This is a genomic window from Devosia faecipullorum, from assembly GCF_015158295.1.
Taxonomy (GTDB): domain Bacteria; phylum Pseudomonadota; class Alphaproteobacteria; order Rhizobiales; family Devosiaceae; genus Devosia; species Devosia faecipullorum.
The window spans coordinates 56,426-114,096 of sequence record NZ_JACDXV010000004.1; the positions used below are offsets into that span (position 1 = coordinate 56,426).

The 57,671-nt window shown below is 62.3% G+C and carries 49 protein-coding genes (2 of these 49 running past the window's edge); 26 read left to right on the plus strand and 23 right to left on the minus strand.

Annotated features, from left to right (window positions below):
- From H0482_RS10870 to H0482_RS10905, 8 genes are all read left to right on the plus strand, one after another.
- Positions 1-652, plus strand: the 3' portion of a protein-coding gene (locus H0482_RS10870; RefSeq protein WP_330998255.1) for an ABC transporter permease. The gene continues 233 nt to the left of window position 1, outside the view; only the last 652 of its 885 coding nucleotides appear in the window; its start codon lies beyond the left edge, outside the window; the stop codon is at positions 650-652.
- Between the two features lie 2 nt (positions 653-654).
- On the plus strand, positions 655-1,485 hold the full coding sequence (locus tag H0482_RS10875) for an ABC transporter permease (RefSeq protein ID WP_193730078.1): 831 nt from the start codon (positions 655-657) through the stop codon (positions 1,483-1,485).
- 145 nt (positions 1,486-1,630) lie between these two features.
- Entirely contained in the window at positions 1,631-2,674 is a 1,044-nt protein-coding gene (locus H0482_RS10880; RefSeq protein WP_193730079.1) for an ABC transporter ATP-binding protein, read from the plus strand.
- On the plus strand, positions 2,671-3,507 hold the full coding sequence (locus H0482_RS10885) for a glycerophosphodiester phosphodiesterase (RefSeq protein ID WP_193730080.1): 837 nt from the start codon (positions 2,671-2,673) through the stop codon (positions 3,505-3,507). The genes H0482_RS10880 and H0482_RS10885 overlap by 4 nt, the downstream gene beginning before the upstream one ends.
- On the plus strand, positions 3,504-4,310 hold the full coding sequence (locus H0482_RS10890) for an inositol monophosphatase family protein (RefSeq protein ID WP_193730081.1): 807 nt from the start codon (positions 3,504-3,506) through the stop codon (positions 4,308-4,310). Before H0482_RS10885 ends, H0482_RS10890 begins: the two co-directional genes overlap by 4 nt.
- 60 nt (positions 4,311-4,370) lie before the next feature.
- The gene (locus H0482_RS10895) at positions 4,371-5,039 is read left to right on the plus strand and encodes a response regulator transcription factor (protein ID WP_193730082.1); all 669 of its coding nucleotides are present in this window, start codon (positions 4,371-4,373) and stop codon (positions 5,037-5,039) included.
- A complete protein-coding gene (locus tag H0482_RS10900; RefSeq protein ID WP_193730083.1) occupies positions 5,040-7,499 on the plus strand; it encodes a sensor histidine kinase in 2,460 nt (819 codons plus the stop codon).
- Positions 7,500-7,661: 162 nt separating this feature from the next.
- Positions 7,662-7,835 carry a hypothetical protein gene (locus tag H0482_RS10905; RefSeq protein WP_193730084.1) on the plus strand — a complete coding sequence of 58 codons (174 nt, stop codon included), beginning with the start codon at positions 7,662-7,664 and terminating at the stop codon, positions 7,833-7,835.
- Between the two features lie 141 nt (positions 7,836-7,976).
- Here the strand turns inward: H0482_RS10905 and H0482_RS10910 are convergent, their stop codons facing one another.
- The 5 genes from H0482_RS10910 to H0482_RS10930 form a co-directional block, all read right to left on the minus strand.
- Positions 7,977-9,524, minus strand: coding sequence for a tripartite tricarboxylate transporter permease (locus H0482_RS10910; protein ID WP_193730085.1), 1,548 nt, complete (start codon positions 9,522-9,524; stop codon positions 7,977-7,979).
- A complete protein-coding gene (locus H0482_RS10915) occupies positions 9,524-10,024 on the minus strand; it encodes a tripartite tricarboxylate transporter TctB family protein (protein WP_193730086.1) in 501 nt (166 codons plus the stop codon). The genes H0482_RS10910 and H0482_RS10915 overlap by 1 nt, the downstream gene beginning before the upstream one ends.
- A complete protein-coding gene (locus H0482_RS10920) occupies positions 10,021-10,965 on the minus strand; it encodes a Bug family tripartite tricarboxylate transporter substrate binding protein (RefSeq protein ID WP_193730087.1) in 945 nt (314 codons plus the stop codon). The genes H0482_RS10915 and H0482_RS10920 overlap by 4 nt, the downstream gene beginning before the upstream one ends.
- 754 nt (positions 10,966-11,719) lie before the next feature.
- Positions 11,720-12,709 carry an acrylyl-CoA reductase family protein gene (locus H0482_RS10925; protein ID WP_193730088.1) on the minus strand — a complete coding sequence of 330 codons (990 nt, stop codon included), beginning with the start codon at positions 12,707-12,709 and terminating at the stop codon, positions 11,720-11,722.
- 104 nt (positions 12,710-12,813) lie between these two features.
- Positions 12,814-13,932, minus strand: coding sequence for a hypothetical protein (locus tag H0482_RS10930; RefSeq protein WP_193730089.1), 1,119 nt, complete (start codon positions 13,930-13,932; stop codon positions 12,814-12,816).
- A gap of 108 nt (positions 13,933-14,040) precedes the next feature.
- Between H0482_RS10930 and H0482_RS10935 the strand changes: the two genes are divergently transcribed.
- The gene (locus H0482_RS10935; RefSeq protein WP_193730090.1) at positions 14,041-14,685 is read left to right on the plus strand and encodes a DUF6498-containing protein; all 645 of its coding nucleotides are present in this window, start codon (positions 14,041-14,043) and stop codon (positions 14,683-14,685) included.
- A 12-nt stretch (positions 14,686-14,697) separates the two neighbouring features.
- Here the strand turns inward: H0482_RS10935 and H0482_RS10940 are convergent, their stop codons facing one another.
- Both H0482_RS10940 and H0482_RS10945 read right to left on the minus strand, forming a co-directional pair.
- Positions 14,698-15,186, minus strand: a complete 489-nt coding sequence (locus tag H0482_RS10940; protein WP_193730091.1) for a group III truncated hemoglobin — start codon at positions 15,184-15,186, stop codon at positions 14,698-14,700.
- Positions 15,179-15,847 (minus strand): helix-turn-helix transcriptional regulator, encoded by a 669-nt coding sequence (locus tag H0482_RS10945; RefSeq protein WP_193730092.1) that lies wholly within the window; start codon positions 15,845-15,847, stop codon positions 15,179-15,181. Before H0482_RS10945 ends, H0482_RS10940 begins: the two co-directional genes overlap by 8 nt.
- An 87-nt stretch (positions 15,848-15,934) precedes the next feature.
- Here H0482_RS10945 and H0482_RS10950 point away from each other — a divergent pair, with 87 nt between their 5' ends.
- From H0482_RS10950 to H0482_RS11000, 11 genes are all read left to right on the plus strand, one after another.
- Positions 15,935-16,537 (plus strand): superoxide dismutase, encoded by a 603-nt coding sequence (locus H0482_RS10950; RefSeq protein WP_193730093.1) that lies wholly within the window; start codon positions 15,935-15,937, stop codon positions 16,535-16,537.
- Between the two features lie 131 nt (positions 16,538-16,668).
- Complete coding sequence (locus H0482_RS10955; protein ID WP_230989586.1) at positions 16,669-17,208, plus strand: flavin reductase family protein; 540 nt, start codon at positions 16,669-16,671, stop codon at positions 17,206-17,208.
- A gap of 84 nt (positions 17,209-17,292) precedes the next feature.
- A complete protein-coding gene (locus tag H0482_RS10960; RefSeq protein WP_193730094.1) occupies positions 17,293-17,571 on the plus strand; it encodes a DUF6894 family protein in 279 nt (92 codons plus the stop codon).
- Positions 17,572-17,913: 342 nt separating this feature from the next.
- The gene (locus H0482_RS10965) at positions 17,914-22,578 is read left to right on the plus strand and encodes an NAD-glutamate dehydrogenase (protein ID WP_230989587.1); all 4,665 of its coding nucleotides are present in this window, start codon (positions 17,914-17,916) and stop codon (positions 22,576-22,578) included.
- A gap of 74 nt (positions 22,579-22,652) precedes the next feature.
- Positions 22,653-23,600: a class 1 fructose-bisphosphatase gene (locus H0482_RS10970; RefSeq protein ID WP_210319150.1), complete on the plus strand. Its 948-nt coding sequence runs from the start codon at positions 22,653-22,655 to the stop codon at positions 23,598-23,600.
- Positions 23,601-23,705: 105 nt separating this feature from the next.
- Positions 23,706-24,974 (plus strand): AGE family epimerase/isomerase, encoded by a 1,269-nt coding sequence (locus H0482_RS10975; protein WP_193730096.1) that lies wholly within the window; start codon positions 23,706-23,708, stop codon positions 24,972-24,974.
- Between the two features lie 166 nt (positions 24,975-25,140).
- Complete coding sequence (gene nadC / locus H0482_RS10980) at positions 25,141-26,010, plus strand: carboxylating nicotinate-nucleotide diphosphorylase (RefSeq protein WP_193730097.1); 870 nt, start codon at positions 25,141-25,143, stop codon at positions 26,008-26,010.
- Entirely contained in the window at positions 26,007-26,825 is an 819-nt protein-coding gene (gene cysQ / locus H0482_RS10985; RefSeq protein WP_193730098.1) for a 3'(2'),5'-bisphosphate nucleotidase CysQ, read from the plus strand. The genes nadC and cysQ overlap by 4 nt, the downstream gene beginning before the upstream one ends.
- A gap of 189 nt (positions 26,826-27,014) precedes the next feature.
- Complete coding sequence (locus H0482_RS10990) at positions 27,015-27,563, plus strand: PadR family transcriptional regulator (protein ID WP_193730099.1); 549 nt, start codon at positions 27,015-27,017, stop codon at positions 27,561-27,563.
- Positions 27,564-27,577: 14 nt separating this feature from the next.
- Positions 27,578-28,801, plus strand: a complete 1,224-nt coding sequence (locus H0482_RS10995; protein ID WP_193730100.1) for an efflux RND transporter periplasmic adaptor subunit — start codon at positions 27,578-27,580, stop codon at positions 28,799-28,801.
- A gap of 11 nt (positions 28,802-28,812) precedes the next feature.
- Complete coding sequence (locus H0482_RS11000; protein WP_193730101.1) at positions 28,813-32,154, plus strand: efflux RND transporter permease subunit; 3,342 nt, start codon at positions 28,813-28,815, stop codon at positions 32,152-32,154.
- Between the two features lie 201 nt (positions 32,155-32,355).
- On the opposite strand, the gene H0482_RS11005 is transcribed toward H0482_RS11000, so the two are convergent.
- Positions 32,356-32,904 (minus strand): methyltransferase family protein, encoded by a 549-nt coding sequence (locus H0482_RS11005; RefSeq protein WP_193730102.1) that lies wholly within the window; start codon positions 32,902-32,904, stop codon positions 32,356-32,358.
- A 121-nt stretch (positions 32,905-33,025) separates the two neighbouring features.
- Between H0482_RS11005 and H0482_RS11010 the strand changes: the two genes are divergently transcribed.
- Positions 33,026-33,946 (plus strand): alpha/beta fold hydrolase, encoded by a 921-nt coding sequence (locus tag H0482_RS11010; RefSeq protein WP_193730103.1) that lies wholly within the window; start codon positions 33,026-33,028, stop codon positions 33,944-33,946.
- Here the strand turns inward: H0482_RS11010 and H0482_RS11015 are convergent.
- From H0482_RS11015 to H0482_RS11050, 8 genes are all read right to left on the minus strand, one after another.
- On the minus strand, positions 33,885-35,198 hold the full coding sequence (locus H0482_RS11015; RefSeq protein WP_193730104.1) for a cytochrome P450: 1,314 nt from the start codon (positions 35,196-35,198) through the stop codon (positions 33,885-33,887). The genes H0482_RS11010 and H0482_RS11015 overlap by 62 nt on opposite strands.
- A 146-nt stretch (positions 35,199-35,344) precedes the next feature.
- Positions 35,345-37,240, minus strand: a complete 1,896-nt coding sequence (locus H0482_RS11020; protein WP_193730105.1) for an ABCB family ABC transporter ATP-binding protein/permease — start codon at positions 37,238-37,240, stop codon at positions 35,345-35,347.
- Positions 37,240-37,557, minus strand: coding sequence for an ArsR/SmtB family transcription factor (locus H0482_RS11025; RefSeq protein WP_193730106.1), 318 nt, complete (start codon positions 37,555-37,557; stop codon positions 37,240-37,242). Before H0482_RS11025 ends, H0482_RS11020 begins: the two co-directional genes overlap by 1 nt.
- Positions 37,558-37,709: 152 nt before the next feature.
- Positions 37,710-39,584: a LysM peptidoglycan-binding domain-containing protein gene (locus tag H0482_RS16915; protein WP_193730107.1), complete on the minus strand. Its 1,875-nt coding sequence runs from the start codon at positions 39,582-39,584 to the stop codon at positions 37,710-37,712.
- A gap of 7 nt (positions 39,585-39,591) precedes the next feature.
- Entirely contained in the window at positions 39,592-41,199 is a 1,608-nt protein-coding gene (gene cimA / locus H0482_RS11035; RefSeq protein WP_193730108.1) for a citramalate synthase, read from the minus strand.
- A gap of 26 nt (positions 41,200-41,225) precedes the next feature.
- Complete coding sequence (locus tag H0482_RS11040; protein ID WP_193730109.1) at positions 41,226-41,687, minus strand: GFA family protein; 462 nt, start codon at positions 41,685-41,687, stop codon at positions 41,226-41,228.
- The gene (cysS, locus tag H0482_RS11045) at positions 41,684-43,060 is read right to left on the minus strand and encodes a cysteine--tRNA ligase (RefSeq protein ID WP_193730110.1); all 1,377 of its coding nucleotides are present in this window, start codon (positions 43,058-43,060) and stop codon (positions 41,684-41,686) included. The genes H0482_RS11040 and cysS overlap by 4 nt, the downstream gene beginning before the upstream one ends.
- Before the next feature lie 251 nt (positions 43,061-43,311).
- Positions 43,312-44,319, minus strand: a complete 1,008-nt coding sequence (locus H0482_RS11050; protein WP_193730111.1) for a fumarylacetoacetate hydrolase family protein — start codon at positions 44,317-44,319, stop codon at positions 43,312-43,314.
- 141 nt (positions 44,320-44,460) lie between these two features.
- On the opposite strand from H0482_RS11050, the gene H0482_RS11055 reads away from it, so the two are divergent.
- Positions 44,461-45,612, plus strand: coding sequence for a DUF2865 domain-containing protein (locus H0482_RS11055; protein ID WP_193730112.1), 1,152 nt, complete (start codon positions 44,461-44,463; stop codon positions 45,610-45,612).
- On the opposite strand, the gene gltX is transcribed toward H0482_RS11055, so the two are convergent.
- From gltX to rpiA, 6 genes are all read right to left on the minus strand, one after another.
- Positions 45,557-46,885 (minus strand): glutamate--tRNA ligase, encoded by a 1,329-nt coding sequence (gene gltX, locus H0482_RS11060; protein WP_193730113.1) that lies wholly within the window; start codon positions 46,883-46,885, stop codon positions 45,557-45,559. The two genes, H0482_RS11055 and gltX, sit on opposite strands and share 56 nt — an antisense overlap.
- Positions 46,882-48,549 carry an NAD+ synthase gene (locus H0482_RS11065; RefSeq protein ID WP_193730114.1) on the minus strand — a complete coding sequence of 556 codons (1,668 nt, stop codon included), beginning with the start codon at positions 48,547-48,549 and terminating at the stop codon, positions 46,882-46,884. The genes gltX and H0482_RS11065 overlap by 4 nt, the downstream gene beginning before the upstream one ends.
- Before the next feature lie 125 nt (positions 48,550-48,674).
- Positions 48,675-50,051 (minus strand): class II 3-deoxy-7-phosphoheptulonate synthase, encoded by a 1,377-nt coding sequence (locus H0482_RS11070; RefSeq protein WP_193730115.1) that lies wholly within the window; start codon positions 50,049-50,051, stop codon positions 48,675-48,677.
- Positions 50,052-50,135: 84 nt separating this feature from the next.
- A complete protein-coding gene (gor, locus tag H0482_RS11075; protein ID WP_193730116.1) occupies positions 50,136-51,509 on the minus strand; it encodes a glutathione-disulfide reductase in 1,374 nt (457 codons plus the stop codon).
- 107 nt (positions 51,510-51,616) lie between these two features.
- Positions 51,617-52,141 carry a DUF2059 domain-containing protein gene (locus tag H0482_RS11080; RefSeq protein WP_193730117.1) on the minus strand — a complete coding sequence of 175 codons (525 nt, stop codon included), beginning with the start codon at positions 52,139-52,141 and terminating at the stop codon, positions 51,617-51,619.
- Between the two features lie 23 nt (positions 52,142-52,164).
- A complete protein-coding gene (gene rpiA / locus H0482_RS11085) occupies positions 52,165-52,863 on the minus strand; it encodes a ribose-5-phosphate isomerase RpiA (protein WP_193730118.1) in 699 nt (232 codons plus the stop codon).
- 253 nt (positions 52,864-53,116) lie between these two features.
- Here rpiA and H0482_RS11090 point away from each other — a divergent pair, with 253 nt between their 5' ends.
- Entirely contained in the window at positions 53,117-53,704 is a 588-nt protein-coding gene (locus tag H0482_RS11090; RefSeq protein WP_230989588.1) for a L,D-transpeptidase, read from the plus strand.
- A 93-nt stretch (positions 53,705-53,797) separates the two neighbouring features.
- Entirely contained in the window at positions 53,798-54,811 is a 1,014-nt protein-coding gene (gene moaA / locus H0482_RS11095; protein WP_193730119.1) for a GTP 3',8-cyclase MoaA, read from the plus strand.
- Between the two features lie 158 nt (positions 54,812-54,969).
- On the opposite strand, the gene H0482_RS11100 is transcribed toward moaA, so the two are convergent.
- A complete protein-coding gene (locus H0482_RS11100) occupies positions 54,970-55,449 on the minus strand; it encodes an Lrp/AsnC family transcriptional regulator (protein ID WP_193730263.1) in 480 nt (159 codons plus the stop codon).
- A 296-nt stretch (positions 55,450-55,745) separates the two neighbouring features.
- Between H0482_RS11100 and H0482_RS11105 the strand changes: the two genes are divergently transcribed.
- Entirely contained in the window at positions 55,746-57,272 is a 1,527-nt protein-coding gene (locus H0482_RS11105; RefSeq protein ID WP_193730120.1) for a sensor histidine kinase, read from the plus strand.
- 54 nt (positions 57,273-57,326) lie between these two features.
- Positions 57,327-57,671 carry the 5' portion of a DUF6683 family protein gene (locus H0482_RS11110; protein WP_193730121.1) on the plus strand. The gene runs 327 nt beyond the window's last position, so the window shows 345 of its 672 coding nt (coding positions 1-345); its start codon is at positions 57,327-57,329; its stop codon lies off the right edge, out of view.

Genomic DNA, 57,671 nt, shown 5'->3' on the forward strand with positions numbered 1-57,671 from the left:
TCTGGGCGTGACGCTATGGACCACGGGCATGTGCGCCCTGTTCCTCCTGCTCATTTGCCTGCCCATCGCCATTTATCTGCGCTTTTCGCAGGGCCGCGTGCCCGCCTATGTGCAGGCCATGGCCATTTTCCCGATGTTCGTGCCCTCGATCATCCTGGCCTATGCGTTCATTCGCGTGCTGGGGCCGAACGGCATGGTGGACATCCTGCTCAATTCGGTGGGCCTGCCCAAAATCCGCACGCCCTATCTCACCCCCTGGGGGCCGGTGATCGGCCTGGTCTGGGACAATATCCCGCTCACCGTGCTGATCCTGCTGGCCGGGCTCGGCAGCGTTTCCAATCAGTCCATCGAGGCCGCGCGCGACGTTGGCGCCAGCCGGCTTCAGGTCTTTTACTACATCATCCTGCCGCGCATCTCCAATTCGATCCTGGTGGCGCTCTCCTTCGCCATTCTCGGCATCTTCTCGGCCTTCACCCTGCCCTATGTGCTGGGACCGGCCTCGCCTGAGATGATGGGACCGTTCATGCAACGCACGTTCCGCGACCTGTACGATCCGCTCAATGCCATCACGCAGGCGGTCATCACCTTCGCCTTCTGCATTGCCTTCGGGCTGTTCTATGTGCGCTCCGTCGCCAAAAATCAGGGGAAGTGACCATGGCTCAATCCCTTGCCATCCGGCCGCGCCGGCGCATCGACTATACCGGCATCTTCTTTGCCGTCGTGCTCACCGTCGCCATCATCTTCCCGCTCCTCGTGGTGGCGACCTGGGCCTTTACCGAGGTCTGGCGCTATCCCAATATCATTCCGCAGCAATTCGGCCTTCGCTTCTGGGGCCAGACCCTTGGCCGCGCCGATGTGTGGTCGGCGCTGACGCTCAGCCTGCAATTGTCGACCGTGGTCACCGCTCTTTCGGCGCTGATCTGCCTGCCGGCCGCCTATGCCTTTGCCCGCATGAATTTTCCGGGCCGGAACATCCTGTTCTTCTCGTTCCTGTTCGGCCATGCCTTTCCCAAATTTGGCCTGCTGATCGCCATTGCCGCCGTCTTCCTGCAGCTCAACCTGATCGGCACCTTCTGGGGCGTGGTCATCATCCAGCTCGTGGGCACGCTGATGTTCATGATCTGGATTCCGGTGGCCGCCTTCCAGGCGGTGGACCGGCGCATGGAGGAAGCCGCCCGCGATGTGGGCGCCGGCCCCTTCCGCGTCTTCTGGTCCGTCACCCTGCCCCAGGCCGGGCCGACCATCGCGGCAGCCGTGCTGCTCAGCTTTGTCGGTACCTTCTATGAAACCGAAGGCGCCTGGCTCATCGGCGCGCCGGGAATCCGCACCATGCCGGTGTTGATGATCTCCTTCATCAACAATCAGATGGTGGTGCAGTTCGGCGCGGTGCTCTCCGTCCTGCTCTGGGTGCCCAGCTTCATCGCCCTCATCTTCGCACGCCGCGTCATCAATGGCGGCTCCTTCGCAAGGGGCTTCGGCGGATGATGGCGCATCCGACAATTTCTTCTCCATCGTCACCGCCCGGCCTGTCCGGGCGGTCCATGCCCCGGCAAGGCTGGATGGCCCGGACCAGCGGGGCCATGACGGCGACTGAAAATCCCCAACCGATCCTCATGGACCGGGAGTAAAAATGTCCGTTCTCAAAATCAAAGACGTCACCAAGATTTTCTCATCCGGCCAGGTCGTGGCGGTGGATACATTCTCTCTGGATGTGGCCGATGGCGAACTGGTCTGCCTGCTTGGCCCGTCGGGTTCCGGCAAATCCACCCTGCTGCGCATGGTCGGCGGGTTCGAGCAGCCCAGTGGCGGGCTCATCACCATCGATGGTGAAGACATCACCCATCTGCCACCCGAGAAGCGCCCCACCGGCATGGTGTTCCAGAGTCATGCCCTGTGGACGCATATGAATGTGTTCAAGAACCTGGCATTCGGCCTCAAGCTGCGCCGCCTGCCGGCGGATGAGATCAAGCGCAAGGTCGAGGCAGTGCTCGAACTTGTCGGCCTGGGCGGTTATGGCAATCGTCATGTCGGCCAATTGTCCGGCGGCCAGCAGCAGCGCGTCGCCCTGGCCCGTTCGCTGGTGCTCGAACCCAAGATTCTCCTGCTCGACGAGCCCTTTGCCAGTCTCGATCAGCATCTGCGCGAGCGCTTGCGTGAGGAAGTGCGCGACATCCAGCAACGGCTGGGCATCACCACCCTGTTCGTCACCCACGGCCAGGACGAAGCCCTTTCCATGGCGGACCGCATCGTGGTCATGCGCGATGGCCGCACCGAGCAGATCGACCGGCCGGACGTGATCTACCGCCAGCCGAAAACCCCCTTTGTCGCTGGCTTCATCGGCACGATGAACCTCGTCGACGGTCAGGTTAGCGATGGCCGCTTCAGCCGCGGGGGCTTCACGGTGCCGGTTCCGGTCGGCGATGGCCCGGCCATTCTGGCGGTGCGTCCCGAGGCGCTCGATCTGGAAGCGGCGGAGCCGGGTCAGGCCAGGGTCCACCGCGTCACCGACTACGGCACCCATGGGCTCGTCGATCTCGACCTGCCGGACGGGCTTCGCCTCAAGGCCATGGTGTCCCATCCCGATCTCTTCAAACCGGGTCAGGGCGCGCTGCTCAAGCCCCGGGCCATTGCCGCCTATCGCGACGATGAGCTGATCCACCAGGGCCAGCCATGAACGATCCGCTCTACATCGAACGGGGCGGTCACCGCACCTGGCTGAAATGGCATCGCGGACGCCGCAAGGCCAGCGATCCCGTTTTCACCGGGGCGCGGATTCTGGAAGCCATGCGCCTCGGCGCCAGCGTCGAAGTCGATCTGGTCATCCATGGCGATCACGGCTGCGCCATCCTTCACAATTTCGCGCTGGAGAAGGAAACAACCGGCACGGGTCTCGTGCGCGAGACCGCCGCCGCAACGCTCCGCCAATTGCACCTGCGCGATAATGACGGCGCACCCCTCGCCGAGCGGGTCATGCTGCTCGAAGATCTTTGCCACCTGCTGGCGAAGTCCCCACCTCATTCCGACGCGCTGCTGCAACTCGACTTCAAGGAAGACCTTGCCGCGCTCGACCCCCTGACGGTCGAAAATTTCGCGGCGAGCATCGCTCCGGTCGCTTCGAGCCTCATTCTCTCGGGCGGCGACTTTGATGCTATCAGTCTGTTAGCGAATGCCTCCCCAATGCTGAAAATCGGCTACGATCCTTGCTATGGGGACAGTCTGACGCGACTTCGGGCGACAAAAGACTACAAAACCTTCATTTCCGAGGCACTTCGGACGGCGCCTGATGCGCGGATGATCTATCTGCACCACCAGATCGTGCTGGCTGCGGACGAAGCCGGTTTCGACATGATCGGAGCCGTTCACGAGGCGGGCCTGCGCGTCGATGCCTGGACCATAAACACCGTAAATTCCACGACAATTTCCCAGGTCAACCGGCTTTTGCAGCTTGCGGTGGACCAGATTACAACCGACGACCCGGAGGGGCTGGCAGCGGCCCTCGACACATGAGCGATCTCAGCACAATCCTCGACGACATGGTCAGGGCCGCCCGCGATGCCGGCGCGCTAACCCTTTCTCACTTCAAGCGTTTTCGCGATCTGGAAATCGGCGTCAAGGGGCCCGGCGACTTCGTTTCCGACGCCGACCGGGAATCCGAACAGATGATCCGCCAACACCTTTTGTCTCGCTATCCTGGCTGGAGCCTGACTGGGGAAGAATTTCCACCGGTGGAGGGTGAAAATCAGGAATATCGCTTCCTGGTCGATCCGATCGATGGCACCACTAACTTCTTGAACGGCCAGCATTATACCATCACCATCGCCCTGCGGCGCGGGCGCGAAACGCTGTGCGGCCTCGTCTATAATCCGGTCAGCGACGAGATGTTCACCGCCATCAAAGGCGGCGGCGCCTACCTCAATGGCGAGCGTTTGCAGGTCAGCCAGAGCACGGATATCGCGCTGATGGCGGTCGGGACCGGCTTGCCGACACCAAATCTGTCTTTATATCCAGGCGCTTACGCGCGCCTCGACGCCATCCGCGCGCCTATTGGCGGTGTGCGTGTCGTCGGCAGCGCGGCCAATTCCTGCGCCTATGTCGCCTGCGGCCGCCTCACCGGATATTTCGAGGAGACCGGTTTCGTGGACACCGCAGCCGGCTTGCTGCTGGTCGAAGAGGCGGGCGGCGTGGTGACGGATTGGTGGGGTCGCGGGCCGGAATATTACGAGGTGACTGGAACCATGATCGTCGCCAACCCGGCGACCCATGCCTATCTCCTTGAAAAGTTGCGAGAAGTTCCGCCGAAGAACCCTTGAGACAAGGAAAGCATTTCCCTTCGTCCCCCCATGCTTTAGGGTCTTGGCGGGGATGGATGAATGCGAATTCTGCTTGTCGAAGACAATGAGGACTTGGGCGAGGCGATCGAAAAACGCCTGCGCAGCGCCGGCCATTCGGTGGAATGGGTCAAGGACGGCGCCGACGTCGTCGCCACCGCTGAAGCCGACCAGTTCGACGCGGTGGCGCTGGATCTGATGTTGCCCAATCGCGACGGCATCGGCCTCATCGCCGAGTTGCGCAAACGCCGGTTCAACGCCCCGATCCTGGTGATCACAGCCCGTTCAGAGATCGACGACAAGGTGGGCCTGCTCGATCTGGGAGCCGACGACTACCTGGTAAAACCCTTTGATTTGAGGGAGTTGGAGGCGCGCTTGCGGGCGCTGCTGCGGCGCACGGGCGGACAGGCCTCCAGCGCCATCGAGGTGGGCAACCTCGTGCTCGACCTGGCCGGGCTCAATGCCGCCATCGATGGCAAGGCGCTGGAACTGGGCCGGCGCGAATTCCGGCTGCTGGAAATCCTCGTGTCGCATGTCGGCAAGGTGGTGCCCAAGGAGCGGCTGATGAACCAGTTGTTCAATTTCGACGAAAGCGTCTCCATCAATGCGCTCGAATTGCATATTTCTCGGCTGCGCAAGAAGCTGGACGGCGCCGACGTCGAAATCGGCACCGTGCGCGGCGTGGGCTATTTGCTGCGGATTCTTGCTTAGGTGGCCGGCACGAAGCGCAAACCTTTTTCCCTTCGCCGCCGCATCTTCTCGCTGGCGGTGGCGCTGCTGGTCGCGGCGTCTCTGATCCTCATCCTCTTCATCCGCGACTACGCCGAAAGGGCGGCGGACCGGGCTTTTGACCGCCTGCTGGCCGCATCGGCACTTACTATTGCCGGTGCTGTTCAGGTGGAAAACGAGGCGGTGGTGGTCGAAATTCCTTTCGCCGCCTTTGCCATGTTTTCCGGGCAGGATCGGGTTTTCTACGCTGTGGAAGACCCCGATGCCCGCACCGTTACCGGCTATGAAGACCTTGCGAGCCAGATGCCCGAGACGATTTCGGCGGAACCTTCTTTCATCGATGTCACCTATCGCGGCGAGAATGTGAGGGTGGCCAGCGTCGGTCGGCTGATCTCGACCCCTACCGACACCGGCTGGGTGACGATTCACGTCGCCGAGACGCAGAACCAGCGCGAAGCGCTCTCCAATGAAATCCTGTCCAACGCGGTTCTGCCGGTCATTGCGCTGACATTGCTGGCAATCGGGCTGGTCTGGTTCGGTATTTCGCGCATGTTCGCGCCACTGACCGAGGTAGAACACGAATTGCGCTCGCGCTCGCCCGACGATCTTTCCGCCGTCACCGTGCCGGTCCCGGCCGAGGTCGAACACCTGGTCGCCGCGCTCAATGGCTTCATGGCGAGGCTGCGCAATGCCATGGAACGCGTGACCGGGCTGGTGGCGGAAGCTGCGCATGAAGTGCGCACGCCGCTGGCCTCTTTGCGCGCGCAGGCGGAGGTGGCCATGGACGAACAGGATCCCGAGGCCCTGCGGCGAAGGGTGGAGCGCATCCATACGGGTGCGGTGCAGGCCAGCCAATTGGTCAGCCAATTGCTGATGGAGGCCACCATTTCTCACCGGATGGAAAACCGGGAAGTGGAGACCACCACGCTCCGCGCCGTGGTCGAGGACGTGCGGCAAAGACTGGACCCGGAACTGGCTCGACGCCTCACCATCGACATGACATCGGGAGCCGACCGAGCGCCGTTCCGGGGCGACCGGGTGGCGCTGCGGGAGATGATGCGCAATGTGGTGGACAACGCCCTGCTCTATTCCAGCAGCCAGGTGGATATTGCCGGCCGCGTGCAGGATGGCCTGTTATTGATCGAGATCAGCGACCGGGGCCCCGGCATCGATGAGGCGGAAAAATTGCTGGTGCTGGAGCGCTTCAAACGCGGCAAGGCCGGCAGCGGCACGGCCGGCTCGGGGCTGGGATTGTCCATCGTGGCTCGGGTCGCGGAGGCCCATGGCGGGCGTCTGAACTTGAAGGACAGGCAAGGGGGCGGCCTGGTGGTTTCCATATCCCTGCCACTGCCTCGTCGCGGCGGCGCGGCAGTCAGCGCCATGTCGGTCGCGGCGCTTGCGGCAGCCCTGGCTTTGCCGCCCGGCCCGGCGGAAGCATCACCCCAGACCTATCCCGCCCCGGACGGCTCGAATGCTTTTGTGCTGACCATTCTGGGCACGACCGACACACCGCTCTTCACCCATTTCATCGAGGGATTTCAGGCACAGCGGCCCGACGTCACCATCGTTTATGATGAATGGGATTCCCGCCCGCTTTACGAGGGCTTTTTGTCCGACACGCTGGGAACGACACCCGATCTGTTGATCAGTTCGGCGTCGGACCTGCAACTCAAACTGGCCAATGACGGCTATGCCCTGGCCTATGACAGTCCCTATCTCGACGCCTTGCCGGACTGGGCTCATTGGCGCAACGAGGTTTTCGGCTTCACTTTCGAGCCGGCCGTCATCATCTATAATTCGGATCTGATGGCGCAGAATGAGGTGCCGCGCACCCATCTGACGCTGGCGGAATTGCTCGAAACGCAGACCGACCGGTTCAAAGGCCGGATCGCCACCTACGACATCTCGCTGTCCGGCGTCGGCCATCTGCTTGCAGCGCAGGACCAGACGATATCCTCGATCTTCTGGCGCCTGGCTATCGCCTTCGGGCGGGTCGAGGCGCAATTCTCGGGATCGAGCCCGGCCATTCTCAATGGCGTTGCCGAAGGAAAGCTGACACTGGGCTATAATGTGCTGGGTTCCTACGCCTTTGCGCGGCAGGCCGAAGGCGCTTCCATCGAAATCGTCGTGCCCGACGATTACGTTCTGGTCCTGACACGTTCCATGCTCATCCCGCGCGATGCGCCCAACCCCGATCTCGCCCGGTCTTTCGTGGATTTCGCGCTGTCTCCGGCGGGGCAGGCCGTGGCTGCAGGGCCAACGGCCTTGGGCTCCGTGGTGCCGGGCAGCAGCGGCAAATGGACAAGCGAAGCCATCGCGGCGCGCGGACGCGGGGTCATCCAGCCGATCCCGCTCGGTCCCGGCCTGCTCGTGGCGCTCGATACCTGGCGACGGCAACGCTTTCTGGACAATTGGCAGGAAATCGTTTCACCCAAGCCCTGATCTTGCCCGGCGGGCATGAGGGCGTCGACTTTGGAGAAGATGGGCCTGGAATGCATAGCTGACGTGAGCAAACCGCCCCTACTGATCCGTGCGGTTGAGACCCATCTTGGTGTCATGGAAACGGACCGGGATAAGCCCGCTCCTCCAAGGAAGGAATGAACCATGAGCACCCCGCGCAAGAACAAGTTCTTTGCGACCCTCGACACTTTCGCCACCGTGTTCGGCAGTGCTGCCGCTGTGTCGGCTGCTGTCGAGGCTGGCCGGGCGCCCAAGGCGAAGCACCTTGAGACGCTGGGCATCGACCCGGTCGCGTTCCGCAACGTCGGCAAGATCTAAGGAGCGCCGCTCTCGGCCTTTATGGGCCGATATGTGAGGTTGCGGCTCCCTCCCGCCGTGGCTTTGCATCGATCTGCCGATAAGAAAAGCCCGGATGCCAGTTCTTCGCTGGCACCCGGGCTTTATTTTTCGTCGGGGAACTCAGTCTTCGTCGCTGGCCAATTGTCCGAGCACTTTGCCCTGCCCGCGCAGCCGCATCAGCAATGGCAGGCCGACCGCGATGATCGCCGCCAGATAGAGCACGATGGAGACAGGCGAGCTGAACAGGATCACCGGATCGCCCTGGCTGATGGCGAGGGCGCGGCGCAATTGTTGCTCGGCCATCGGCCCGAGGATCAGGCCGACCACGACTGGCGCAATGGGATAGCCAAAGCGGCGGAGCAGATAGCCGAGGATGCCGAAGGTCAGCAGCAGGACCAGTTCGAAGGAGATGCGCACCGGCCCGATGCCCATCGACATGGCCCCATTGGCGCCAAGCGTACCAAGCGTGGCGAAAACCAGGATGCCACCATAGAGCCAGGGCTTGGGAATGGTCAGCAGCTTCACCCATAGCCCGATCAGCGGCAGGTTGAGCACCAGCAGCATGAAATTGGCGACGAGCAGGCTGGCGATCAGGGCCCAGACCAGCGTAGCATTATTGGCGAACAGAAGAGGGCCGGGCTGGAGGCCGAATTGCTGAAAACCGGCCAGCATGATCGCCGCCGTTGCGGTGGTCGGCAGGCCGAGGGTCAACAGCGGAACCAGCGTACCGGCGGCGGATGCGTTATTGGCGGCTTCCGGCCCGGCCACGCCTTCGATGGCGCCATTGCCGAATTCCTCGGGATGCTTAGAGAAATTCTTCTCCGCGCTATAGGAGAGGAAGCTCGCTACATCGGCGCCGCCAGCCGGCATGGCGCCGATGGGAAAACCGATGGCAGTGCCGCGCAGCCAAGAGGCCCAGCTGCGCTTCCAGTCCTCGACGGTCATCCAGACGGAGCCCTTGACTGCCATGACCTGCGCTGCGACCTGTTCCCGGTCGGATGCAGTCTTGAGGGTTTCGCCGATGGCGAACAAGGCCACGGCAAGCGTGGTCACTTCGATGCCGTCGAGCAGATCCATGATGCCAAAGGCGAGGCGCGTCTGGCCCGATTGCAGGTCGATGCCAATGAGGCCGAGGCCGAGGCCGATAAACAGCGCCGTCAGCCCGCGCAGTGCGCTGTCGCCGAAGGCCGCCGAGACGGTGACAAAGGCCAACACCATCAGTGCGAAATAGTCGGCAGGACCAAAGGACAGCGCGAATTTCACCACGAAAGGCGCGATGAAGGCCAGGCCGAGCGTGGCGAGGAGGCCCGCGACGAACGAGCCGATGGCGGCCGTGGCGAGGGCGGGACCTCCCCTGCCCTTGCGGGCCATCTTGTTGCCCTCGAGCGCGGTGACGATGGAAGCGCTTTCGCCCGGCGTATTGAGCAGGATGGAGGTGGTGGAGCCGCCATACATGCCGCCGTAATAGATACCGGCGAACATGATCAGCGAGCCCGCAGGGTCGAGTTTGTAGGTGACCGGCAGCAGCAGGGCCACGGTCAGCGCCGGGCCGATGCCGGGCAATACGCCCACGGCGGTGCCCAGCGAAACCCCGATAAGCGCATAAATCAGGTTCTGCCATTGCAGCGCGGCCGCAAGGCCCTGGGCCAGAAGTTCGAACGTATTCATCAGAACGGACTCCCGGTGGTCAGCAACCGTTCAAGCATTCCGGTAGGAAGCGACAATTGCAGGCCCTTGGCGAAAATGAACCAGACGATGAAGGCGAAGACCGCGCCGATGGGAATGGTTTGCCAGAGCGGGCCGCGATCGAACGCCTTGGCGGTGAAGGCGAACAGCACACCGGTGGCAATGGAAAAGCCGGCGGTGGAGAGCAGCAAAATCTGAGCGACAAGTCCGCCAACGACCCAAAAAATCGGGCGGTAATCGTCCTTGCTGCGTTCGGGGAAGCCGTTACGCAGCGCCGAAACCACCGTTCCGATGGCCAGCAAGACCAGCCCCGAAGCGACAACGTAGGGAAAAACCGTCGGACCAACGCGCTGCTGGATCGGAGGCACGCGCATTTGGCTCGTTTGCCAGAAAATGATTATGGCGATGCCCGCAAGGATCGCCGCGATGACAAGCGCCGCCCCATCGGGGCGGCGCTGCGGGCCTGAAGACCCTGTCGTCATTGAACGAGGCCAATGTCTTTCAGGATCGTCTCGGTGGCGGCGATGTCGGCAGCGAGCTGGGCTTCGAAGGCTTCGCCGTCGAGATAGGTGTCGACCCAACCCTTGGTTTCAAGTGCAGTCTGCCAGGTGGCGGATTCGGCCATGGCCTTCACATCGGCGGTGATGGCGGCCTTTTGCTCGTCGGTGATGCCGGGGGCAGCAGCCACCATGCGCCAGTTCTGGACCGCGAGATCAACGCCGGCCTCAATCAGGGTCGGGCCATCGACGCCCGGCACGCGCTCATCGGACGACACCGCAATCAGCCGCAGCTCACCAGCTTCAATCTGCCCGGCAAATTCGCTGATGCCGGAAATGCCGACCGTCACCTGGCCGCCGAGAATGGCTGCAAGAGCTTCGCCACCGCCTGAATAGGCGATGTAATTGACCTGCGTAGGATCAACGCCGATCGTCTTGGCAATGAGGCCGGCCGTGATGTGGTCAACGCCACCGGCCGAACCACCAGCCCAGGACACCGCGCCAGTATTTTCCTTGAGCTTGGCGACAAGACCGTCAAGATCCTGGATGTCGGACGACGCCGGCACAACGATTGCCACGGCTTCGCCGGTCAGGCGGGCGATGGGCGTGACGTCGTCAAGAGTAACCGGCGAGGCATTGGTCAGGATGGCGCCGACCATCACGTAACCGCCCACGATCAGGGCGTTGGGGTTGCCGTTTTCTTGGGTGGCGAACTGCGCGAGACCGATCGTACCACCGGCGCCGGGAACGTTGGTCACCTGCACATTGCCGGAAATGCCTTCACCCACAAGGGCTTCCTGCATGGTACGGGCCGTCTGGTCCCAGCCGCCACCAGGCGCAGCAGGGGCGAGAATGGTGTAGTCGGCAGCAAGAGCAGGCATGGAGAGCGCGCTCGAAACCAGCGCGGCGAGAAGCAGCTTGTTCATAATTCCTCCCAAACAAGGCGAGCGTCATTGCACTCGTGAGGACAGCTTATGCACGCTCCCTGTCACCGTCCTGTCACCGCATGTTAAGCCACATTAACCTTTGGGGGTAGTCCTTCCGCTCAGCCATGGGACAGCAGGACCAGAGCCGGTCCCACCCCGGTGTCGAAGCCATCACCGATGAAGTCCCTAGGCTGATTTGGGGCGACGGTGACGGCGAAATGGCGGTCATTCCAGCTCCCGGTGATGGTACGGCCGGAAAGCACCTTGATGGAAAGCAGATCGAACCGTATCGCAATTGCGTCTGGTCAGACGCGGCGCGCCGAGCAATTCGTGGTCACGCGACCACCTTGATGCTCAGTCCGTTGGCAACTTCGCCCGCCGCGACATCGCCGCGCGGGCGCCCCATGCCGGCAGATAGATCGCCAAGCTCTTGGCAATGCCCATATGCCGGATTCACCTGGGCAATCCGGTGAGGGTGGCCACGCACAGACTTCCAGACGCATGATGGGGTTCTTAGGAAGACCGACCTGTTCGCGACTGCCCTTGTTGGGCACGGCGATCAGCTTGGCCTCAGTCTGATCGTTTGTCACGCAATCATCGCAATGCCAAGACGATTGTCGAGACTGGCCAGTGCGACGCGCATCTGCACCACAATTCAAAGTCAAGATCGGACAGGAATTCGCCGAACAGCAGAAGCAGCGGCTCGCGCACCAAGTCGCTGCTGCCGGTGGAAATTTTTCACCAGTTCCTGGCTTCAGCGGGGTCGCACCAGTACCCTGCCCCTGATCTCGCCGCGGAGGATCTGCGCTGCCTTTTCCGGCAAGTCAGCAAGCTCGACCTCTTCCACATTGACTTCATAGGCGGAGAAATCGAACAGCCCCGCCAACCGGCTCCAGGCCGCGATGCGCGCATCATAGGGCTGCATGACGCTATCGATCCCCAACAGGTTCACGCCCCGCAGCAGGAATGGCAGGACATTGGTATCGAGTTCGATGCCGGCGGCATTGCCGAGACTGGCGACCGAGCCGCCATAGGCGATCTGGCGGAGAAGTTTGCCTAAAATGGCGCCGCCCACGCAGTCGATGGCAGCCGCAAAGCGGGCCGGTTCCAGCGGCTTGTCCGGTTGGGCAAGAAATTCCGCCCGATCGAGAATAGCATTGGCGCCCAGACTTTGCAGCATGGCGGCGTGCTGCGGACGGCCGGACAGCGCCGTGACCGAAAAGCCCAGGCGATGTAGCAGAGCAGTTGCGATCGAGCCCACGCCACCGGCAGCGCCGGTAACCAGGACGTCTCCGCTCGGCGGCCTAACGCCAAGCGCTTCCAGGCGATTGATCGCGAGCATGGCCGTCAGGCCAGCCGTGCCAATCACCATGCTGTCACGCGCGGACAGGCCGTCCGGCAAGGGAACCAGCCAATCTGCCTGCACGCGCGCGCGGCTGGCATAGCCGCCCCAATGCGTTTCCCCGACACGCCAGCCAGTCAGCATGACGCTGTCGCCCGGTCGATAGCGGCTGTCACTGCTGTCGCAGACAATTCCTGAAAAGTCGATACCGGCGACGTGAGGATAGTTGCGCACCAGCCCACCCTGCCCAGTCAGGCACAGCGCATCCTTGTAATTGAGGCCCGCCCAGTCGACATCGACAACAACGTTTCCCTCGGGGAGACGGTCCTCACCCAGAATCTGCACCGATGAGACAATCCGGCCATCATCGGACTTCTCGGTCAACAGGGCCTGGAATGTCATGGTCTTTCCTCCTCGCGCATCAGCGCACTCTTGCAGAAAAGCGCGGGCGGAAGGAAGGCAGTTTTGGTGCTGGCCGACAGGAAGACGGTTGTTCCGCCTGGCCCCTACCGGAACATACCGGCGTCAACGATCGCCGAGGGAGAGAGGAACATGGCGTTCATGGCGCCCTTCTGGAAAATTGAGCGGCTGATATTTCCGGTGCCGCCCAGGCTCGACCAGCCATTGGGCCGCTGAAAGAAGGTCAGCATTGGACGGATGTCGCCCTGAATGCCAGCGCCGGTATAGAGTGCAATATCGGCCTCGCCATTGCCTTCGATCTGGGCATCGGGCATGCCGCAAAAGGTCAGGCCGAGTGGATTATCGGGACCGAGACGATAGCCGACAATACTGGCTCCGGAGGCATCGACGCCGATTTCAACCATCGACATTTCGGTGATGCGGTCAAGCAATGTACTTGGAAACCGGCTTTCATGCTCGGCCAGCAGATACATGCAGGCATTGAAAACCGCGTCGGCGACTGAGGTCAGATCGTTGAAGGCGAGTTCTGGCGGCAAGGCGCTGCGAGTGAGGAAATAATCTTCACCGGTGAGGATGTCATAGGTTTCTTCGGGGCCCATCGACACGACATAGCCCAGCACATTGGCATCCACGTTCCAGTTCACCAATTCGCGGACCATGAGGGAAATATCGTCGCGGCTGGCGCCAAGCACCGTGTCGAGACCGAACTGGGCCACGAGGCCATCGAGGGATTCGGCGGCGAAATACGGTGCGTGGAAACCGAGGATTGCCCCCGGCGCCACCATGCGGTCGTCATAGACGCCGATCCCGCCCTGGGTTGAATAACCGCTGCCCCCCAGAAAGGCGAAGGCGCAGGCAGAATAGCATTCTGCGTCTGGTTCAACGATCGAGGCAATACGCTTGTCGCGCAGGAATTGGGCGAACATGAGCCCCTCAACATAATTGCCGCCGGGGCTGTGCAGGCTGACAATGGCGCAATTGCCGCCTTCGGCGGGAAGCTGCTCGACGATGCAATGGACATTGGCTTCGAACAGGTCGCTGAGCCGCCCCACATCGCCTTCGGTGACCGGGCCTTCGAAGTGAAGATGCGGCACTGGATGGCTGGCCGAATAATAGCTTTCCACCAGCGTCACCTCGCCGGCATGGGCGGAAGTGGCGCAGATCAGCGCCAGGGCGGCAGCCAGGCAAAGGCGGGCAATGTTCATGAGCGCGCGGACCTCCCGATCATCGCCAGCAATCTAGCGCAGCTTTTTTTGCGCCGCATACCCTGTTCAGGGGCGGCTGATGGCGGCATTTGCCGCTAGAGCCAGGCCATGACTATGCCGCGGGCCAATAATCTCGTCCTTATTTTGCTGAGCAATGTCCTGCCGTTGCTGGGCGTATTGGTGGCTGGCTGGGACATCTACACCCTGCTCGTCTTCTACTGGCTGGAAAGCTGCGTCATCGCCTTCTGGACGGTGATGACCATCGCCTTTCACAAAGGCGAGGAAACCTGGACTTTCGACGGTTATGCGCGACGGACCGGCGGGCTGGCGAGCGCCGGAGCGGGATTCATCGCGGTCCATGCGGGTTTCTTCATGGCCATCCACCTGTTTCTGATGAGCGTACTATATGGCGGCGACTGGCCAGGACATCTCAAATCGCCGCAAATCTTCCTCGAGACCTTCCTGATGGGGCAAAATCTGTGGCCCATGCTGGCCTTAATCTTCCTGCATCGGGCGGCGATCTTTCTCGAAGATCGCAAGGCGGTCTCCGTCGCTCCGGTCATCGCCAGCCTCTATATGCGGATCGTGGTGATGCAGGTGGTCATCATCTTTGGCGCCTGGGGCGCCATGCTGCTCGGGAGCGGATGGTTCGGCCTCATCCTGCTGGTTGCCATGCGGGCCGCGCTCGACCTCTATTGGCCTGCCGTTCTAGCCTATGTGCTCGACAAGACCGGCAAGGCCGCAGCGCGCTAGGGCGCCGCAAAATTATTTCGGCACCCACACCGGCGGCGCCTCACGCCGCAGCGGCTCCATGCCGACAATATCCTCACCTCGGCGCATATGGATGTTCATGCGGAAGGAATTGCCGATCCGCTCCGAACGCTCGATGAAGAGCGCGGCGATCTCGGGCGGGCACAACGCCTCGACCGTCTCGCGGAACAGGCGCAGCCAGCGCATGAAATGGGCATCGGCCAGTTCCGGAATATCCATGTGCTTCGGCATGGGGCGACCGGTGTAGCGCCCGGTCCCGAGCAGCATGGAACTCCAAAAATCGGCAATCTTGTCGAGATGGGCCGGCCATTCCGCGTCGGGAATGATCCGGTTGAACACCGGGCCGATCACATCGTCGCGGCGGGCACGGGCATAAAATTCGTCCACAACGGCGCGGATCATGGTTTCGTCGAGACCTTCGGGCGTTTCCCAACCAATGCGCGTCAGGCGTGTACCGACGGGAGGACGATCTGGCTCAGTCATCTCTGGCAACCTTGATGGAATAGGTACAGCGGCGACCACCGGCTACGATATGCTCCTGCCGCTCGACCTCGGCGTCCGGACCGAGCACCGCGCGGAACACTTCCAGTTCGGCCCGGCAGAAGCCCTGGCAAGCTGTCGCGGCGGCGCAAATGGGGCAGTGATTTTCGATCAGGAGCAGTGAGCCGTCGGGCTGTTCGGTCCAGTCGGCCATATAGCCTTCCCGGCTGCGCAACTCGGCGAGAGCCGCCACGCGGCCCTGCAAATCCTTGGCCGGGGCAATCGCGGCTTCATAGGCCCGCCGGGTTTCGGCCTCGCGCACAGAAATGATGGCATCAAGGGCCGCATCGCCCAATTGGGCCTTCACAATGTCGAGCAATTGCACGGTCAGCGCCGCATGCGTATCGGGAAACCGCGATTGGGCCTGCGGAGCAAGGCTCCAGAACTGGGTTGGACGCCCGACCCCTGAGGCCGCGCTATGAACCTCCACCAACCCCTCTTCCGCGAGACGCACAAGCTGCTGTCGCGCCGCTTCGCCCGACGTGCCCAATTTCTCGCCCAGAGCCGAACAAGACAGACTGCCATGCATCTTGAGCGCCATGAGCACACGTTCGGCGGGATTGCGCGGCGACCACGCCGTGTTTTCCAAGCTGGAACTTGACATATCTGCTGAAAGAGTTTTCAAAGTCATTGCTTGGAAATTACATCGGATGGCTTTCCATGGCAAGTCATCCACCACCGGAGACCCCAAATGACCTTCTCCCTCCCCGCCCTGCCCTATTCCGCATCCGCGCTGGCCGACAACAGCATGAGCCAGGAAACGCTGGAACTGCATCATGGCAAGCATCATCAGGCCTATGTGACTGCGCTCAACGGTTTCGTTGAGAAAAACGCCGACCTGCAGGGCAAGTCACTGGAGGAGATCATCACCTTTGCCAATAGCAAGGCCGATCTGGCCCCCGTGTTCAACAATGCCGGCCAGCATTGGAACCATATACATTTCTGGCAGGCGCTGACGCCCAAGGGCGGCGCCCTTCCCGGCAAGCTCGAAGCCAAGATCATCGAGGATTTCGGCTCGGTTGATGCCTTCAAGGACAGCTTCAAGACTGCCGCGACCACTCAGTTCGGCTCCGGCTGGGCCTGGCTGGTGCTGGGTAATGACGGCAAGCTGAAGACGACCAAGACTCCGAACGGCTCGAACCCGCTGGCGACCGGCGAAGGCAAGGTATTGCTGGGCCTCGATGTGTGGGAACATTCCTACTATGTCGATTTCCGCAATCGCCGCCCCGATTATGTGAGCAATTTCCTGGACAAGTTGGCCAATTACGAATTTGCCGAAGCCAATCTGGCGTAATCCGCCCTTGGCGCCCATATCCGCGAAAGGATGGGCCTGCCCACGGGGCAGGCCTCGCTTCGTAAAGCATAAAAACCCTTTTGCGATGACGCGCATTGCCCGAATGGCGACTATACGCAATGACTAACCTCATGACCGACTTCGAGCTGCCCGACACGATGGCCCTTCGGCCACTTCGCCGTCACCCGGTGAACGACACCGAATTTCGCGCAGCCATGGCCGGATTGGCATCGAGCGTTCATATCGTCTCCGCGCAGCGTGGCGACGAGCGCGTCGGGCGCACAGTGACTTCGGTGTTTTCGCTATCGGCCCAGCCTCCGACTGTCCTGGTCTCTATCGACATTGTCAGTCGCCTGGCCGATGTCATCGCCAAGACCGGGGGTTTTTCGCTGGCCATGCTGGCCGAGGATCAGGCCGAAATCGCCAATGCCTTTGCCGGCCGCGTCCCGCTCGAGCGCCGTTTCGACTTCGGGCAATGGAGCACATGGCCATCCGGCCAGCCGCTGCTGGACGGTGCGGGAACCGTGCTGGATTGCGAAGTCATCGGATCGATGGAAACCGGCACGCATGTGCTGTTCGCGGGCGCCATCGTGGAGGTCGAGACCGACACGTCCCGCAGGCCGCTCGTCTGGCACCGCCGCCGCTATCACGGACTGACCGGGCTCGACTAAACGGCCTCAGGATGACAAACTAAATCGATACAGTCGGCGACGAATGGACCAGTTCGACATCTGGCCCTGACGACGAGGACGTTCATGCCGCGCTATTATTTCCATTACCGCACCGATGAGGAACTGATCCGCGACGACGTGGGCAGTGAGCATCCGGATCTGGGGGCAGCGGAGCGGAGGGCCGCCGAGATCGGCCGCGCCATCATTGATCGCATCGCCGGGGACGGTGGCGAGATGGACGCCCCGCGCTCCATCGAAATCACCGATGCGGCGGGCCATGACCTGCTCTACGTCGTCTTCTGGGCCGGGCCGAAAGCCGGGCCGGGACCGACCACGCCGGTCAGACCGGCGCGGGTGCATTAAGCGAAGGGTTGCGGGGGTCTATAAACGGCTAGAAAAACATGCCCGCCTGGGCGGTGACGGCAAAGCCAAAAATGAGCGCCGCGGCCAGGGCCGCGTAGGACGCATAGGTGGATAGTTTGCGCATGAACTGCACCTGCATTGGAACCGAGCAAAGACTACCAGACCAATAGACTTTAACAAGTTGTAAACGATCTGCTGCACCGGCCTGACGGAAACGCTTTGCCCGATTGTGGCGATTTTGTGAAATGGCATGCTCATCGGGCGGACAAACGGGACTTTGCAGTGAAGTGACTCCGTCATTGGTCCCAGCCTAGAATGAACCCGCGATTCAAGGGGGATGGCATGGCGGATGCGATGAAAGCCGAATTGCACACGGCGATCGATGCGGCAGGGACCGACGAGAGCCTGCGGCTTTTCCTCATGGAGGCCATTGCCGCGATCGACCCCGACGATCTTTCCCGGCAGGATCCCGAAACGCTGATTGGCGCCTTGCAGCGCAGCCACCAATTCCTGTTCGAGGGGACGCTTGAAAAAACCCGGATTTACGCCACAGCGCCCAACGCGCCGGGCGCCCCCCTGGTGCTCGACATCATTTGCCCCGACATGGCCTTCATCGTCGATAGCGCATTGGCCGCCTTGCGGGCCATGGGCGGGGAGGTCCAGTTATTCGCCCATCCGGTGGTGCATGTATCGCTGGGACGGGTGAGCGCGGCCGGCGGCCTGGCCATGAGCGTCCTGCATATTCACAGCGCCCCGGTGGCCGACGTCGAGGCGCTGGTGGCCGAGCTTGCGGCAACGCTGCAGGATGTCGCCTGGGCGACGCAGGACTGGCAGCCCATTCTGGAACGGGTGCAACACGGCATGGCGGGATTACAGGCCCATGCCCAGCGCCAGAATGAGGAAGCGCTGAATTTTCTCGACTGGCTGATTGCCCACAATTTCGCCTTTCTGGGCTTGCGCGAATATCGCCTCGATGGCGGGGTTCTGGCGCCCGTGCCGGGGTCGGGGCTCGGCATATTGCGCGACGACGATGTGAAAGTGGTCCGCAGCGGGGCCGAATATGTCGAAAGCACCCCGCAATTGGTGAGCTTTGCGGAAAGTGACGAGCCGCTGCTGGTGACCAAGGCGAACAGGCGCACCCGCGTCCACCGGCGGACACATATGGACTATGTGGGCATCAAGCTGTTTGACGACGCTGGTACGACGAAGGGCGAATTGCGCGTCGTCGGGCTTTATACGGCGCAGGCGCACTCCGCACCGCATATTGATGTGCCGATCGTGCGCAGGAAGATCGCCGAGGTGATGCGTCGTTCCGGCGTTGATCCGCTTGGCCATGCCGGCCGCACCTTGCTGAGCGCTCTCGATTCATATCCGCGCGATGAATTGTTTCAGATCGAAACCGGACAATTGGCCGAATTCGCCCATGCCATTGCCGGGCTCTATGACCGGCCGCGCGTAAGGGTTCTGCCACGCATCGACTGTTTCGACAATTTCGTCTCCATCCTCACCTATGTGCCGCGCGACCGCTATGACGGGACGGTACGGGCGCGGATTACCCGCTATCTGGCGGAGGTTTACGACGGGCGCGTTTCGGCCTTCTATCCGCATTTCCCCGAGGGAGAACTGGTGCGACTGCACGTCATTGTCGGCCGCAATGGCGGGGTCACTCCGCAACCGGACCGGCGGGAACTGGAAGCTGCCGTCGAGGCACTGACCCGCGACTTTTCAGACATGCTGGCCGCCGCCGCATCTGAGCCGGGACTGATCAGCGATTGGCGGCAGGCATTTTCGCCGGCCTATCAAAGCCGCAGCGGCGTAAACGAGGCCCTGCAGGACATTGCAATATTCGCGGGGCTGGAAGAAGATGGTGTCGGGCTGCGGCTGGGAACGGCGCCGGATGGCGGGCTGAGCCTCAGGGTCTATCACGAAGGTACCGCCATTCCCCTCAGCGACCGCGTACCGGTGTTGGAGGCTTTCGGTTTCCGGGTCATCGACGAACGGACCCATGTCCTGGTGCCGCGCGATGGCGTCGAACGTTATCTCCATGACATGGTGCTCGATGTCGGCGAGGAAGACGACAATGCCGTTCTGGAGCGCGCGACCTCCATTGAAGCCGGGCTGGCAGCGGTCTGGCGGGGCGACGCCGAAAGCGACCGGCTCAACAGCCTCGTGACGTTTACGGAACTCGACTGGAGCCAGGCCGCCTTGCTGCGGGCCCTGTCCCGCTATCTGCGGCAGATCGGCATTTCCTATTCGCAGCGCTATCTCGCTCAGGTGCTGGTGACGCAGCGTGCAGCGGCTCAGGCGCTCGTGGCCTTGTTCGAGGCCCTGCACAATCCGGGGCTCAGCGACGGACCGCAAAGGGCCGATGCGGAGCGGGCGGCGATCGCGGCGGAACTGGAGAAGATTTCTTCGCTCGATGAAGACAATATCGTCCGCCGCTTCCAGAACCTGATCGAAGCCTCGCTGCGCACCAATAATTGGCAGCGCGATGCCCGTGGAGCCAAGCGACCAGCACTGGCGATCAAGTTCGACAGCCACAAGATCGAGGGTATGGCGGAGCCCCGCCCCTATAGGGAAATCTCGGTCTATTCACCGCGGATCGAAGGCGTGCATCTGCGGTTCGGCGCCATCGCGCGCGGCGGTCTGCGCTGGTCGGACCGGCCGGAAGATTTTCGCACTGAAGTGCTGGGCCTGGTCAAGGCACAACAGGTCAAGAACGCGGTGATCGTGCCGGTGGGTGCCAAGGGCGGCTTCGTGCCCAAGCATGTATCGACTGGCATGCCGCGCGATGCCTATATCGCCGAAGGCACGGAAAGCTACAGGATCTTCATCGGCGCGCTGCTCGATGTCACGGACAATCTGGTGGACAATATCGTCCTGCCGCCCGACAATTTGGTGCGGCGCGACGGCGACGATCCCTATCTGGTCGTTGCAGCCGACAAGGGCACCGCCAGTTTTTCCGATCTCGCCAATAGCATTGCGATAGAGCGCGGTTTCTGGTTGGGCGACGCCTTCGCGTCCGGCGGTTCGGCGGGCTATGACCACAAGAAAATGGCCATCACCGCGCGCGGCGCCTGGGAGGCGGTAAAGCGGCATTTTCGCGAAATGGACCGCGACATTCAGGCCGAAGCCTTTACCGTGGCGGGCGTCGGCGACATGAGCGGCGACGTCTTCGGCAACGGCATGCTGTTGTCCCCGCAAATCCGGCTGGTCGCGGCTTTCGACCATCGGGACATCTTCATCGATCCCGCCCCGGACGCAGCGGTCAGCTTTGCCGAGCGCCAGCGACTTTTCGCCCTGCCCCGCTCAAGCTGGCAGGACTTTGACAAAACCCTGATCTCCAAAGGCGGCGGGGTGTTTTCCCGGTCGCTCAAATCCATTCCGCTGAGCGCGGAAATCAAGTCCTTGCTCGGCGTCGACCAAGATACCGTCACGCCGGCGGAAGTCATGAAAGCCATTCTCACCGCGCCCGTAGATCTTTTGTGGTTCGGCGGCATCGGCACCTACATCAAGGCCGAGGCCGAAGACCACGCGGCAGTGGGAGACCGCGCCAATGATGCGATCCGGGTCAATGGCGAAGACGTCCGGGCTAAGGTGGTCGGTGAAGGCGCCAATCTGGGCGTCAGCCAAAGGGGACGCATCGCCTATGCGCGGACGGGCGGGCGGATCGACACCGATGCCATCGACAATTCGGCAGGGGTCAATTCCTCCGACCTTGAAGTCAATATCAAGATCGCACTGGCGCCAGTTCTTGCGTCCGGGCAATTGGAGATGGCGGCGCGCAATGACTTTCTCGCCGCAATGACCGACGCCCTGGCGACCCTCTGCCTGCGCAACAATTATCTGCAAAGCCTGGCGTTGTCGCTGGCCGAACGGGCAGGCGTCGCCGAACTGCCCGATCACCGGGTGCTGATCGAGGGGCTCGAAGCGCGCGGTCTGCTCGACCGGCGGATAGAATTTCTTCCCAACGACGCCGCGCTCGACCAGCTTTCGTCTTCGGGGAAGGGGCTGACCCGGCCCGAACTGGCGGTGATCCTCGCCTATGCTAAGTTGACCCTGTTCGACGATCTCCTTGCGGGGAGCGCCATAGATGACCCCTATCTGGCCGGCGAATTGTTCCGCTATTTCCCCGAGGCCCTGCACGACGCCTTTCCAGAAGCTGTGGAGGGGCACCGCCTGCGGCGTGAAATCATCGCCACGGTGCTCACCAATGCCATGATCAATCGCGGCGGGCCGGCTTTCGTCTCCGAGCTGACGGCAGCAACCAGCGCAAGCCCGGGCGAAGTGGCTCTGGCCTTTGCTGCGGTGCGCGATTCCTATGGGTTGAAGGCGCTCAATGCCGCCATCGATGGGCTGGACGGCAAGGTGCCCGGCGTTGTGCAATTAGAGCTCTACGGCGAGGTGGAGGCGTTGTTGCGCCAGCAATCGCTGTGGTTCCTGCGCAATACCGCGATCCGCGACGGCCTGGCCGGATTGATCGAAAGGCATCGTGACGGCGTGGAGAAGCTGAGCAAGGCCCGGGGACTTCTCCCACCCGAGCAAGGCGCCGAACTCACTCGCCGGATTGACGCGCTCAAGGGCCGGGGCGTGCCGAGCGAACTGGCGCGGCTGGTGGGGGAATTGCCGTTTCTCGGACATAGCAGCGATATCGTGCTGGTCGCCGAGCGTTCGGGGGCTGAGCTTGAAACTGCCGCCCGCGCCTATTTCGGTGTAGCGGGCCTCTTCGACCTCTTCCGCATCATTGCCGGTGGCCGCGCCATCATGCTGAGCGACCGCTTCGAGCGCATGGCGCTGGACCGCGCCATGGCCAATGTCATGCGCGCCCTGCGCGATCTCGCCAGTGACGCGCTGGCTGCGGGATCGATCGAGGATTTCGTAGCGCAGAGATCGCTGGAAGTATCGCGCACAATGGCGTCGGTGAAGATGCTGACCGAAGGCGAATTGACCGTGTCGCGACTAAGCGTGGCGGCCGGCCTTCTGACCGACCTGGCGCGGGAGACGTGAGAGCCTAACCGAAAGTCGGCCTTGTACGGAAATGCCAGTTGGCAAATGTGAAGGTCTCGAAAAGGATGACGTCCATGACCCACCTGCCCCAATGGCTCGCTGCCGAAACGGACGACCGGAACCTTGCCGGCGCGATTGTCTCCATGGCGGCGGCGAGCGCCGAAATCGCCGCCATCTTGCGCGCCGCCCCCATTGAGGGCCAAACGGGCCTGGCCGGCGCCACCAATGTACAGGGCGAGGCGCAAAAGGCGCTCGACGTGATCTCGAACGATATTGTTTTGAAGCATTTACGGGCAAATCCGGCAATTTCGATTCTGGTTTCCGAAGAGCTGGATGAAGCCGTTGAAATGTCGAGTCAGGGCACGGTGATAGTGGCGACCGACCCGCTCGATGGGTCTTCAAACCTGGATGTAAACGTCACCGTAGGCACGATTTTTTCCATTCTCCCCACCCATGGCGGTGTCTTGCAGAAGGGCGAGGCGCAATTGGCCGCCGGCTATGTCGCGTATGGCCCCGCCACCAGCCTTGTGGTGCGGATAAAGGGCGCGACCAGCGTTTTCACGCTGGCCCAGGATGGCCAATGGCGGCTCAACCTTGCCGAAGCGAAAGTCCCGGCAGCGTCCGGCGAATTTGCCATCAACACCGCGCGCGAACGGTTCTGGGACGCGGCGACTCGAAACTATGTGAGCGAGAATATTGCCGGCGAAACCGGAGCCGCCGGCAAGCGCTACAATATGCGCTGGGTAGGATCGATGGTTGCCGACATTCACCGCATCCTCATGCGCGGCGGCATTTTTCTCTATCCACTCGACAGCGAAACCGTCGGCAAGGGCGGACGGCTGCGCCTCTTGTATGAAGCCAATCCTATGGCCTGGCTGATGGCAGGGGCCGGCGGGAAATCCACCACTGGACGGCAGGATATTCTGACGGTGGAGCCGACGGATATCCACCAAAGGGTGCCGGTGATCATGGGATCGGCCGACGAAGTGCAACGGGTCGAAAACTGGTACGCAAAAGCGTAACTTCACCACGGCATCCCTGGCCCCTCGGAGGGTTTGCAACACTCGAACCCATTGGCTAGAACGCTTCCGACAGAGCGGGGACTTGGACCCCGGATGGGAGCCACGATGAGCCACGCCGATTTTTCCCTGCCCAAGACCAATGCCGCGCCCTGGCAGAACCGGCCATTCCATCGGCAATATCTGATGCGGCAGGCCAACAATCTGTTCGACTTCTTCGAAGCCGCCTCCATCAATCCCCGGGGCGGATTTTACGAGCTTAGCGACGACGGCGCGCCGCTGACCCCAGTCAACGCCACGCGGCAAATTCACGTCACGGCCCGCATGATCCATTGCGCCGTGATCGGGAGCCTGCTCGGGCGGCCGGGATCGGACGAAGTGATCGATCACGGCATGCGCTATCTGTGGGAAAAGCACCGGGATGCGCGGCACGGCGGCTATGTCTGGTCACTGGACGACAATGGTCATGTGGATGCCAGCAAACAGGCCTATGGCCACGCTTTCGTGCTGCTGGCCGGGTCAAGCGCCAAACTGGTCAACCATCCCTTGGCCGACCGGGTGATTGCTGATGCGACCGAGGTGATCGAAACACGTTTCTGGGACAAGAAAATAGGCGCGGTGCGCGAGGAATTCGCCAATGATTGGGGCCAGATCAGCACCTATCGCGGGCAGAATTCCAATATGCATCTCACCGAGGCGCTGATGGCCGCCTATGAGGTCACGGGGCAGGAAGACTATATCAAGAAGGCGACGAAAATCGCCGACCTGATCATAAGGCGCAATGCCACCAAGCTCGATCATCGCGTCGCCGAGCATTTCCACGAGGACTGGAGCCTCGACAAGGACTTTGCCGGCTCCGAAATGTTCCGCCCATCGGGCACGACGCCGGGCCACGCGCTGGAATGGTCACGGCTCTTGTTTCAGCTCTTCGTGCTGGGCCACAAGGAGCATGGCTGGATGACCGAAGCCGCGCGCGGTCTTTTCCGCCAGGCCATCGAACTGGGATGGGACAAGGTCCATGGGGGCCTGTTCTATACGCTGGACTGGAACAACCAGCCGATCATGCGGGAAAAGCTGTGGTGGCCGGTGGCCGAAGCCATCGGCGCGGCGGCCTTTATCGGCGCCTATGACAAGGACGCCTATTACCAGCATTGGTATCGTAAACTCTGGGACTTCGCTGAAAACCACGTCATCGACCATTCGCGCGGCGGCTGGATCAGCGAACTCAAGGAAGACCTGACCCCGACGTCCCGACTGTTCGTGGGCAAGCCCGACATCTATCACGCGCTGCAAGCCTGCCTCATTCCGCTCTATCCGCCGAGCGGCAGCCTGACGCGGGCGATCATTGAAGGCGATGGATTGGCGCCGCACTACTGAAGCGGTGAGGTGGTGCTGATTGGCGGCAGGATCACCGATCCGGATCGAACCGGACAGAGCTTGCCGAGATAAGGCGTTTGGCGAAAATCCTTGCTGCAAGGGAGTGTTGCCTGCACAAGGCGCCCGGCGTACATCACCGGCACCTTCCATCAACGGTGAACCAGCCATGACCGCCCTGCCCGCTCAATTGTCGCGCCTCATCGTCGAGCGGGCGGTTGCCGCCGCGCTGGAAGAAGATTTGGGTCTGGTCGGAGACCTCACCAGCCAGGCAACATTGGCGCCGGAGGCCTGGGCAGAGGCGACCCTTTCGGCGCGCGAACCGGGAATTATCGCCGGGCTGGACCTGGCCGCCGCCGCGTTCCGGCTGGTCGGCGACGGCGTAATCTTCGACCCGCAGGTCAAGGACGGCGAGCGGGTCGAGATCGGTGGCGTGGTCGCCCACATTGCGGGGCCGGCACGACTGGTCATGTCGGGCGAACGGGTCGCACTCAATTTTCTCAATCACCTGAGCGGCATAGCAACTCTGACCCGGCTCTATGCCGACGCCGTCGACGGCACGGGCGCACGCATCTGCGACACCCGCAAGACCACGCCGGGCCTGCGCGCTTTCGAGAAATATGCGGTGCGCTGTGGCGGTGGTGTCAACCACCGCTATGCGCTCAACGACGCAATCCTGATCAAGGATAATCATATCGCCGTCGCCGGCGGCGTCGGCGCGGCCTACAAGGCAGCGGAAGCCTTTGCGGGGCATCTCGTGTCCATCGAAATTGAGGTGACAACGCTGGCCGAACTCGCGGAAGCGCTGGAAGCGGGCGCGCGGATCGTGCTGCTCGACAATATGGACAATGACCTGCTCCGGCAGGCCGTGGCGCTTAATGCGGGCCGGGCGCGGCTCGAAGCATCGGGCGGGGTCAAGCTGGACCGGGTGCGCTCGATCGGGGAAACCGGCGTCAATTACATTTCCACCAGCCAGATCACCATGGGGGCCAAGCCGCTCGATCTGGGGCTGGACGTCATTATCGGCGCGGCCAAATGAACCGCTCTCCCGCCCTGCCCCTGACCGATCATGCCGTTGAAGCGGCAATCGCGGCGGCGGCTTTGATCTGCAACGTCTATCATCGTCCCATTCATGTGACGACCAAGGACGATGGCTCCCCGGTGACGGAGGCCGACGCAGCAGCGGAAGCGGTGATCATCGACCACCTGCGACAAACCGGCCTGCCGGTTCTGGGTGAAGAAAGCGTCGCGGCCGGGATCATCCCGAAATTGGGCGAGCGTTATTTCGTCGTTGATCCGCTGGATGGGACCAAGGAATTCATCAAGCGCAACGGTGAATTCACCGTCAATATCGGGCTTGTCGATCATGGCCGCCCGGTCATGGGCGTGGTGCTGGCGCCCGCAACGGGCGAATTGTTCGTCGGCGACGCCGCCGGTGCCTGGACGGCGAGGATCGATGGCGGCGCCGTGACTGACCGGCGGGCGATCAAGGTCGGCTGGCTGCCGCGCCTGCGGATCGTCGCCAGCCGCAGCCACGGCCATGCCGCGCTGGAACAACTTAGCCGGACGCTCGATGTCGAAAAGGACATATCGGTCGGCTCATCGCTGAAATTCTGTCTGCTCGCGCGCGGTGATGCGCAGCTTTACCCTCGTTTTACGCCAACCTGCGAATGGGACACCGCCGCCGGCCAAGCCGTGCTTGAAGCGGCGGGTGGCGCCGTGGTGACGCTGGATGGGGAGGCCATGCGCTACGGCAAAGGGGAATTCCAATTCCTCAACCCCTATTTCGTGGCTGCCGCAAGCCTCGATCTCGCGCAAAAGGCCGCGGCGGAAATGCGCAGCCTGCTCGGCTAAGCGCCTTTGTCACATCAGCCTTGCACAAAAGCGGATCACAGCGGGCCGGAAAACACATCAGATTGCGATCTGCAATCAAAGCTTAACTGATCTGCGCGCTACTTATCAGCGTATCTCTTGCGATATGAGCGGCCAGAATATATAGCCCCACCATATACCGGGCAAACATATGCCTCGCAGGAATGATCCATGAACGTCAGAACGCTCTGCCTGTCGATCCTCTATAGCGGGGACGCAAGTGGCTACGACATTCGCCGGATGTGCACGGAGAAGGAATTCGCCTACTTCGTAGAAGCCAGCTATGGGTCGATTTATCCAGCCCTTGCCAAGCTCGAAGACGACGGTTTCGTTACCAGCCGCACCGAGCAGCAGGAGGGCAAACCGGCCCGCAAGGTCTATTCGATCACCGAAAGCGGCCGGCGCGCCTTTGCCGAGCAATTGGCTGAACCGCTGGGCGCGGACATGTTCCGCAGCCCTTTCCTGCTATTTTCTCGTTTCGCGCATATTCTGCCGCGCGAGCTGGTCGAGCAGAGATGCAACGAATTTCTCGAGCGAAACGTCCATAGCCGCAAGCGGCTTGACGACGCTTCTGAGCAATATGACCTCAACCCGGCTGATCGCTGGGTCATCGGATATGGACGTGCAGTACTCGAGGTTGCTGAGCAGCACCTGCGTACCCATATGCACGAACTGATCACAATGGCGCGAGCCGAGCCACGCCAGGACGCGGCGGAATAAGGGATAAAATCTACATGCGTGCAGTATTTTCCTACGGCTTGGCTTTTGCCATTCTGCTATTGGCGGGCGCCTGGTTCGCCACCGGCACCCTGGTGCAGGGCGGCCAGGGCGCCGGCAAGGGCGAGCGGGCTCTCATCTCGGTGATCGAGGGCGAGGAGCACGGACCGATCGCCAATACGCTGGGCAATGCCGGCCTGCTCGCCGAGCATCACGCCCCCACCGTCGATCCGACTCTGACCATTGCCCAGCGCAATGCGGCCACGACAGGCGCCTCTGCGCCGTTGCAAAGCGTACGTACGCAGACATTCATCGCCAAGGCCATGCCCGTCGAGGTGCCCTTGCGCGGTCGCACGGAGGCCAAGGCCAGCGTGACGGCCGTCGCCGAAACCGCCGGCAGCGTGGATGTAATGCACGTCACCAAGGGCCAGCGGGTTGCCGCGGGCGACCTGCTCTGCACGCTCGACCAAGGCACGCGCGCCGCCGGCCTGGCCCAGGCCGAAGCTGCGCTGGCGCAGGCGCAATTGACCTTCGACACCAATGTGGACCTGCGTGCACGCGGCCTTGCCGCGCCCAATACCGCCAATGCGGTGGAAGTGGCGCTGAGACAGGCCCAGGCGGGGCTCGACAACGCCAAGGCGGAACTCGAGCGCACCGAGATCAGGGCCAAGGTTGCGGGTCTCGTGCAGGATCCGATCGCCCTTGCCGGTGCCATGCTCAATCCGGGCTCGCCCTGCGCCACCATCGTGCAGCTCAATCCCATTGTGTTCACTGGCATGGTGCCCGAGGCGCATATCGGCCTGGCCCGGATCGGGCTCGACGCCAAGATCAAGACCGTGACCGGGCAGAATGTCGAGGGCAAGGTCACCTATATTTCGGCGGTCGCGGACAACGCGACCCGCGCTTTCCGCGCCGAGATCGAAATCCCCAATGAAGACTTCGCCATCCGCGACGGCGTCACCGCCGAGGCCGTGGTCAATATCGGCACGGCGCCAGGGCACCTGCTGCCCCAATCGGTGCTGACATTGGACGACGAGGGTGCGCTGGGCGTACGAACCGTCGAAAATGGCATAGTTGCCTTCTACCCGATCACCATTGTCAGCGACACGCGCGAAGGCGTCTGGGTCACCGGCTTGCCGATCAGCGCCGATGTCATCACCGTCGGGCAGGAGAACGTTACGTCCGGGCAGCATGTCGAAGCCAGCCCGGCGCCGGCCTCCACTGAAACCACTTCCAGCTGAGGACCGCAACGATGCTCGACTTCATCGAAAAAATCCTCAGGATGCCCAGGGTTGTCCTGACGATCATGGTGATCATCCTGGTCGGCGGCACGAGCGCCTATGTGGCGATGCCGAAGGAAAGTTTCCCGGCCATCGACGTGCCCTATCTCTATGTGTCGATCAGCCAGACAGGCGTGTCGCCACGCGACGCTGAGAACCTGCTTGCCAAGCCGGCGGAAGAAGAACTGGCGAACCTGCCGGGCCTTCAGAATATCAGCTCGACCTCGACCACCGGCCATGCCTCGGTGTTCCTCGAATTCGACATCAATACCGACAAGGATCAGGCGCTGCAGGACACGCGCGCCCGCATGGACGCCATCAAGGCAAAAATTCCAAGCGAGGCCAATGATCCCAGCGTGAACGAAATCGACTTGATCGGCATGCCGATCATTTCGGTGGCCGTTTACGGCTCCGCTCCCGAAAAGGAACTGGTGCGCCGCGCCGAGCAATTGCAGGATGCCCTTGAAGGCATCGGCGAAGTGCGCGAGGCCACTTTGTCGGGCGCGCGCAAGGAGCAACTGGAAGTCCGTGTGGACCTGTTGCGGCTGGAAGCCTATGGCCTAACCGCCAATCAATTGTTCGACGCGCTCTCGCGCAACAACATGGTCGTCGCAGGCGGCACACTCAATACCGGGCAAGGCTCGTTCAATATCGAAGTGCCAGGGCTCATCACCACCGCCGAAGACGTCTATAATCTGCCGCTCAAGACTGACGGCAATACGATCGTGACCTTCGGTCAGGTCGCCTCGATTACCCGCGCGCTTGCCGACGCCACCGAATATACCCATGTCAATGGTTCCCCTGCCCTCATCATGGGCATCAGCAAGAAGCTGGGTACCAATATCATTGACGTGTCGGACAAGGTTCGCGCGGTGACCGAAGAGGTTGCCAAGGACTGGCCCTCCGGCGTCAATTATTCGTTCTTCCTCGATCAGGCCGAAACCACCACGGCCCTGTTCCGCTCGCTGGAGGCCGCCGTCCTGACGGCCGTGGCCCTGGTTCTCATCACCTGCATCGCCACGCTGGGCGTGCGCCCGGCACTGATGATCGGTCTTTCCATCCCGCTATCGTTCATGATGGCCTTTCTCGTCGCCGACATGCTCGGCATGACCATCAATATGATGGTCATGTTCGGACTGGTGATCGCTGTGGGCGTACTGGTGGACGACCCCGTGGTGGTGGTCGAATATGCCGAGCGGAAATTGCAGGAAGGCGTTCCCAAGCGGGAAGCCTTCATTCTCGCCGTGCGCAAGATGTTCGTGCCGGTCGTAGGCGCGACGGCGACCACGCTGGGCGCCTTCGTGCCCCTGTTGTTCTGGCCGGGCATTATCGGCAAATTCATGAGCTATCTGCCGATGATCGTGATCATCGTCATGGTGGCCTCCTTCATTTCCGCACTGATCTTCATGCCGGTAATCGGCTCGATCATCGCCTCCAGTCATGTCGACCAGAAGGAGAAGGAAAAGGCCGACATCGTGATGTATCCGGACAAGTTCGACACCTCCAAGGTGAGCGGGCTGACCGGCGTCTATGTGCGCGTCATGGACAAGCTTCTGCATTGGCCGCTGCCCACGCTGGCCGTGGGCTTCGGGCTGATCGCCACGATCTTCGTGGCCTATGCCACGAACCCCACCGGCACCGAAGCCTTTCCCGCTTCGGAACCGGAATTCGCCACGGTCGCCGTAGTGGGTCGCGGCAATTATTCGCCTGAAGAAATCCGCGACATGCTGATGGAGATCGAAAGCGAATTGCTGCAGGTCAACGGCATTCAGGACGTGATCATGCAATTCGGCTCGACCGGCGCATTCGGATCGACGCCTCCTGATACGATCGGCAATTTCCAACTGCAATTGACCAACTGGAACCACCGCGTTCCGGCATCGGAGATTTTCGCCGATATCCGCGAGCGCGTCGCCGGCTTTGCCGGTCTCGACATCCAGCTGCTGGCCGCCGAAAACGGCCCTCCGGCAGGCAAGGACATTAACCTGCGAGTGGAAAGCAGCAATTACGACGATCTCGTTCCGGTCGTGACCGCGATCCGCAACCATATCGCCAGCTGGCCGGAAGCCGTGGACATCGAAGATGGCCGTCCCTCCCCGGGCATCGACTGGCAGATCACCATCGATCGCGCCGAAGCCGGTAAATACGGCATCGGCGTCAGAGAGTTGGCCCCTTATGTGCAATTGCTCACCGCCGGGGTGAAGCTGGGAACCTATCGCGACGCCGAGAGCGGCGACGAGTTGGATATAAGGGTGCGCCTGCCCCGGGAAGAACGCACCTTCGACGCTCTCGATTCCATGCGGATCGCGACCGCGCAGGGCCTTGTTCCGGTATCAAACTTCATCGAGCGCACGGCGGTGCCGAAAGTGGCCAGCATCCAGCGTCGCAATCAGGTCTATACCATGCCGGTCGCAGCCGGGCTGACCAACCTGCCCGAAGGCGTCTATGCCGCCGACAAGGTCAAGGAACTGCAAGGTTGGATTGCCGAGCAGGATTTCCCGCCGGCCGTCAGCGTGGCCTTTGGCGGCGCTGAGGAGCAGATGGGTGACGCCAATGCCTTCATCGGACAGGCCATGATGATGGCCATGGCGCTGATCTTCTTCATCCTGCTGCTTGAATATAACAGCTTCTACCAGGTGATGGTGACGCTCTCGACCGTCGTCATGTCAGTGGCAGGCGTGCTGTTGGGCATGCTGGCGACAGGCATGAGCTTCTCGGCCATCATGACCGGGCTGGGCATCGTGGCCCTGGCCGGCATCGTGGTGAAGAACGGCATCGTGCTGATTGACACCTATAACGACTATCACCGCCACCAGAATGTCGAAGCGGTGAAGGCCATGCTGCTGACGGTGAGCCAGCGCGTCCGCCCGGTGCTGCTGACCGCGTTCCTCACGGCATTGGGGGTGATCCCGATGTGGGCGAACATTGAGTTCGACTTCATCCGCCGCGAGATCGTCATTGGCGGCCTGGCCGGTTCGTGGTTCGTCCATCTGTCGGCAGCGCTGGTGTCGGGCCTGTTCTTCTCGACGGCGCTGACCCTGGTCATGGTGCCGGTAATGGTCACCGCGCCGACCGTGATGTGGAAGCAGCTCAGGTGGCTGGGCGCCCTGTTCGCCTTGTTGGGCGGCTGGATTGCCAGCCCCTTCCGTCGCGGCCAATCCATGGCTGCGCCTGCCGGTTTCGACGGCATGGCCGTGGAAATGCCGGACGATGCCGATAGCTCGAAGCGCTATGTCGTCTCCAAGGATGTCGGACTGACCGAAAAGGAAGCCAACGGCGTGACGGTGGTCAGCCGAAGGGACGCAGCGGAATAAACGCCTTTCCTGACGCACTCGAAATACGAAGGCCCGCAGCGATGTGGGCCTTTTTTCTTGGTGTTCCGGCCTGTTGAGGCCCCTCCCTTGTTCTATCCAACGATCGCAGGATGAACTGGATTGCTCAGACCAGCCGGGCAATGATGACAGGGCAAAAGACGCCTGTCATAGGACTTCTATGCAAAAATGGACGTTCTGGATCTACCCCAATCGGGGAAGGAAAAATCCTGTCCGCGCCTTGTAGTCCGCGTAATTCGAAGACAGGGAGGAAGCCTCGAAATTGCGTTCCTCGAGGCGCGCTGCCTTGATGTAGAGCCAGATCAGGAGGAGGGCGCAGGCGGCGGCGATGATTGACCAGGTGGCGATTGCCCAGCCGGACCAGAAGATCGAATAAGACAAATAGAAGGGATGGCGGACCAATCGATAAGGCCCCTCTTCGACCAGCGAATGGGGATGAGCCGGATCGAACACGAACCGCAGGCGCGCCTTCCGGGACGCCATTATGGCGGCATAGAAAATGCAGACGCTGCAAAGCTGGATGGCAAGGCCGACAATCTGAGCCAGGAGGGGCTGGTCAACCAGCCAGGTCAGGACCAGCATGATGACAGTCGAGCCGGTCACCGACGCTGCAACGACCCGGGCGCCGGGCGGCATGGTCTCGGACGAGAAATGATGGCGAACCGACCACATATAGGCCCCGACGATCAAGGCGGCGGTCAGGGTAACGAGCCCGTCCAATATCCATTCCATGGCTCACCCCCGCAGCACGCACGCACATCGCCCCAAAATCCACCTTATCTTAACCGAGTGCGGAAACCACTCCTATAGAGATATGTCGCATAATCGGCTCCCAATATTGGAGTAGATTGCCATGACTGCCCCCTGCCCCATCATGCGCCTTGCCGGCGGCGGCATTGGGTATCGCGACAGCGGCGGGCCTGGCCTGCCCATCATTTTCGTACACGGCGTCTGCGGCAGCAAGGAAGTGTTCGAGCACCAGTTCGCCCAAACGTTCACCAATTCGTTCCGCCTTATCGCGTTCGACCTGCCGGGGCACGGCGCGTCCGACGACGCCGCCGATCCGCAACGGAGCTATTCGATCCGCGCGTTGAGCGACACCACGCTCGATGTGATGAATTATCTGCGCCTGCCTCGCGCACTGATCGTCGGCTGGTCGCTGGGTGGCCACATCGCCATGGAATTGATGGACAGGTTCCCCGACAGGCTGGCCGGCGTGGTCACGGTTGGAGCGCCGCCATTGGCCCCAGGGCCTCTGGGCACGATGCGGGCCTTCCATCTCCATTCCAGCATGCTGCTGGCCCGCAAGCCGCAATTCACTACCCGCGATGCCATGGCCTGGGAGGCGATGTGCTATGGTCCGGAACCCGATGGCATGCACTTCGCCGCCATTGTGCGCGCCGATGGGCGGATGCGGCCGCAGACCAGCCAAAGCCTCCTGCGTGGCGGCATTTCCGATCAACGGCGAGTGGTGGCGCAATCGCCGGTACCGCTGGCCCTGATCAATGGCGCTGCCGACCCCATCGTGCGTGTAAAATATTTGAAGACGCTGGCCTATGCCAATCTGTGGGAAGGCCGCTCGCACGCCATTGCCGACGCCGGCCATGCGCCATTCCTGTCGCATCCCAACCAGTTCAACGCCTTGCTGCACCGCTTTGCCAGCGATATGGCGCGCCGCTTCCCCGGGCCATACCATGTGGACAAAACAATTCTCAGCGCCCCCGACGCCTCTCATGCAGCCGAACCCAGATTCCGCCGACAGGCCGCAAGGTAACTGACGGCAGGAACCTGACCGGTCTTTCGGTGAGCCGTTCGACGTCGAAACGCCGGGCAATCGTCGCTAGCAGCAGCATGGCTTCCATCATCGCGAAGCGATTGCCGATGCAGATTCTTGGCCCGCCGCCGAATGGAAAATAGGCGAAGCGCGGCAATTTGCGCCGGAAGTCGCCTGCCCATCGCTCCGGCCTGAATTCCAGCGGATCGTCGAAATAACGCGGATCGCGCTGCGTCACCCAGGGGCTCAGGATGATTGTCGTGCCCTTCTTGATCTCGTAGTCGCCGATAATGACGTCACGGCGCGCCTCCCGGCCAATGGCCCAGCCGGGCGGGATCAGGCGCAACATTTCAATGACCGCCTGCTCGGTGAGCTTGAGATGGGGCAGATCGTCCGGCGTCACCGGGCGACCGGGCGCCACCGCCTCGACTTCGGCGGCGATGGCGTCCTGAATATCGCGGTGCTGCCCCAGCAGATGAAATCCATAGGCCATGCTCAACGCCGAGGTTTCGTAACCAGCCAGCAGCATGTTGCAGATCTGGTCGCGCAAGGCCTTGTCGGTCATGGGCCGGCCGTCTCCGTCGCGCGCCGACATCAGCAGCGACAGAAAACCGGGAGATGCGTTCTTGCCGGTGCGGTTCTCGGCGATGACGCGATAGACCATCCGCTCGAGATGGGCGATGCCCTTCAGGTAACGCCGATGGCCCGGCAACGGCACCCAATCCGGCACTACCAATGGCCGGGAAAAGCGTGCGGCCACCTCATCGATGACCCAATAGGCCGCCTGTTCCATGGCTTCGAGATCGTCGGTGACATCGGCGTCGAGCAAGGTCTTTGCGGCGATCTGCAAGCCAAGCGACATCATCTCGCGATGCATGTCGATGTCCTGACCATCCTGCCAACGCGCCAGTTTGCGTTCGGTCAGTTCCACCATGTGCGGGCCATAGCTGGCCAGCGGCGCGGTGGCGAAGGCCGGGGCGGCAAGGCGGCGCTGGCGCTGCCATTCCTCGTCCTCGGCCACGAACAGACCATTGCCCATCAGCGCTTCGAGTTGCCGCCAGAACACCCTGTTCTTGGTGAAATTCTCGCTCTGCCGCACCAGAACCTGTTCGATAAGGTCGGGATGGTTGACGATCACAGCGGGAAAGCCGCCGACCTGGATGGCGGTCATGTCGCCATATTGGCGGGCGCTGCGCTCGAAAAATCCCAACGTATCCCGGCTCATCTCGAGCAGGTGCCCAAGCACGGGCAAGCCTTTTGGCCCCTCGGCGCGGCGCAAAGGGCGAGTATCAGCGTTCGGGTCGGGGCTCGTCACATTGCACCGCTCAACTGTCCCATAGGCGGGAATCCGCGCGCAATTTGATCACAGCGTCTGGCCCGAAACCAGTGCCAACTCCCCTATTCCGCAGCTGGAATGCCGCGTTTGACGAAGCCATCCGGGTCGTCCTGGGTGCGAGCCAGCAATTCAGCGGCCTCGCTGGCTTCGCGCTGCCGGTTCCACATCTGGGCATAGAGCCCGTCCCGTTGCAGCAATTCCATGTGATTGCCGCGTTCCGCAACCATGCCGTCGCGCAAAACGATGATTTCATCGGCATTGACCACGGTGGAGAGGCGATGGGCGATCACCAATGTGGTGCGATTGCGCGAGACATCGTCCAGCGCCGCCTGGATATCCCGTTCAGTCTTTGTATCGAGCGCGGAGGTGGCTTCATCCAGAATAAGGATGGAGGGCGATTTGAGAATGGTGCGGGCGATGGCGACGCGCTGCTTTTCGCCGCCGGACAGCTTGAGACCACGTTCGCCCACCGGCGTGTCGAAGCCCTTGGGCAGCGCTTCGATGAAGCCGCCGACCTGGGCCATGCGCGCCGCTTCCCGGATTTCTTCGGCTGACGCACCGGGGCGGCCGTATTCGATATTGTAGCCGATTGTATCGTTGAACAGCACCGTGTCCTGCGGAACCATGCCGATGGCCGAGCGCAGGCTTTCCTGCGTCACGTCGCGCATGTCCTGCCCATCAATGCTGATGCGTCCGCCGGTCACGTCGTAGAAGCGGAACAGGAGGCGCGAAATCGTGGATTTCCCCGCGCCGGTCGGCCCGACAATGGCCAGGGTCTTTCCGGCGGGCACCTCAAAGCTCACGCCCTTGAGGATTGGACGATCCGGATCATAATGGAAGGTGACATCCTCAAAACGGATGACCGGGCCGGTGACCGCCAGCGGCTTGGCGCCCGGCTTGTCCTGTATCTCGGGGGCCTGGTCGAGCAGCTTGAACATTTCCTCGATGTCGGTGAGGCCCTGGCGCAGCTCGCGGTAGACGAAGCCGATCATGTTGAGAGGCCGGTAAATCTGCAGCAGGAACGTGTTGAGCAGAACGAAATCGCCGAGGGTCAACCTGCCATCCATGACGCCTAGAACCGCCATGATGGAGATGACAAGAAAGCCGCCATAGAAGATGACCGCCTGGCCAAAATTGAGAAAGCCAAGCGAACTCCAGATGCGGATGGCGGAGCGTTCATAGCCGGCCATGGCATTGTCGAAACGCGCCGCCTCGATCTTTTCATTGGCGAAATACTTCACCGTCTCGAAATTGAGCAGGCTGTCTATGGCCTTGCCATTGGCGTCGGTGTCGCTGTCATTCATCTGCCGGCGAATGGCGATGCGCCAGTTGGATGCCTTGATGGTGAAATAGAGATAGGCCCAGATCATCACTATCAGGACGCCCAGATAGCTCAGTCCGAACATCCACACGAAAATGAACGCCACGACGACAAATTCGACGATGGTAGGGGCAATATTGAGCATGGCGAAACGCACGATGGTTTCAATGCCCTTGGTGCCGCGCTCGATGACGCGAGACAGCCCGCCCGTGCGCCTTTGCAGATGAAAGCGCAGCGACAGGCGGTGCATGTGATGAAAGGTCTGCAGCGCCAGCTTGCGCACCGCATGCTGGCCGACACTGGCAAACAGCACATCGCGCAATTGCTGGAAGCCGGCATCGATGACGTTGCTGAGCGCATAGGCAATCACCAGCACCACCGGCACGGCGACCCCAAGGATCAGCGCGCTGTCGGTCGTGGTGCCATCAAGGCTGTCGATAATGCCCTTATAGGCGAAGGGGACGACGGTGGTGGCGACCTTGCTGGCCAGCAGCGCCGCCAGCGCCAGCACGACGCGCAGGCGCAGGTCGGGCCGGTCCTCGGGCCACATATAGGTCCACAAGTTACGGATCGTGGAAAACACAGATCCTTCGTCCGCGCTGACGGACGGTTTCTTGTCGGTGCTGTCGGATGCCATCAGGCCGGTTCCGCTTCCTTGTTGGGCGTTGGGGTCAGCCCCTCAAGCAATCCACCGAAGGCGGCGCTCAGTTCGGCGAACCTGTCCTGGCGGATGCAATAGCGATTGCGGGTGCCATGGGCCCGGCGGTCGATCAGACCGGCATCGAGCAGCACCTTGATATGCTGGGAAACGGTGGATTGGGCCAGGGTCAGGCTCTCGGTCACGTCGGCGCAGCAGCATTGGCCCTGCTGCTGGGTTGCTAGGATGCGCAGGATTTCCAGGCGCACCGGATGGCCGAGGGCTCGCATGGAATTGGCAATGTCATCGTCACGCATGGCGTTGCTCGGGCTTGTTCGGGGTGGCCGGCGACAGGGAAAAGCCAGCCGGCAATGCTTGATCGGTCATTTGCGATGGAAGATGGGGTGTTCGGCCGGGAAAAGCAATAGAGGGCAGCGAAACGGCGCCCGAAGGCGCCGTCTGCTCTGCGTCATTGTCCGGCGGGAAGGTCGAAGACCTGCCCCGGATAAATGCGATCCGGGTCGCGGATATGAGCGTTATTGGCCTGGTAGATCGTCGTATATTTGAGGCCCTCGCCATAGACCCGTCGGGCGATGGTCCAGAGATTGTCGCCACGCCGGATGATTGCCTTGCCGGAAGCGAAACGCTGCGCTTCCGGATCGCCCAGGGAAACCGCGACCATCTTGGGCACGACAGGCTCGGCAACTGTCGCAGGTTTCGGCTGGGGCTCCGGAGCCGGCTCCACAGCCTGAACGGGAGCGGGTTCGGATGCAGGCTGCGACGCCGGTTGAGCCGCCGGTTCAGGCTGGACCACGGCTTCGGCAGGCGGGGCGGCCTCGACATTTGCAGCCGCAGCGACCGGCGTCTCCGCAGGAATAGCGGCCGGTTCCGCGTCTTCCACGGTCGATTCACTTGGGCTCGCTTCGGGAGCCTCGGGCACGTCAGCATCGGCAACGGCGATCGGCTGGTCGCCAGCGGCCGGAAGATCGACCACGAAATCCACCTCCGAGCGGGCCAGGACCGCACCGGTTGCCGGCTGGATGAGATCGGCGCGCACGCGCTGGCTGGGCTTGCTCAATACCGGCCCGGCCTCGACCAGCCAGCGGCCCTCGGCAATTGTCGCATCGGCCACAAAGCCATCATCGACATAGAGCCGAATGATGCCGCCCGTGGGTCCAGCGCCGGCGAAGAAGGTGCGCGCACCTTCCAGTTCGATGGCGTCGATGCTGGGTTGCACATCGGCCAGCGGCGCGACGGCAATGGCGGGCGTTTCCGCGACCGCAGCGTCGGGCACAGCGGCGACGACAGCTTCAGGCTCGGAGGCAAGTGGGGCGTCGGCCACGACTGCCGGCTGCACCACCGGCGCAGCTTCAGGTTGCACTTGCGGCGCGGCAGGTTCGGAGGCCACCGGCTCGGTCAGTGCTGCAACGTCTGTTTCTGGTGCTTCGGCAATGGCAGGCTCGCCTTCTGCCGTCGCGGCGACGGCAAGAGCAGGCTCTTCAGCAATCGCGGCGGCGGGTTCCGCAACAACAGCGTCCATTTCTTCGGCGGGCTCGGCGGGTATTGCCGCTGCCACGTCCTGCGTCTTCGCCGCCGGTTGCTCGGCTGGAGCGGCCTGAGCCACTTCAACGGTCTCGGGCGCGCTCGCAGGTTCGGTGGCAGTTGCGACCTCTGGGGCATTGAGACCCTGCAACACTTCGCTGGCCTGTCCGGGCGCGCTGGCCACGACGAGCGGCTGGGTGGTGCGGTCTTCGTTCAACACGACGATGAAGGATTGATCGGCCGTGCCGCTCTTGCCTTCCTCGCCAAGGGTAATTTCGAGATCGCCGGCGGCCAGCGGGGCATCGGGGACGAATACCCAATCGCCGCTGGATTCGACGTCCACCTTGCCGAGCAATTGCCCATTGGCAAAGACTTCCACCTTGCTGCCCGGCGTGCCGCTACCGGCAATGACCATCGAGCCATCGGGCTCGGCGCGGAGCAGTCCGAAAGTGGCGGCAATGACGTCATCGGCGGCATCGGCGGACGCAATTTCCACGGCATCGGCAGGCGGGGTGACATCCAGTTCGGGTTCGGAGGAGACGGCCTCCTCGGCGATTGCCGAACTGGTTTCTTCCGTCGCGGTTTCGGCCTCGGCAGTGGCGGGCTCCGGCAGCGGCGGCACCAGGCCGACCTCGGCCATCTTGCCGCGCAGGCACAGGCCCAATCCGTCTTCGCTGTTGAAGCAGGAAACGATTGCCGGGCCGGTCAGAACACCGAAAATGACGACAAGAGTGGCTGCCGCTGCTCCAATGGTCAGAGCGAGAGGACGTTTCGGAGCGGTTTCGGCCAGTTTGCCCTCCACGGGATCTTTATCCTTGGGCGGTTGCTGCCGCCTCGGTTTTCAACAACTTGTAGGTGATCGATTCATACAGAGCTTCAAAGGACGCATCAATGATATTGGGCGAGACGCCGATGGTTACCCAGCGTTCTCCCGTTCCATCGCGGCTTTCGACCAATACACGGGTGACCGCGCCCGTGCCGCCGTCCAGGATACGCACCTTGAAATCGACCAGCTCGAGATCTTCGATTCGGTTCGAATAGACGCCGAGATCCTTGCGCAGGGCCAGGTCCAGCGCATTGACCGGGCCATTACCCTCAGCCACCGACATCAAGCGCTCCCCTTCCACCATGATCTTGACCACGGCCTCTGTGATCGTCACCTCTTCGCCAAGGGCATTGTGGCGGCGTTCCACCATGGCGCGATAGTGCTCGACCTGGAAGAAATCCGGCAATGTGCCCAATACGCGCCGGGCGAGGATGGCGAAGGAGGCGTCGGCGCCGTCATAGGAATAGCCGCGAGCCTCGCGCTCCTTGACATGGGCCAGCAGCTTTTCAAGGCGCGGATCGTCCTTTTCGATGCTGATGGAATGGCGGGCGAGCGCTGTCAGCAGATTGGATTTTCCGGCCTGCTGGCTGACCATGATGGCACGCTCATTGCCCACGCTTTCGGGTGGCACATGCTCATAGGTCGAAAAGTCCTTGAGCAGGGCCGAGGCGTGAATGCCGGCCTTGGTGGCGAAAGCGGCAGCGCCGACATAGGGCGCCTGCCGCGCCGGGGCCCGGTTGAGCCGGTCGTCGAATGCCCGGGAGATCTGGGTGAGGCGTTCAAGGCTCTGGGGCGTGATGGCGGTTTCGAAGCGCGCGGCATAATAGGGCTTGAGCACCAGGGTGGGGATCAGCGTCACCAGATTGGTATTGCCGCATCGCTCGCCCAGGCCATTGAGTGTGCCCTGCACCTGGCGCACGCCCGCTTCGACGGCGGCCAGGGCATTGGCGACGGCCTGGCCGGTGTCGTCATGGGGGTGAATGCCCAGGCGGTCGCCCGGCGCGATCTTCAGCACGTCGCCGACGATCTCGCGCACTTCGGAGGGCATGGTGCCGCCATTGGTGTCGCAGAGTACGACCCAGCGCGCCCCGGCCTCGAGCGCGGTCCTGACGCAATCGAGCGCATAGCTGCGATTGGCCTTGAAGCCGTCGAAAAAATGCTCGAGGTCGATCAGCACTTCCTTGCCGGCGGTGGTCGCCGTGCGCACGGTGTCGGCCAGCCCTTCGAGATGTTCGGCAATGGTGGAGCCCAGCGCCAGTTCCACCTGATAATCGGACGCCTTGGCGACGAAACAGGTGGCGTCGGCCGCCGAATTGATCAGCCCCATGACGCCGGGGTCATTGGCGGCGGAGCGCCCCGCCCGCTTGGTCATTCCAAAGGCGGTGAAAATGGCGTTTCGCGTGCGCTTCTGCTCGAAAAAGCCGGTATCCACCGGATTGGCGCCGGGATAGCCCCCCTCGATATAATCCACGCCCAATTCTTCGAGCATGGCGGTAATGGCTATCTTGTCCTCCAGCGAAAACTCAATGCCGGCGGTCTGGGCGCCGTCGCGCAGGGTGGTGTCGAAGATATAAAGGCGTTCGCGGGACATGGGGGGCCTGAAAGGTATTTTGACGCTTATCGGGGCGGCCAGACGGCCGTGTCGTGATCGGGGTGCTGATTGGAATGGATGCCAGCCATGAAGTCGCGCCATTCGTCGCTGACCTCGGCCCGCTCGGGAAGCGTGCTCAATCCGGCGAAGAATGGTTGTCGATCGGCGAGGTTCACCTGAATTTCGGGCGCAGCGACTGTCGGATCATCGAAGGTGCCGATGGCCAGTTCCAGCCCGAACCGGGTTTCATAGGCGAGCGGAGTGCCACATTCGCCGCAAAAGGCGCGGCGCGCCGCATTGGACGACTGGAACCATTTCGGCTCGCCACGGGTCCAGACGGCGTTATGAGCGGTAACGAGAGGGCCGAAAAACCCGCCGAATGCCTTCTGGCACATGCGGCAATGGCAGATCGATGGCCGGCCAAGCCGCGTCACGCGAAACCGCACTACGCCGCATTGGCAACCGCCGGCATGAGCTTGCTGCGTCATCGTTTGACCTCCCACTTTGTCTGCCGCTCGCCGTTTTCGTCCTTGAAGTCCATCAGCGCGATGCCCTGCCCCGCCAGTTCGTCGCGGATGGCGTCGGCCTTGGCAAAATCCCTGGCATTGAGCGCGGCGAGGCGAGCAGCGACCCGCGCGGCCACGCCCGCATCGACTTCGACCTCGCGCTTGACGCGGATGCCCATGAGTTCGGCGAGCGCGAGGCCGTCGGCGGCGCGGCCTTCATCGAGGATCAGCGCGTGGATGCGCCCGATGGCGCCGGGCGTGTCCAAATCGTCGGCCAGCCGTTCGAGCAGGTCCGGCGCCACAATGGCGGCCGCATCCGTCGCGCCGGCGGCGCGCTCCCATTTGTCCAGCAGCGTCACCGCTTCTTCCAGCCGCTTCACCGTGAAATCGATCGGCTCGCGGTAATGGCTCATCAGCATGGCCAGGCGCAGCACGTCACCAGGCCATTTGCGCCCGCCGAAATCCGTCGTTTCCAACAGCTGATGGATGGTGAAAAAATTGCCCAGGCTCTTGCTCATCTTCTGGCCTTCGACCTGAAGAAAGCCATTGTGCATCCACACATTGGCCATGGCGTGCGAGCCATGGGCACAACGGGATTGAGCGATCTCATTCTCATGATGGGGGAAGATCAGGTCCAGCCCGCCGCCATGGATGTCAAAGGTTTCGCCCAGATAGCGCTCGGACATGGCCGAGCATTCGATATGCCAGCCTGGGCGTCCCCGGCCCCATGGGCTGTCCCAGCCCGGCTCCTCGGCGCTCGACAGCTTCCACAATACGAAATCGGCGGGATTGCGCTTATGCACGTCGACGGCAATGCGCGCCCCGGCGAGGTTGTCGGCGAGATTGCGGCCGGAAAGCTGGCCGTAATCAGACATGGATTCGACGGCGAACAGCACTTCACCGCCCGCCTGATAGGCATGGCCATTGTCGAGCAGCCGCTGGATCATCGCCTGCATCTCGGCGATGTTGTCGGTGGCGCGCGGCTGGATGCTCGGCTCGAGACAGCCTAGAGCGGCAACATCCTTCTGATATTGGGCGGAAGTGGTTTCGGTGACCCGCCTGATGGCCTCGTTCAGCGGCAGATCGGGAAAGTCGCGCAGGGCGCGCGCATTGATCTTGTCATCCACGTCGGTGATGTTGCGGACATAGGTGACATGGTCCGCGCCATAGACCTGGCGCAGCAGCCGAAACAGCAGATCGAAGACGATGGCGGCGCGGCCATTGCCGATATGGGCAAAGTCGTAAACCGTCGGGCCGCAGGCATAAAGCCGCACATTGTTCGAATCCATGGGCACGAACGGCGCCTCGGCGCGGGTCAATGTGTTGTAAAGCGACAGCGGCTTTGCCGTATTCATCGAGGATCCTGTAGGCCAGACATAGGGGCGCTCTGGCGGGGGAGCCTCTCCATTACGAACTGTCAGGATGAAGAAGACCGCGCCGCCAACGTTGAGTTAGCAGGTAATAATGCCGGTGGTAATAATGCACGTGGTCTTCATGGTGCCGGACATTGGCCGTGCGATGGCAAGAAATCAAGTCTTTTGAGCGTGCTGGCGTTCGCGGCGGCGCCAACCTGCCGGCCGGCGGAGGCAGCCGGTGGCGCAGTCAATCAGCCCGGCAGAAGTTCGACGCGCTGGTCGATATCGCCAAACACTGAAGGGCCGTCCCCGTCATGGGCGCCAATGCGCACCTGATCGCCCGGTTTGAGGAATGGCGTCCGGGCGCGGCCATATTTGGCTTTTTCGACCGTTCTCGCCTCGGCGATGCAGGCAAAGCCGATGCCATCGCGCTTGATGGGCAGGGTTTCATCATGCGCATTGGATATGGTGCCGCCCCCGATAATGGTTCCTGCCGCCAGATTGCGGGTGCGCGCAGCTTCGACGATGAGATCGGCAAAGTCGAATTGCATGCCGATGCCGGCATTGGGCTGTCCGTAAAGCGTGCCATTGACCTCGACCCGCACCGGCAGGTGCAGGCGGTTGTCGCGCCATGCCACCCCCAGGCTATCCGGCGTCAATGCGACAGGCGCAAAGGCGGTCGAGGGTTTCGCATGGAAAAAGCCGAAGCCGTTTTGCAGATCGTCCACCACCAGCCGGCGCAGCGAAACATCGTTGAGAATGGTGACGAGGCGGATTGCCGCCTCCGCCTCTTCACGGGTGGCGCGCATGGGCACGGCCCCGATGATGACGCCGGCCTCGGCCTCGAAGTCGAGCGCCAGGTCTTCAGAAGTTATGACGATAGGATCGCGGGGGGCGGAGAGCGAATCGGAGCCGCCCTGGTAGATCAGCGGCCGCACGGATTGTAATTGTTCGTCCTTGCTGCCCTGGAGCGAGCGGACGCGCTCGAGATGGTTCAGATAGCCGGAGCCGTCGATCCATTGATAGGCGCGCGGCAAGGGCGCATGGGCCAGCGCCGGGTCGAAGCCCTGCCCGGCGATTTCTCCACCATCCAATTGGGCAGAAAGGGCCGCGAGCGCAGGCGCCGCCTGATCCCAGTCGTCGAGGGCCGCTTGTAGATGAGGAGCGATGCGTCCCGCCGAAACGCAGCGCTTGAGGTCGGAGGAGACGACGACGAGCTGACCATCGGGGCGCGCATTGCGCAAAGTGGCGAGTTTCATGACGCCTTCCATCTCGGGTTTGTGTGGCCTTGGCGCGCTATGAGGACGCAGCGCACAACGCTATAATGTTGCCACGCCCCCTAGCGATGTCTTAAGGCGCGAGGGATCGATGGCTTTGCGGCCCGTATATAAGGATTTTCGGTGACGTTCTCATCTACCGGACTGCGTGCCCTGGCTTTGCTGGTTCTTACGGCCATTGCATTGGCGCTGGATGTCGAGACCGCCTATGCGCAGGCCAGTCAATGCACACGGCTGCAAAACGCGCTGGTCCAGTTCGATCGCAACGGCGATTTCCGGCAGATCAACCAGAACAGCAATGCCGCAAGGCAGGTGGCGCGTCAGGTGCAGAATGCGGAGAGCCAATATATTCGCCAGGGCTGCAATGACGACGCCCGCGCGGGGCGCACCCTGACCCAGCAATGCCAAATGGTGGCCCGGGAAGTGATCGCTTTGCGCAATCAATATTCCGCCATTGCGCAATCGGTGGAAACCGGCAATGCCGTGGCCCAGCAGCGCGAGGCCATCTTGCAGGAAATGGCGCGTTTCGGCTGCAATGCCGGCTCCAGCGCCACCTTCACCCAGGATCGCCAGACCATTTTCGACCGCATTTTCGGCACGACCTCAGACGACGATTTCACCAATGGCGATTTTGTCGATGGCGGCGACTACTGGGGCTATCAGGGCTACAACACGGTGCGTACCGTCTGCGTGCGGCTCTCGGACGGCTATTTCTGGCCCATCAGCTATTCCACCCTGCCCGATTATCTGGGCCAGGATTCGACAGCCTGCCAGATGATGTGCCCCAATGCGCAGGTCGAGCTTTACTATTACGACAATCCCGGCCAGGAACCCGAGCAGATGCGCAACCTGTCCGGCTCGCCCTATACCTCGCTTCCCAATGCCTTCGCCTATCGCACAAGGTTCGATGAATCGGCGCGCTGCACCTCCGAGCCCGCCGCTGATGGCTCGATAAGGATCACCAGCGCCGAGGATGGCAGCAGCCGCTCGATGCTGGAGATCAACGGCGTTAGCTTTCCCCTGCCGCTGCGCGATCCGCGTGGCGTCGTCCCGGTGCCGGTGCAGGTCGCCGATGCGGCTCCCGCCCAGGTGGCGAACGTGGCGCTGGTCGATGTGCCATTGCCGCGCCCGCGCCCTTCAGGCCCCGGCGAGGTCGCCCGTCGCCCCGAAACCCCGGTGGAGCCGGACCTGCGGATCGTTCATTTCGGTGACAAAAGCGTCAGAGTAGTCGGTCCAGACACACCTTACGCCCAAGCAGGACGAGCAGGGACTTAAGCTCCGGCCCATCGTGCCGGCCGGTCAGCGCCATGCGCAGCGGCAGGAACAGCGCCTTGCCCTTGCGGCCCGTTGCCGCCTTCAGCGCTTGCGTCCATTCGCCCCAGGTATCTTCGCCCCAGGGCTCCGGGGGCAACAGCGCCTTGGCCAGCGCCAGAAACTCCCGGTCTTCCTCGGCGATCACCGGCTCAACGGGGCCGGAGAGCAGTTTCGACCATTCGGCAATATCGGGGAATTTGGCGAGGTTTTCCCGTAAGAGCAGCCACATGGCTTCGCCTTCGAGCCCCATGGCGGACAGACGCGGCGCCGCCTCGTCATAGGTCATGGCATGAAGCAGCCTTGCATTGAGCCCGTTCAATTCCGCCGGATCGAAGCGCGCCGCGCCGTGCGAGATCATGGAAAAATCCAACCGCTCGGCGATGGCGTCGAGGCTATCATAGGGCTCGACCGGCAGGCTGGTGCCATTGAGGCTGGCAACGATGGCGATGGCCAGCGGCTCATAACCTTCATTGCGGAAATCGGCGATGGATTGCGAGCCAAGCCGCTTGGAAAAGCCCTGCCCCGCCGCGTCGGTCAGAAGGTTATGGTGCCCGAAAATCGGCGCGGCGCTGCCGAGCGCCTCGAAAATCTCGATTTGCGTGCCAGTATTGGAGACGTGGTCCTCGCCACGGATGACGTGGGTGATTCCCAGGTCGATGTCGTCCACCACCGAGGGGAGCGTGTAGAGATAGGAACCGTCACCCCGGATCAGCACCGGATCGGACATCGAGGCGGTATTGACCGTCTGCGGCCCCTTGATCAGATCCTCGAATTGCACCGGGCGGCCATCCAGCCGGAAGCGCCAATGCGGCTTGCGCCCCTCGGCTTCGAGGCGCGCCCTGTCCGCGTCGGTCAGACTCAGCGCGGCGCGATCATAGATTGGCGGCTTGCCGAGCAGGCGCGCGCGGGCGCGCTTGCGGTCCAGTTCATCCTCGGTTTCATAGCAGGGATAAAGCCGCCCCGCCGCGATCAGGCGGTCGCGCGCCTCATCGTAAAGCGCCGTACGCTCGGACTGGCGGACCAAAAGGTCCGGCGTGACGCCAAGCCAGGCAAGGTCTTCCTCGATCCCGTCGGCAAAGGCGCGGGTCGAGCGCGCCAGATCGGTGTCGTCCATGCGCAGCACATAGCGGCCGCCATGGCGGCGCGCGAAAAACCAGTTGAGCAGCGCCGGGCGCGCATTGCCCAGATGGATGCGGCCGGTTGGCGAGGGAGCCCAGCGTACGGTGACACTCATCCGAGGGAGACGTCCTTATAGCCATTGGTGATGGGATAGCGGCGGCCGAGGCCAAAGGCGCGCGGGCTGAGTTTTGGGCCGGGCGCAGCCTGGCGGCGCTTGTATTCGGCGATATTGACCAGCCGCTCGATGCGCTGCACCACCGCCTTGTCGTGGCCGCGCGCGACGATTTCTGCCAAGGCCATTTCTTCTTCGACCATGCAGAGCAGGATGTCGTCCAACACCGGATAGGGCGGCAGGCTGTCCTGGTCTTTCTGGTCGGGCCGGAGCTCCGCACTCGGAGCCTTGTCGATGATGGATTGGGGGATGACCACCCCTTCCCGGCCGAGGCAATCACCCGGCATATGCTTGTTGCGCCAGTCGGCCAGCGCATAGACCTGCATCTTGAACATGTCCTTGAGCGGATTATAGCCGCCATTCATGTCGCCATAAATGGTGGCGTAGCCGACGCCCACTTCGCTCTTGTTGCCGGTGGTCAGCAGCATCGAGCCCAGTTTGTTGGACACTGCCATCAACATGGTGCCGCGCATGCGCGACTGGATGTTCTCTTCGGCCAGATCGAGCGGTCGATCTCCGAAAATGGGCTGCAATTCCCGCAGCGCCGCGTCCACCGGATCGCCAATGGCGATCACGTCATAGCGCAGGCCGAGCCGGTCGGCGCAATCCTTGGCGTCATGCAAGCTCGCTTCTGAGGTATAGCGATAGGGCAGCATGATGGCGTGGACCTTGTCCGGCCCTAAGGCATCCGCCGCCATGGCCGCGACCACGGCGCTGTCAATGCCGCCGGAGAGCCCCAGCATCACATGGGAGAAGCCGTTCTTGAGCACGTAATCGCGCAGGCCCAGCACGCAGGCCCGCCACGGCGCTTCCTCGACCGAAGTCAGGTCTTCGATCCGGCCATCGGCGCAGGTCCAGCCATTGTCGGTGCGCGTCCAGTCGGAGACGATGAAATCGGGCTCGAACGACTTGCCCTGCAAGACCAGCTTGTCGCCCGGCTCGATGGCGAAGGAAGCGCCGTCATAGACCAGTTCGTCCTGCCCGCCGACCTGGTTGAGATAGAGCATGGGCACGCCGTCCTCTGCCACCCGGGCGCGGACGAGATCTTTGCGGATATGCTGCTTGTCGGCCCAATAGGGCGAGCCATTGGGACAGAGCATGATTTCGGCGCCGCGCATGGCCAGATGCTCGCAGACGCTGCTGTGCCAGGTGTCCTCGCAGATGGGGATGCCAATGGGAACGCCCTTGATCGTCACCGGCATGGGCAAGGGGCCGGGCTCGAAATAGCGCTGTTCGTAGAAGACATCGGCATTGGGCAATTCGCGCTTGTAGCGAATGGCTTTGATGTCGCCCTTTTCCGCCACCAGCACCGCATTGTGGAGCTTCGCGCCATCCTGCCAGATCGTCGGCAGGATCAGCGCCACTTCCGATTGCGCCGTGTCGGCCACCAGCGCGCGGGCCGCCGCGATGGAATCCTTGACGAATTGCGGCTTGAACAGCAGGTCGTCGGGGAAATAGCCGGTGAGGAACAGCTCGGACAGCAGGAGAATGTCCGCGCCCGCCGCATCGGCATCGGCCAGCGCGCCGCGCGCCAAGGCCAGATTGCCCTTGAGGTCGCCGACCTTGGGGTTGAGCTGGGCGAGCGCAATACGAAGCTGATCGGTCACGATGAAGCTGGCCTGATGCGAGAAACGGGTCGTCCTGCGTGGGCGGGACGCGCGGCCAGACTTAACCGCTCACCGGCAACAGGGCAAGACAAGCCCGTGCCGCCGATGATACCCAGCTCGCCGGATTATTCTCCGGCGGCGCGCTGCTGGCGCGGCGGCTTTTGCGCATGCACTTCCTCGGCAACGAGGAAAGCCAATTCCAGCGCCTGGCTGGCATTGAGGCGCGGGTCGCAATAGGTGTTGTAGCGGTCCGAGAGCGAGGCTTCAGTCACCGCCGACATGCCGCCGACGCATTCGGTAACGTCGTCGCCGGTCATTTCGATATGCACGCCACCGGCATAGGTGCCCATGTCGCGGTGCACTTCAAAGAAATTGCGCACTTCCGACAGCACGCGGTCGAAGGGGCGCGTCTTGTAGCCGGTCGAAGCCTTGATGGTGTTGCCGTGCATGGGGTCGCAGCACCAGACCACGGTGCGACCAGCCTTTTCCACGGTTTCGATCAGGCGTGGCAGGTGCTCGTGCACCTTCTCGGCGCCAAAGCGCGAAATCAGCGTGATGCGTCCGGCCTCGTCCGTCGGATTCAACCGGTCGAGCAGGCGCAGCAGGTCGTCATTGCTCAGGCTAGGGCCGCATTTGATGCCGATGGGATTGTTGATGCCGGCGAAATATTCGACATGGGCCTCGTCGGGATCGCGGGTGCGGTCGCCGATCCAGAGCATGTGGCCGGAAGTCGCGTACCAATTATTGGTAATGGAGTCGCGACGGGTCAGCGCTTCCTCATAGCCGAGCAGCAGCGCTTCGTGGCTGGTATAGAAGCTGGTCTGGCGCAAGGCCGTGGTGTTGTCGGGGTTGAGGCCCAGCGCCCCCATGAAGGTGATGGCGTCATCGATCTTGCGCGCCACTTCCTCATAACGGGCATTGGAATTGGACCCCTTCATGAAACCCATGGTCCATTCGTGGATGCGGGTCAGTTCGGCATAGCCGCCCATGGAGAAGGCGCGCAGCAGGTTGAGCGTCGCAGCCGACTGGCGATAGGCCTGCAACATGCGGTGCGGATTGGGAACGCGCGCTTCCTCGTTGAAGCCGATCTCGTTGATGATGTCACCGCGATAGGAGGGCAGTTCGACGCCATCGATGGTTTCGGTATCGGCCGAGCGCGGCTTGGCGAATTGCCCGGCGACGCGCCCAACCTTGACCACCGGCTTGGATGCACCATGAGTCAGCACCAAAGCCATCTGCAGGAAGACGCGGAAGAAGTCACGAATGTGGTCGGCGCCGTGCTCGGCAAAGCTTTCGGCGCAATCGCCGCCTTGCAGGAGGAAGGCCTCGCCGCGCGACACTGCGGCCAGGCGGGATTTCAGTTCGCGCGCTTCACCGGCAAAAACCAGCGGCGGGAAGGTGCCGAGCTGGCGTTCGGCGTCGGCAAGCGCCGCCGCATCGGGATAGGCGGGAATCTGCCGAACCGGCTTGCTGCGCCAGGAGCTGGGGGTCCAGGTGGTCATGTTCGCCTCGCTTGCGCTTTGGAGCCTTGGTAAAACCTGCGGGCGATCTAGCAAGCCCGCGCCCCGGTGCCAAGGGCGAAAGGTTCAGACTTTGTGTCCATTTCTGTAGATGTAGCTCGGTGCCTTGAAGGTCACCAGCTCTTCGGCCGCTGAGGGATGGAGCGCGATGGTGCGATCGAAATCGGCCTTGTCGGCGCCCATACCGACAGCAATGGCGACGAGTTGGATCATCTCGGCGGCGCCCGGGCCGAGGATATGGACGCCCAGAACCTTGCCGCCATCCTGCTCGGTGATCAGCTTGAGCACCATGCGCTCGGTGCGGTCGGACAGCGAATTCTGCATCGGCCGGAAGCGGGCGACATAGACGTCAATGTCGCCATGGGTGGCCGCCTCGGTCTCGGTCAGCCCGATCGTGCCGATCTCCGGCTCGGAGAATACCGCCGTCGGGATCAGGGAATGATCGACCGCCAGCGGATTGTCGTTGAACACGGTCTCGGCGAAATACCAGCCCTCGCGGATGGCCACCGGGGTCAATTGGGCGCGCCCGGTCACGTCGCCCACCGCGTAGATCGAAGATACAGAGGTCTGGGAATATTGATCGACGACGATGGTTCCGTCTGGCCCCATTTTTACGCCGGCCGTTTCGAGCCCTAGCCCATCCACATTGGGCCGGCGGCCGGTGGCGAACATCACCGCCCCGAACGGGGCCGTGACGCCATCGCTGAACGTTGCCAGCACGTCATCGCCGGGCTTGGCGAGCGAGGCAATCGTGGTCTGGTAGATCAGGCGTATGCCGCGCTCGGTGAGCCCGGCTTCCAACCCGCGCCGCATATCCTCATCGAAACCGCGCAGCACGCAATCGCCACGATAGACGATACTGGTATCGACGCCGAGCCCGGCAAAGATGGTGGCGAATTCCACCGCGATATAGCCGCCGCCCTCGATCAGGATGGAACGGGGCAAGGCCGGCAGATCGAAGGCCTCGTTGGACGAAATGCCGAATTCGGCCCCCGGGATTTCGGGTATGAAGGGCCGTGCGCCGGTGGCGATCAGCAAGCGCCTGGCCGTCAGGTCCCGCCCTCCCCGCACCAGCCTTACCCCATTCGGGCCGGTGACCTCGGCCCGGTCACGGATGATCTCCACGCCGGGTTTTTCGAGATTGCTGGCATAGGCGTGTTCGAGCCGGGAGATTTCCTTTTCCTTGGCGGCGACGAGAGTCGGCCAGTCGAAACTGGCATCGACCTGCCAGCCGAAGCTTTCGGCAATGTCGAACTGGTCCTTGAAGCGCGAGGCATAGACATAGAGCTTCTTGGGCACGCAGCCGCGAATGACGCAGGTGCCGCCGACCCGGAACTCCTCGACAATGGCCACTTTGGCGCCATAGGTCGCCGCCATGCGCGCGGCGCGCACTCCACCGGATCCCGCGCCGATGACAACCAGATCATAATCGAACGTCATTCTTCGCCCTCGCACATCATCGTCGAATGGCGATGAATATCGTCATGCGCTTCGCATAAAAAAAGACCCCGCACAAGGCGGGGTCAATCATTGCTTGCAGCCGCGGCTCAGATTTCGACGCCCTTGGCGCGCAGGCCCGAGCGGACCTTGGCAAAAAATTCGGTCCGCAGGTTATTGGTATAGACCTGCAGGATGCGGCGAATGTCGGTATTCACTTCGGAATTGGCCGCAGCCAGCTTCTGGCCGGTGGCGGATTCATAGAAATTCACGATCTCGGTCAGCTCTTCCATGGTGAAGCGCATGGCGTAGACGCGCGCGAACTGATCGAGCAGTTCACCCTTGCGCCCGTTATATTCCTTGATGACGTCGCCAATGGTCTCATTGGTCTGGTCCAGGATTTCCGGGTTCTGGGTGACGATCTGGCGCATCGTGTCGATGCCCACTTCGACCACCGTGGTTTCGAACACCGCGCCACGATCGGTCAGGTCAACATATTTGCGGGCCATCGCCAATTGCTCGGGCGCGACTTCCTGCGCGAGCAGCGGGGCCGACATGGCCATGATCCCGGCCGTCAGCACCACACCCATTACGGCCTTGGCGCCGCGCATCATGTTTCCGTTCCAGAATGCCATCTTTTCCCGATCCACGCTCAATCTTACTGAGGTTTGAGTTCTTCTACGCCATTTGGCGTCGCCACATAAGCCTTGCTGCACATTTTCAGGAACAACCCGTGTTCGACCACGCCGGGTATGTTCAACAGCCTGTCCGACAGCGCTTCTGGCTGCGAAATGCGGCCAAAAAAAGCATCCAGAATAAGGTGCCCGCCATCGGTGACGAAGGGCTTGCCCTGCTCTTCGCCGCGCAGTTTCAACCAGGTATCGGGCCCGAAGCTGGCCACAATATCGGCAACGGAGCGGCGCGTGGCGCCAAGACCGAAGGCATTGACCTCAATGGGCAGGGGGAAATTGCCGCCAAGCGCGGTCACGCATTTGCTGTCGTCGGCGATGACGATCATCCTATTCGAGGAGGCGGCGACAATCTTTTCGCGCAGCAGCGCCCCGCCCGCCCCCTTGATCAGGTTGAGCGCCGGATCGATTTCGTCGGCGCCATCGACGGTCAGGTCCAGCCGGTCCAGCGTTTCGAGATCGGAAAGCGGAATATTGAGGCTGCGAGCCTGCAGGTCGGTCGCTTCCGAAGTCGGCACACAGATGACGTCGAGCCCCTCGGCAACCTTATGCCCCAGCAGATCGACAAAATGGCGCGCCGTGGAGCCGGTGCCCAGACCAAGCCGCATGCCGGAACGAACCTCGGATAGCGCCATGGCTGCGGCCTGCCGCTTCAGTTCTTCGCTCATGCCTTGTTGTCCTCCGTGCAATGGCGCGGATGTGGCAGGGGCGGCAATCGCCTGTCAATACTGCCAAAGGGCAACGATCACCAGTTAGTGAACGCACACTGTAACCGCTCGGCAACACAATGTGGCGATGATGAGGCATTTGTGGCAGGAGCGAGGCGGCTATCTCTTTCCGGCCAAAGGCAATCGCAGTAATTACGCAAATCTCGCGCATCCCGAATCAGACCCGTCGCGCGTTCCAGAGGCCAAGTAGGACATGAACATTATCAAACTCATATTGGCGTTCGGCATGGCACTCGCCCTGTCGGCCAGTCTGGTTGCGCCGGCGTCCGCCGCGACCTGGTACAATCCTGAAACCAATCGGTTTGAAGACCGCGCCGAAACGGCGGGCCGGGGCGGCAGCTCGATCAAGAAGCAGATCGTCAGCTACGAAACCAGCCAGAAGCCCGGCACCATCATCATCAACACTGCCGAGCGCCGCCTCTATCTCGTGCTCGAAGACGGCAAGGCGATGAAATACGGCATCGGCGTCGGCCGCGAAGGCTTCACCTGGTCCGGCACCAATCGCATTTCCCGCAAGGCCGAATGGCCCGGCTGGACGCCCCCCCCGGCCATGCGCAAGCGCGTGCCCGACCTGCCGGCCTACATGCCTGGCGGCCCGGACAACCCGCTCGGCGCCCGCGCCCTCTATATCGGCTCGACGCTCTATCGGGTGCACGGCACTTCCGAGCCGTGGACCATCGGCCAGGCCGTCTCCTCGGGCTGCATCCGCATGACCAATGACGATGTGACCGATCTTTATGAGCGCGTCCAGGTCGGTGCGCGGATCGTGGTCAACCACTAGGATCGCCAAACAGAATTGGGAAAGGCCGCCACTGGGCGGCCTTTCTCGTTTATGCGCCTTTGCTTTCGGCAATGCCGGGCCTAGATTGTCGTCATGACTGCGCCCTCTTCCCCTGTCCGCCCCCTGATCGACGGTTTTGGCCGGCGCGTATCCTATCTGCGCATCTCGGTGACCGATCGCTGCGATTTCCGCTGCGTCTATTGCATGTCCGAAAACATGACCTTCCTGCCGCGCAAGGAGGTGCTGAGTTTTGAGGAAATCGAAGCCATTGCCGGCGCCTTCATCGCCCGTGGCACCACCAAGATCCGCTTGACCGGCGGCGAGCCGCTGGTGCGTCGCGACATCATGAAGCTGGTGCGCAGCCTGGGCGGCAAAATCGGCGCCGGCCTCGAAGAACTGACCATCACCACCAATGGCAGCCAGCTCGCGCACCATGCCGAGGGCCTGTTCGCTGCCGGCATCCGTCGGGTCAATGTCTCCCTCGACACCCGCGATCCCGAGCGCTTCAGCGCCATCACGCGCCGAGGCCGCATCGGCGATGTGCTGGCGGGGATCGAGGCGGCGCAGGCGGCGGGTCTTTCGATCAAGATCAACATGGTGGCGATGCGCGGCGTCAATGACGACGAGATCGAACCGATGATGGAATGGGCGCATGGCAAGGGCATGGGCCTCACCCTGATCGAAGGCATGCCGCTGGGCGAGGTCGGCATCGACCGCGTCGATTCCTATCTGCCGCTGCGCGAACTCCATGAGACGCTGGCGCGCCGCTATACGCTAAGCCGCCTCGACAAACGCACCGGCGGCCCCGCCCGCTATGTGCATGTCGCCGAAACCGGCGGCGTTCTCGGCTTCATCACCCCGATGAGCCACAATTTCTGCGAAAGCTGCAATCGCGTGCGCCTGACCGCGACCGGGCAGCTCTTTCTCTGCCTGGGGCAGGACGATCAGGTCAATCTGCGCGATGCCTGGCGCGCGGGCGGCATGGACGGGCTCGACGCAGCGCTCGACCACGCCATGCGCATCAAGCCCAAAGGCCATGATTTCGTGTTGGACCGCACCAGACCAGAACCGGCCGTGGCGCGGCATATGAGCGTCACCGGCGGCTAGGGAAAGCACACTTTCTCTCGAAGCGCCGTCCCATCCCCCGCATCACCACCTGGCTTGTCCCTTTGGTCCATGCCCCTCAAGGTGGTTTGCCCGGACAAGTTTACCTCGGGCGCGAAGCGACACTTGGGCCGGGGCGATCCCCCTGCCGTGAGACTGAACTATTTGTCGTCGTCGGTGATGATGGCGAAGTCGAGCGGCAGCGCGGTGGTGTATTTGATCTGACCCATGGCGAAAGCGGAGCTGACATCGGTCAGGTTGATCTTGCTGATCAGGCGTTTGTAGAAGGTGTCATAAGCCCCGATGTCCGGCACCACGACGCGCATCAGATAGTCCACATCGCCGCTCATGCGATAGAATTCCACCACTTCGGGAAACTCATCGACCACGCCAGCGAATTTGCGCATCCAGGCGTCGTTATGTTCATTGGTCTTGACCGAGACGAAGACGGTGACGCCGACATTGACCTTGGCCGGATCGAGGACCGCGACGCGGCGCTGGATGACCCCGTCTTCCTCCATCTTCTGGATGCGGCGCCAGCACGGCGTGGTGGAGAGGCCGACCTTGCGCCCGATTTCGGCCACCGGCATGGTCGCATCCCTTTGCAGGAGCGACAGAATTTTCCGGTCGATCTTGTCCAGCGCCATTACACCCTCGCGAAATCAGTTTTTATCAAAGTCCGCCAGACCCCCGTGACGGCGCCGAAATGAGTGCCACAATCACCCTCCCCGCGCAATAAAATTGCGCGAAAGAAGCGGCCAAACCGGAAAAGAAAAAATTAACCATAACGGGCTGCATGGCAATAGGCTGCAGCCCCGGGCGACACCCACCGGGACAGGGCAATTTCATAGCCTATTAACCACACAGCCCTAATCTGGGCCGCGTGCGTGGCGAGCGCGTCCTATGCTCGCGTAGTTTAGTAACGAGTTAGAGTTTGATGCCGTCCCAACCGGTCAGCGACGCTGATTTCCGTTCGCCCATGGGCGGCGATGGCAAGCGTAGTGCCCAGAAAGCGGTGAGCGAGGCGCGCCAGCGGCTGACCTCCAGCTCCGGGACGCGCGCCGATTTCGATTTCGAACTGATGCAGGATTATGCCGCCGCCCGCGTCGGCGCAGCTTTGCCCATGGCGTCCATTGTCTGCATTCTCGCCATTGTCGCCTCGTTCTGGGTGCCCATCGCCTTCACGGCGCTCTGGGCCGGGCTGGTCATTGCCGGCCTGTTGATCGTGGTGCAGATGGCGCGGCGCTTTACCCGGGCAGATCCCGCCAAATTCAATGCCGGGCGCTGGACCACCTCTTTCATCGCCGCCGAGACCGTGAGCGGGCTGGCCCTGTCGCTGCTGGCGCTCTTCACCCTGGTCATCGAGCTGGGCGACCTCGCGCCGGTCATGTTCGCCATGGGGCTGGTGGGCATTGCCAGCACTGCCATCGCCACCCATACCCTGCCGCAGGCGACGCTGGTGAGCACGCTGCCGGTGACCATAACCGTCTCGGCCGCGCTGATCGCGCTGGGCGGCACGCTCAATTACACCCTCGCGGCCGTGACCATTTGCGGCGAAATCTTCTTCCTCTTTCTGGCCGGCCAGCTTCACCGCTCCGAACTCGAAACCATCTCGCATCAATCCGAGAAGGACACGCTGATCTATGAGCTGGAAGAAGCGCGAACCATGTCGGACGAGGCCCGCCGCCACGCCGAACAGGCCAATGTCGCCAAGAGCCAGTTTCTGGCGACGATGAGCCACGAGCTGCGCACCCCGCTCAACGCCATTATCGGCTTTTCCGAAGTGTTGAAATCCGAGCTGCTCGGTCCCCACCAGGTGCCGCAATACAAGGAATATGCCGGCGACATCCATGCCAGCGGCCAGCATCTGCTCAACCTCATCAACGAGCTTCTCGACCTCAGCCGCATCGAGGCGGGGAAATACGAGCTCAACGAAGAAGCCATTTCGCTGGTGGACATCGCCGAGGATTGCCGCCGCATGATGGAATTGCGCGCCCGCGCCAAGGGGATCGAACTGGTGTTCAGCTATGGCGACAATCTGCCCAAGCTGTGGGGCGACGAGCGCGCCGTGCGCCAGGTCATGCTCAACCTCTTGTCCAATGCCATCAAGTTCACGCCGCAGCACGGCAAGGTGACCCTGGTGGTGCAGCGCAGCCGCGATGGCGGACAGATGATTTCGGTCAAGGATAATGGCCCCGGCATTCCCCAGAACGAGATCGAGACAGTGCTGTCTTCGTTCGGTCAGGGCTCGCTGGCCCACAAGACCGCCGAACAGGGCGCGGGCCTCGGCCTGCCCATCGTGCAGAAGATCATGGACCTGCATCAGGGCCGGTTCGATCTCTATTCCAAGCTGCGCTTCGGCACTGAGGTCTTTGCCACCTTCCCCCGCGCCCGCGTCATGGATGCGCTGGCTCCCGTGGTGGAAAAACACAATCGGCTGGAAATCTATTCGGAAGCCGGCTGAGGGCGCACCCGCCCGTCACCGCAAAATCGCCGATTTTGCCGCAAGGATGGCGTCATGCCCAAATTCACTTCCAGTCAATTCCTCGCTGCCCTGCTCACCCTTGGCTTCCTTGCCGCGCCCGGCATGGCGCAGGATGGCATCGACAGGCCGCTGAGTGCGCCCCCGGCGTCTGAAAGCGCGCCGGCAGCGGATTTCGACACCAGCTATCGCCCCTCCCCATCCATTTCCACGCGCATACAGCGCGAATTTCTCGACACTATTCGCTGGTCGGCAGGCGCGGAACTGCGCGATAGCCTCGCTTCCGCCTTCGCCGAAAAGAGCCATATCGAGATCTGGCAGGATCTGGTGGCCGATCAGGGGCTCGTCGCCAATAATGTCGCCGACGCCCTTACCGCCTAT

What these genes read in the sequence shown, in the direction of transcription:
- H0482_RS10875 (WP_193730078.1), top strand. Translation starts at nt 655, where the DNA reads ATGGCTCAATCCCTTGCCATCCGGCCGCGCCGGCGCATCGACTATACC.
- H0482_RS10880 (WP_193730079.1), top strand. Translation starts at nt 1,631, where the DNA reads ATGTCCGTTCTCAAAATCAAAGACGTCACCAAGATTTTCTCATCCGGC.
- H0482_RS10885 (WP_193730080.1), top strand. Translation starts at nt 2,671, where the DNA reads ATGAACGATCCGCTCTACATCGAACGGGGCGGTCACCGCACCTGGCTG.
- H0482_RS10890 (WP_193730081.1), top strand. Translation starts at nt 3,504, where the DNA reads ATGAGCGATCTCAGCACAATCCTCGACGACATGGTCAGGGCCGCCCGC.
- H0482_RS10895 (WP_193730082.1), top strand. Translation starts at nt 4,371, where the DNA reads ATGCGAATTCTGCTTGTCGAAGACAATGAGGACTTGGGCGAGGCGATC.
- H0482_RS10905 (WP_193730084.1), top strand. Translation starts at nt 7,662, where the DNA reads ATGAGCACCCCGCGCAAGAACAAGTTCTTTGCGACCCTCGACACTTTC.
- H0482_RS10910 (WP_193730085.1), bottom strand. Translation starts at nt 9,524, where the DNA reads ATGAATACGTTCGAACTTCTGGCCCAGGGCCTTGCGGCCGCGCTGCAA.
- H0482_RS10915 (WP_193730086.1), bottom strand. Translation starts at nt 10,024, where the DNA reads ATGACGACAGGGTCTTCAGGCCCGCAGCGCCGCCCCGATGGGGCGGCG.
- H0482_RS10920 (WP_193730087.1), bottom strand. Translation starts at nt 10,965, where the DNA reads ATGAACAAGCTGCTTCTCGCCGCGCTGGTTTCGAGCGCGCTCTCCATG.
- H0482_RS10925 (WP_193730088.1), bottom strand. Translation starts at nt 12,709, where the DNA reads ATGACATTCCAGGCCCTGTTGACCGAGAAGTCCGATGATGGCCGGATT.
- H0482_RS10930 (WP_193730089.1), bottom strand. Translation starts at nt 13,932, where the DNA reads ATGAACATTGCCCGCCTTTGCCTGGCTGCCGCCCTGGCGCTGATCTGC.
- H0482_RS10935 (WP_193730090.1), top strand. Translation starts at nt 14,041, where the DNA reads ATGACTATGCCGCGGGCCAATAATCTCGTCCTTATTTTGCTGAGCAAT.
- H0482_RS10940 (WP_193730091.1), bottom strand. Translation starts at nt 15,186, where the DNA reads ATGACTGAGCCAGATCGTCCTCCCGTCGGTACACGCCTGACGCGCATT.
- H0482_RS10945 (WP_193730092.1), bottom strand. Translation starts at nt 15,847, where the DNA reads ATGTCAAGTTCCAGCTTGGAAAACACGGCGTGGTCGCCGCGCAATCCC.
- H0482_RS10950 (WP_193730093.1), top strand. Translation starts at nt 15,935, where the DNA reads ATGACCTTCTCCCTCCCCGCCCTGCCCTATTCCGCATCCGCGCTGGCC.
- H0482_RS10955 (WP_230989586.1), top strand. Translation starts at nt 16,669, where the DNA reads ATGACCGACTTCGAGCTGCCCGACACGATGGCCCTTCGGCCACTTCGC.
- H0482_RS10960 (WP_193730094.1), top strand. Translation starts at nt 17,293, where the DNA reads ATGCCGCGCTATTATTTCCATTACCGCACCGATGAGGAACTGATCCGC.
- H0482_RS10965 (WP_230989587.1), top strand. Translation starts at nt 17,914, where the DNA reads ATGGCGGATGCGATGAAAGCCGAATTGCACACGGCGATCGATGCGGCA.
- H0482_RS10970 (WP_210319150.1), top strand. Translation starts at nt 22,653, where the DNA reads ATGACCCACCTGCCCCAATGGCTCGCTGCCGAAACGGACGACCGGAAC.
- H0482_RS10975 (WP_193730096.1), top strand. Translation starts at nt 23,706, where the DNA reads ATGAGCCACGCCGATTTTTCCCTGCCCAAGACCAATGCCGCGCCCTGG.
- nadC (WP_193730097.1), top strand. Translation starts at nt 25,141, where the DNA reads ATGACCGCCCTGCCCGCTCAATTGTCGCGCCTCATCGTCGAGCGGGCG.
- cysQ (WP_193730098.1), top strand. Translation starts at nt 26,007, where the DNA reads ATGAACCGCTCTCCCGCCCTGCCCCTGACCGATCATGCCGTTGAAGCG.
- H0482_RS10990 (WP_193730099.1), top strand. Translation starts at nt 27,015, where the DNA reads ATGAACGTCAGAACGCTCTGCCTGTCGATCCTCTATAGCGGGGACGCA.
- H0482_RS10995 (WP_193730100.1), top strand. Translation starts at nt 27,578, where the DNA reads ATGCGTGCAGTATTTTCCTACGGCTTGGCTTTTGCCATTCTGCTATTG.
- H0482_RS11000 (WP_193730101.1), top strand. Translation starts at nt 28,813, where the DNA reads ATGCTCGACTTCATCGAAAAAATCCTCAGGATGCCCAGGGTTGTCCTG.
- H0482_RS11005 (WP_193730102.1), bottom strand. Translation starts at nt 32,904, where the DNA reads ATGGAATGGATATTGGACGGGCTCGTTACCCTGACCGCCGCCTTGATC.
- H0482_RS11010 (WP_193730103.1), top strand. Translation starts at nt 33,026, where the DNA reads ATGACTGCCCCCTGCCCCATCATGCGCCTTGCCGGCGGCGGCATTGGG.
- H0482_RS11020 (WP_193730105.1), bottom strand. Translation starts at nt 37,240, where the DNA reads ATGGCATCCGACAGCACCGACAAGAAACCGTCCGTCAGCGCGGACGAA.
- H0482_RS11025 (WP_193730106.1), bottom strand. Translation starts at nt 37,557, where the DNA reads ATGCGTGACGATGACATTGCCAATTCCATGCGAGCCCTCGGCCATCCG.
- cimA (WP_193730108.1), bottom strand. Translation starts at nt 41,199, where the DNA reads ATGTCCCGCGAACGCCTTTATATCTTCGACACCACCCTGCGCGACGGC.
- H0482_RS11040 (WP_193730109.1), bottom strand. Translation starts at nt 41,687, where the DNA reads ATGACGCAGCAAGCTCATGCCGGCGGTTGCCAATGCGGCGTAGTGCGG.
- cysS (WP_193730110.1), bottom strand. Translation starts at nt 43,060, where the DNA reads ATGAATACGGCAAAGCCGCTGTCGCTTTACAACACATTGACCCGCGCC.
- H0482_RS11050 (WP_193730111.1), bottom strand. Translation starts at nt 44,319, where the DNA reads ATGAAACTCGCCACTTTGCGCAATGCGCGCCCCGATGGTCAGCTCGTC.
- gltX (WP_193730113.1), bottom strand. Translation starts at nt 46,885, where the DNA reads ATGAGTGTCACCGTACGCTGGGCTCCCTCGCCAACCGGCCGCATCCAT.
- H0482_RS11070 (WP_193730115.1), bottom strand. Translation starts at nt 50,051, where the DNA reads ATGACCACCTGGACCCCCAGCTCCTGGCGCAGCAAGCCGGTTCGGCAG.
- gor (WP_193730116.1), bottom strand. Translation starts at nt 51,509, where the DNA reads ATGACGTTCGATTATGATCTGGTTGTCATCGGCGCGGGATCCGGTGGA.
- H0482_RS11080 (WP_193730117.1), bottom strand. Translation starts at nt 52,141, where the DNA reads ATGGCATTCTGGAACGGAAACATGATGCGCGGCGCCAAGGCCGTAATG.
- rpiA (WP_193730118.1), bottom strand. Translation starts at nt 52,863, where the DNA reads ATGAGCGAAGAACTGAAGCGGCAGGCCGCAGCCATGGCGCTATCCGAG.
- H0482_RS11090 (WP_230989588.1), top strand. Translation starts at nt 53,117, where the DNA reads ATGAACATTATCAAACTCATATTGGCGTTCGGCATGGCACTCGCCCTG.
- moaA (WP_193730119.1), top strand. Translation starts at nt 53,798, where the DNA reads ATGACTGCGCCCTCTTCCCCTGTCCGCCCCCTGATCGACGGTTTTGGC.
- H0482_RS11105 (WP_193730120.1), top strand. Translation starts at nt 55,746, where the DNA reads ATGCCGTCCCAACCGGTCAGCGACGCTGATTTCCGTTCGCCCATGGGC.